The 54,440-nt window shown below is 58.9% G+C and carries 62 protein-coding genes, 1 tRNA gene and 1 pseudogene (1 of these 64 cut by a window edge); 14 read left to right on the top strand and 50 right to left on the bottom strand.

The genetic code is table 11. The features are described 5' to 3' along the window. From PY649_RS01145 to PY649_RS01035, 23 genes are all read right to left on the bottom strand, one after another. A protein-coding gene (locus PY649_RS01145) for a sugar phosphate isomerase/epimerase family protein (protein ID WP_285866247.1) crosses the window boundary here: on the bottom strand, nucleotides 1-449 show its 5' portion. 412 nt of this gene lie to the left of the window's left edge; 449 of the gene's 861 nt are visible here — the first part of the coding sequence; it begins with the start codon at nucleotides 447-449; its stop codon lies beyond the left edge, outside the window. Nucleotides 450-520: 71 nt separating this feature from the next. Then, nucleotides 521-1,444 (bottom strand): ArsR/SmtB family transcription factor, encoded by a 924-nt coding sequence (locus tag PY649_RS01140; RefSeq protein WP_285866245.1) that lies wholly within the window; start codon nucleotides 1,442-1,444, stop codon nucleotides 521-523. A gap of 138 nt (nucleotides 1,445-1,582) precedes the next feature. Beyond that, nucleotides 1,583-2,407 (bottom strand): carbohydrate ABC transporter permease, encoded by an 825-nt coding sequence (locus tag PY649_RS01135; protein ID WP_285866244.1) that lies wholly within the window; start codon nucleotides 2,405-2,407, stop codon nucleotides 1,583-1,585. Then, nucleotides 2,407-3,288, bottom strand: a complete 882-nt coding sequence (locus PY649_RS01130; RefSeq protein WP_285866242.1) for a carbohydrate ABC transporter permease — start codon at nucleotides 3,286-3,288, stop codon at nucleotides 2,407-2,409. Before PY649_RS01130 ends, PY649_RS01135 begins: the two co-directional genes overlap by 1 nt. Before the next feature lie 65 nt (nucleotides 3,289-3,353). Continuing rightward, nucleotides 3,354-4,622, bottom strand: coding sequence for an ABC transporter substrate-binding protein (locus PY649_RS01125; protein ID WP_285866241.1), 1,269 nt, complete (start codon nucleotides 4,620-4,622; stop codon nucleotides 3,354-3,356). 167 nt (nucleotides 4,623-4,789) lie between these two features. After that, nucleotides 4,790-5,917: an ABC transporter ATP-binding protein gene (locus tag PY649_RS01120; RefSeq protein ID WP_432761315.1), complete on the bottom strand. Its 1,128-nt coding sequence runs from the start codon at nucleotides 5,915-5,917 to the stop codon at nucleotides 4,790-4,792. 82 nt (nucleotides 5,918-5,999) lie between these two features. After that, entirely contained in the window at nucleotides 6,000-7,520 is a 1,521-nt protein-coding gene (gene arfA, locus PY649_RS01115; RefSeq protein WP_285866238.1) for an arabinosylfuranosidase ArfA, read from the bottom strand. A 96-nt stretch (nucleotides 7,521-7,616) separates the two neighbouring features. Beyond that, a complete protein-coding gene (locus PY649_RS01110) occupies nucleotides 7,617-8,708 on the bottom strand; it encodes an NAD(P)H-dependent flavin oxidoreductase (RefSeq protein WP_285866237.1) in 1,092 nt (363 codons plus the stop codon). A gap of 296 nt (nucleotides 8,709-9,004) precedes the next feature. After that, nucleotides 9,005-9,334, bottom strand: coding sequence for a hypothetical protein (locus PY649_RS01105; protein ID WP_285866236.1), 330 nt, complete (start codon nucleotides 9,332-9,334; stop codon nucleotides 9,005-9,007). Between the two features lie 72 nt (nucleotides 9,335-9,406). Beyond that, nucleotides 9,407-9,658: a hypothetical protein gene (locus tag PY649_RS01100; RefSeq protein ID WP_285866235.1), complete on the bottom strand. Its 252-nt coding sequence runs from the start codon at nucleotides 9,656-9,658 to the stop codon at nucleotides 9,407-9,409. A 26-nt stretch (nucleotides 9,659-9,684) separates the two neighbouring features. After that, entirely contained in the window at nucleotides 9,685-10,002 is a 318-nt protein-coding gene (locus PY649_RS01095) for a cell wall anchor protein (protein ID WP_285866234.1), read from the bottom strand. Between the two features lie 59 nt (nucleotides 10,003-10,061). After that, nucleotides 10,062-10,694: a hypothetical protein gene (locus tag PY649_RS01090; protein WP_285866233.1), complete on the bottom strand. Its 633-nt coding sequence runs from the start codon at nucleotides 10,692-10,694 to the stop codon at nucleotides 10,062-10,064. Nucleotides 10,695-10,882: 188 nt separating this feature from the next. Continuing rightward, on the bottom strand, nucleotides 10,883-11,071 hold the full coding sequence (locus PY649_RS01085; RefSeq protein ID WP_285866232.1) for a hypothetical protein: 189 nt from the start codon (nucleotides 11,069-11,071) through the stop codon (nucleotides 10,883-10,885). Nucleotides 11,072-11,084: 13 nt separating this feature from the next. Continuing rightward, a complete protein-coding gene (locus tag PY649_RS01080) occupies nucleotides 11,085-11,738 on the bottom strand; it encodes a DUF4376 domain-containing protein (protein ID WP_285866231.1) in 654 nt (217 codons plus the stop codon). Between the two features lie 14 nt (nucleotides 11,739-11,752). Further along, complete coding sequence (locus PY649_RS01075; protein ID WP_285866230.1) at nucleotides 11,753-12,175, bottom strand: hypothetical protein; 423 nt, start codon at nucleotides 12,173-12,175, stop codon at nucleotides 11,753-11,755. Next, complete coding sequence (locus PY649_RS01070) at nucleotides 12,165-12,593, bottom strand: hypothetical protein (RefSeq protein WP_285866229.1); 429 nt, start codon at nucleotides 12,591-12,593, stop codon at nucleotides 12,165-12,167. Before PY649_RS01070 ends, PY649_RS01075 begins: the two co-directional genes overlap by 11 nt. Nucleotides 12,594-12,597: 4 nt before the next feature. Continuing rightward, nucleotides 12,598-17,676, bottom strand: coding sequence for a phage tail protein (locus PY649_RS01065; RefSeq protein WP_285866228.1), 5,079 nt, complete (start codon nucleotides 17,674-17,676; stop codon nucleotides 12,598-12,600). 107 nt (nucleotides 17,677-17,783) lie between these two features. After that, complete coding sequence (locus PY649_RS01060) at nucleotides 17,784-18,209, bottom strand: DUF6950 family protein (RefSeq protein WP_285866227.1); 426 nt, start codon at nucleotides 18,207-18,209, stop codon at nucleotides 17,784-17,786. Further along, nucleotides 18,206-18,829, bottom strand: a complete 624-nt coding sequence (locus tag PY649_RS01055) for a hypothetical protein (protein ID WP_285866226.1) — start codon at nucleotides 18,827-18,829, stop codon at nucleotides 18,206-18,208. Before PY649_RS01055 ends, PY649_RS01060 begins: the two co-directional genes overlap by 4 nt. Nucleotides 18,830-18,832: 3 nt before the next feature. Then, a complete protein-coding gene (locus PY649_RS01050) occupies nucleotides 18,833-19,477 on the bottom strand; it encodes a hypothetical protein (protein WP_285866225.1) in 645 nt (214 codons plus the stop codon). Continuing rightward, entirely contained in the window at nucleotides 19,477-20,325 is an 849-nt protein-coding gene (locus PY649_RS01045) for a phage tail tape measure protein (protein WP_285866224.1), read from the bottom strand. The genes PY649_RS01050 and PY649_RS01045 overlap by 1 nt, the downstream gene beginning before the upstream one ends. Nucleotides 20,326-20,331: 6 nt before the next feature. Beyond that, entirely contained in the window at nucleotides 20,332-21,222 is an 891-nt protein-coding gene (locus PY649_RS01040) for a hypothetical protein (protein WP_285866223.1), read from the bottom strand. Nucleotides 21,223-21,267: 45 nt separating this feature from the next. Continuing rightward, entirely contained in the window at nucleotides 21,268-21,966 is a 699-nt protein-coding gene (locus PY649_RS01035) for a hypothetical protein (RefSeq protein WP_285866222.1), read from the bottom strand. Between the two features lie 298 nt (nucleotides 21,967-22,264). Here PY649_RS01035 and PY649_RS01030 point away from each other — a divergent pair, with 298 nt between their 5' ends. Beyond that, nucleotides 22,265-22,753, top strand: coding sequence for a hypothetical protein (locus tag PY649_RS01030; RefSeq protein WP_285866221.1), 489 nt, complete (start codon nucleotides 22,265-22,267; stop codon nucleotides 22,751-22,753). 28 nt (nucleotides 22,754-22,781) lie between these two features. On the opposite strand, the gene PY649_RS01025 is transcribed toward PY649_RS01030, so the two are convergent. The 13 genes from PY649_RS01025 to PY649_RS00965 all read right to left on the bottom strand — a co-directional run bounded on the left by PY649_RS01025 (nucleotide 22,782) and on the right by PY649_RS00965 (nucleotide 32,027). Continuing rightward, entirely contained in the window at nucleotides 22,782-23,087 is a 306-nt protein-coding gene (locus tag PY649_RS01025; protein WP_285866220.1) for a phage tail assembly chaperone, read from the bottom strand. A gap of 23 nt (nucleotides 23,088-23,110) precedes the next feature. Further along, nucleotides 23,111-23,512: a hypothetical protein gene (locus tag PY649_RS01020; protein ID WP_285866219.1), complete on the bottom strand. Its 402-nt coding sequence runs from the start codon at nucleotides 23,510-23,512 to the stop codon at nucleotides 23,111-23,113. Between the two features lie 83 nt (nucleotides 23,513-23,595). Then, the gene (locus tag PY649_RS01015) at nucleotides 23,596-24,081 is read right to left on the bottom strand and encodes a hypothetical protein (protein WP_285866218.1); all 486 of its coding nucleotides are present in this window, start codon (nucleotides 24,079-24,081) and stop codon (nucleotides 23,596-23,598) included. Nucleotides 24,082-24,084: 3 nt separating this feature from the next. Further along, complete coding sequence (locus tag PY649_RS01010) at nucleotides 24,085-24,516, bottom strand: phage tail terminator-like protein (protein ID WP_285866217.1); 432 nt, start codon at nucleotides 24,514-24,516, stop codon at nucleotides 24,085-24,087. A 38-nt stretch (nucleotides 24,517-24,554) separates the two neighbouring features. Beyond that, nucleotides 24,555-24,965, bottom strand: coding sequence for an HK97 gp10 family phage protein (locus tag PY649_RS01005; protein ID WP_285866216.1), 411 nt, complete (start codon nucleotides 24,963-24,965; stop codon nucleotides 24,555-24,557). Nucleotides 24,966-25,213: 248 nt separating this feature from the next. Next, complete coding sequence (locus tag PY649_RS01000) at nucleotides 25,214-25,570, bottom strand: hypothetical protein (protein WP_285866215.1); 357 nt, start codon at nucleotides 25,568-25,570, stop codon at nucleotides 25,214-25,216. Further along, nucleotides 25,570-26,067: a DnaT-like ssDNA-binding protein gene (locus PY649_RS00995; RefSeq protein ID WP_285866214.1), complete on the bottom strand. Its 498-nt coding sequence runs from the start codon at nucleotides 26,065-26,067 to the stop codon at nucleotides 25,570-25,572. Before PY649_RS00995 ends, PY649_RS01000 begins: the two co-directional genes overlap by 1 nt. 71 nt (nucleotides 26,068-26,138) lie before the next feature. After that, the gene (locus PY649_RS00990) at nucleotides 26,139-27,110 is read right to left on the bottom strand and encodes a DUF2184 domain-containing protein (protein WP_285866213.1); all 972 of its coding nucleotides are present in this window, start codon (nucleotides 27,108-27,110) and stop codon (nucleotides 26,139-26,141) included. Between the two features lie 3 nt (nucleotides 27,111-27,113). Beyond that, nucleotides 27,114-27,584 (bottom strand): structural cement protein Gp24, encoded by a 471-nt coding sequence (locus tag PY649_RS00985; protein ID WP_285866211.1) that lies wholly within the window; start codon nucleotides 27,582-27,584, stop codon nucleotides 27,114-27,116. 27 nt (nucleotides 27,585-27,611) lie between these two features. Continuing rightward, the gene (locus PY649_RS00980) at nucleotides 27,612-28,727 is read right to left on the bottom strand and encodes a DUF2213 domain-containing protein (protein ID WP_285866210.1); all 1,116 of its coding nucleotides are present in this window, start codon (nucleotides 28,725-28,727) and stop codon (nucleotides 27,612-27,614) included. 48 nt (nucleotides 28,728-28,775) lie between these two features. Beyond that, complete coding sequence (locus PY649_RS00975) at nucleotides 28,776-30,188, bottom strand: DUF1073 domain-containing protein (protein WP_285866209.1); 1,413 nt, start codon at nucleotides 30,186-30,188, stop codon at nucleotides 28,776-28,778. A gap of 50 nt (nucleotides 30,189-30,238) precedes the next feature. Beyond that, nucleotides 30,239-31,723 (bottom strand): phage terminase large subunit, encoded by a 1,485-nt coding sequence (gene terL, locus PY649_RS00970; RefSeq protein ID WP_285866208.1) that lies wholly within the window; start codon nucleotides 31,721-31,723, stop codon nucleotides 30,239-30,241. Further along, nucleotides 31,680-32,027, bottom strand: coding sequence for a hypothetical protein (locus tag PY649_RS00965; protein WP_285866207.1), 348 nt, complete (start codon nucleotides 32,025-32,027; stop codon nucleotides 31,680-31,682). The genes terL and PY649_RS00965 overlap by 44 nt, the downstream gene beginning before the upstream one ends. 292 nt (nucleotides 32,028-32,319) lie before the next feature. On the opposite strand from PY649_RS00965, the gene PY649_RS00960 reads away from it, so the two are divergent. Next, entirely contained in the window at nucleotides 32,320-33,078 is a 759-nt protein-coding gene (locus PY649_RS00960; RefSeq protein WP_285866206.1) for a class I SAM-dependent methyltransferase, read from the top strand. Between the two features lie 42 nt (nucleotides 33,079-33,120). Here the strand turns inward: PY649_RS00960 and PY649_RS00955 are convergent, their stop codons facing one another. The 4 genes from PY649_RS00955 to PY649_RS00940 form a co-directional block, all read right to left on the bottom strand. After that, nucleotides 33,121-33,786: a DUF6362 family protein gene (locus tag PY649_RS00955; protein WP_285866205.1), complete on the bottom strand. Its 666-nt coding sequence runs from the start codon at nucleotides 33,784-33,786 to the stop codon at nucleotides 33,121-33,123. Beyond that, the gene (locus PY649_RS00950; RefSeq protein WP_285866204.1) at nucleotides 33,761-34,177 is read right to left on the bottom strand and encodes a hypothetical protein; all 417 of its coding nucleotides are present in this window, start codon (nucleotides 34,175-34,177) and stop codon (nucleotides 33,761-33,763) included. Before PY649_RS00950 ends, PY649_RS00955 begins: the two co-directional genes overlap by 26 nt. 57 nt (nucleotides 34,178-34,234) lie before the next feature. Further along, complete coding sequence (locus PY649_RS00945; protein WP_285866203.1) at nucleotides 34,235-34,525, bottom strand: hypothetical protein; 291 nt, start codon at nucleotides 34,523-34,525, stop codon at nucleotides 34,235-34,237. Nucleotides 34,526-34,859: 334 nt separating this feature from the next. Next, nucleotides 34,860-35,183, bottom strand: coding sequence for a hypothetical protein (locus PY649_RS00940; protein ID WP_285866202.1), 324 nt, complete (start codon nucleotides 35,181-35,183; stop codon nucleotides 34,860-34,862). 41 nt (nucleotides 35,184-35,224) lie between these two features. On the opposite strand from PY649_RS00940, the gene PY649_RS00935 reads away from it, so the two are divergent. Next, entirely contained in the window at nucleotides 35,225-36,016 is a 792-nt protein-coding gene (locus PY649_RS00935) for a S24 family peptidase (RefSeq protein ID WP_285866201.1), read from the top strand. Nucleotides 36,017-36,227: 211 nt separating this feature from the next. Then, a complete protein-coding gene (locus PY649_RS00930) occupies nucleotides 36,228-36,761 on the top strand; it encodes a hypothetical protein (RefSeq protein ID WP_285866200.1) in 534 nt (177 codons plus the stop codon). Between the two features lie 24 nt (nucleotides 36,762-36,785). On the opposite strand, the gene PY649_RS00925 is transcribed toward PY649_RS00930, so the two are convergent. Both PY649_RS00925 and PY649_RS00920 read right to left on the bottom strand, forming a co-directional pair. Then, nucleotides 36,786-37,256, bottom strand: a complete 471-nt coding sequence (locus tag PY649_RS00925; RefSeq protein ID WP_285866553.1) for an MEKHLA domain-containing protein — start codon at nucleotides 37,254-37,256, stop codon at nucleotides 36,786-36,788. A gap of 204 nt (nucleotides 37,257-37,460) precedes the next feature. Further along, nucleotides 37,461-37,865: a hypothetical protein gene (locus PY649_RS00920; protein WP_285866199.1), complete on the bottom strand. Its 405-nt coding sequence runs from the start codon at nucleotides 37,863-37,865 to the stop codon at nucleotides 37,461-37,463. A gap of 862 nt (nucleotides 37,866-38,727) precedes the next feature. On the opposite strand from PY649_RS00920, the gene PY649_RS00915 reads away from it, so the two are divergent. Both PY649_RS00915 and PY649_RS00910 read left to right on the top strand, forming a co-directional pair. After that, nucleotides 38,728-39,537, top strand: coding sequence for a transporter family protein (locus PY649_RS00915; protein ID WP_285866198.1), 810 nt, complete (start codon nucleotides 38,728-38,730; stop codon nucleotides 39,535-39,537). 59 nt (nucleotides 39,538-39,596) lie between these two features. Next, nucleotides 39,597-40,400 (top strand): hypothetical protein, encoded by an 804-nt coding sequence (locus PY649_RS00910; protein ID WP_285866197.1) that lies wholly within the window; start codon nucleotides 39,597-39,599, stop codon nucleotides 40,398-40,400. A 239-nt stretch (nucleotides 40,401-40,639) separates the two neighbouring features. On the opposite strand, the gene PY649_RS00905 is transcribed toward PY649_RS00910, so the two are convergent. Continuing rightward, nucleotides 40,640-42,514 carry a hypothetical protein gene (locus PY649_RS00905; protein ID WP_285866196.1) on the bottom strand — a complete coding sequence of 625 codons (1,875 nt, stop codon included), beginning with the start codon at nucleotides 42,512-42,514 and terminating at the stop codon, nucleotides 40,640-40,642. A 346-nt stretch (nucleotides 42,515-42,860) separates the two neighbouring features. On the opposite strand from PY649_RS00905, the gene PY649_RS00900 reads away from it, so the two are divergent. From PY649_RS00900 to PY649_RS00875, 6 genes and pseudogenes are all read left to right on the top strand, one after another. Beyond that, the gene (locus PY649_RS00900) at nucleotides 42,861-43,103 is read left to right on the top strand and encodes a hypothetical protein (protein ID WP_285866195.1); all 243 of its coding nucleotides are present in this window, start codon (nucleotides 42,861-42,863) and stop codon (nucleotides 43,101-43,103) included. Nucleotides 43,104-43,183: 80 nt separating this feature from the next. Further along, a complete protein-coding gene (locus tag PY649_RS00895) occupies nucleotides 43,184-44,824 on the top strand; it encodes an arylsulfatase (protein ID WP_432761306.1) in 1,641 nt (546 codons plus the stop codon). 235 nt (nucleotides 44,825-45,059) lie between these two features. Next, on the top strand, nucleotides 45,060-46,124 hold the full coding sequence (locus PY649_RS00890; protein WP_285866194.1) for an HAD family hydrolase: 1,065 nt from the start codon (nucleotides 45,060-45,062) through the stop codon (nucleotides 46,122-46,124). A gap of 80 nt (nucleotides 46,125-46,204) precedes the next feature. Next, nucleotides 46,205-47,053, top strand: a complete 849-nt coding sequence (locus PY649_RS00885) for a hypothetical protein (protein ID WP_285866193.1) — start codon at nucleotides 46,205-46,207, stop codon at nucleotides 47,051-47,053. Nucleotides 47,054-47,178: 125 nt separating this feature from the next. Beyond that, nucleotides 47,179-47,952 (top strand): hypothetical protein, encoded by a 774-nt coding sequence (locus tag PY649_RS00880; protein WP_285866192.1) that lies wholly within the window; start codon nucleotides 47,179-47,181, stop codon nucleotides 47,950-47,952. A 108-nt stretch (nucleotides 47,953-48,060) separates the two neighbouring features. Next, nucleotides 48,061-48,201 (top strand): annotated as a pseudogene (locus PY649_RS00875) (tyrosine-type recombinase/integrase); the annotation flags it as partial. A gap of 57 nt (nucleotides 48,202-48,258) precedes the next feature. On the opposite strand, the gene PY649_RS00870 reads toward PY649_RS00875, so the two are convergent. Next, nucleotides 48,259-48,334 (bottom strand) — tRNA-Ile (locus tag PY649_RS00870). 164 nt (nucleotides 48,335-48,498) lie between these two features. On the opposite strand from PY649_RS00870, the gene PY649_RS00865 reads away from it, so the two are divergent. After that, a complete protein-coding gene (locus tag PY649_RS00865) occupies nucleotides 48,499-49,236 on the top strand; it encodes an SIMPL domain-containing protein (protein WP_285866191.1) in 738 nt (245 codons plus the stop codon). Between the two features lie 126 nt (nucleotides 49,237-49,362). On the opposite strand, the gene PY649_RS00860 is transcribed toward PY649_RS00865, so the two are convergent. From PY649_RS00860 to PY649_RS00845, 4 genes are all read right to left on the bottom strand, one after another. Beyond that, nucleotides 49,363-49,701: a hypothetical protein gene (locus PY649_RS00860; protein WP_285866190.1), complete on the bottom strand. Its 339-nt coding sequence runs from the start codon at nucleotides 49,699-49,701 to the stop codon at nucleotides 49,363-49,365. Between the two features lie 281 nt (nucleotides 49,702-49,982). Continuing rightward, nucleotides 49,983-50,264: a hypothetical protein gene (locus tag PY649_RS00855; protein ID WP_285866189.1), complete on the bottom strand. Its 282-nt coding sequence runs from the start codon at nucleotides 50,262-50,264 to the stop codon at nucleotides 49,983-49,985. A gap of 181 nt (nucleotides 50,265-50,445) precedes the next feature. After that, complete coding sequence (locus PY649_RS00850; RefSeq protein ID WP_285866188.1) at nucleotides 50,446-50,874, bottom strand: secondary thiamine-phosphate synthase enzyme YjbQ; 429 nt, start codon at nucleotides 50,872-50,874, stop codon at nucleotides 50,446-50,448. Between the two features lie 88 nt (nucleotides 50,875-50,962). After that, nucleotides 50,963-51,316 carry a DUF1428 domain-containing protein gene (locus PY649_RS00845; protein ID WP_285866187.1) on the bottom strand — a complete coding sequence of 118 codons (354 nt, stop codon included), beginning with the start codon at nucleotides 51,314-51,316 and terminating at the stop codon, nucleotides 50,963-50,965. Between the two features lie 168 nt (nucleotides 51,317-51,484). Here PY649_RS00845 and PY649_RS00840 point away from each other — a divergent pair, with 168 nt between their 5' ends. Continuing rightward, complete coding sequence (locus tag PY649_RS00840) at nucleotides 51,485-51,877, top strand: GNAT family N-acetyltransferase (RefSeq protein ID WP_285866186.1); 393 nt, start codon at nucleotides 51,485-51,487, stop codon at nucleotides 51,875-51,877. Between the two features lie 13 nt (nucleotides 51,878-51,890). Here the strand turns inward: PY649_RS00840 and PY649_RS00835 are convergent, their stop codons facing one another. Then, entirely contained in the window at nucleotides 51,891-52,817 is a 927-nt protein-coding gene (locus PY649_RS00835) for a LysR substrate-binding domain-containing protein (RefSeq protein ID WP_285866185.1), read from the bottom strand. Nucleotides 52,818-53,162: 345 nt separating this feature from the next. Next, on the bottom strand, nucleotides 53,163-54,392 hold the full coding sequence (locus tag PY649_RS00830) for an MFS transporter (RefSeq protein ID WP_285866184.1): 1,230 nt from the start codon (nucleotides 54,390-54,392) through the stop codon (nucleotides 53,163-53,165). Nucleotides 54,393-54,440: the final 48 nt, after the last annotated feature.

Below are 54,440 nucleotides of genomic sequence, written 5' to 3'. Positions count from 1 at the left end.
TTTTCTGCCCGGGCCAGCGCCTCGTCGGTCGGCTGCGACTTACCGGCAATCACGCGCATATTTTCGGCGCCAAGCGCCGCAGCGATCTCGATCCAGCCCGCCATCCATTCCGCATCGCGCTCGGCCGTCTCGGGATTGCTGAGATCGCCGTCTTCGACCAAAAGAGTCTGCAGCTTGACGCCCGCCCTATCGAAGGCATTCCGCAGATCGGCAAGATAAGAAGGCGAGCGGCTCGGCAGATGAAACGAGCAGATCTCCATGCGGAAGATGCCGCGCTCGGCAAATTGTTTCGGAAGATCGATCAATTCTACCGAGCCTTCCCCATAGGTCGCCTGGCGCGCCGGTCCGTCCGGGCCGTCGGGTCTGTAAGGATAGGTGCCACCGAGGGCACGATGCAGCGACCATGTGGAAACGGCAAAACGATCTGCTAAATCGGCCGTGAAAGCCATGGATATCTCCTCCTCTTTTTTCCGCGACGGACAATCGCGATCTGCCGAAAAGCCAAGCAGTCGGCGGCAAATCAGAAATAGAGCGACATGACGATGTCCTGATCGAAATCGCCGAAACCCTTACCGAAAATGTTCAGGCCGCCGGGATTACCCGCCGTTTCATCGATGCCGATGCGAAAGCGGATCGAGTGATGATCGTGCAGCCCGAGCGATGTGATCGTCTGCGTCGAAACCATGGTACCGTCGATCCAAGTGCCCTGATCGTCGATGCTCCAAGTCTTCAACTTGCCATATTGCGAGCCGCTGAGCTTCCACCAGCTTGGCGAATAAAGCCCGCGCCGGTCGCCGAAGTCGCCAGGCGACGTCCAGTGGCCCGCCTTGATGCCGTTGACCCAGATCGAGATATCGGATGGCCAATTGGAATTGGTGGCCGGCGTCTCGGAACTGAGTTCGGCGGAGAATTCCACCTTGTGGATCCGACGCCCGCTGACTTTGGCATTGTTCGGAAACTTGTATTCGACGTAACCGCGTGTGAACCAGAGAAGCGCTGCCTGCATGCGTTGCGGGTCGAGAAATACACCCGGCACATCGAGCATGCCTATGACGTTGTTGACCGAACAAAGGCCGCAAGGCGGACCGACTTCAAACTCTGTGAACAGCCCGATGGGCATGCTGACCGCGACGACGTCTTCCCGCAGACTGGTAGAGCGATTTTCGAAGCGGATGAGAATTTCGCCGTAAACGCTGGAACAGATTTTCTGGTTGCCCTTGCTCGCCTTCATCGTATGGGTTTCGATCAGCCCCGCCTTCTCCAGCGATTTGATATTGATCGCGGCGGTCGATTGCGGCAGCTTCAGCTGCGCCGCTATATCATTGACATTCAAAGGGCCTTTGAGACGGAGCAGATTGAGGATTTCGATCCTTGTGGCCGAACCCAGGGCCTCGACGACCTCCGTATCCTTCATCGGATCAACTGTTAGAAGCTTCGTCTCCATATCGAACTGTCAAATCTCCGCGTCATACCAATCTTGCGCTCATATCACGCTCTTCGGTTGTTTTCCTCTCACTTTTTCGGCGTACCGGCCCGCGGTCCGGGAGAGGATACCGCGGGCCGGTGAGGGAAACGCAGCCGCTCACCCCTTGATGCCCGAAGACAACATCAAGGCCTGCGTCACCCGTTTCTGGAATAGGAGATAGGCAACGGCAACGGGCATGGCGGCGAGGATCGCCACAGCCATATCCCGGGCATATTTGATGCCGAAAGCATCATCGACTTGAGTGATACCGACCGTAACCGTCATGGTGCTTTCGGAGTTCGATACCAGGAAAGGCCACAGGAAGGCATTCCAAGCCATGATATAGGTGATGATCGCCAGAGCCGTGGTGATCCCCCAATTCAGCGGCAGGTAAAGCCGGAAGAGGATCTGGAATTCCCCGCAACCGTCGAGCTTTGCCGCCTCGCGCAGCTCCTTCGGTACGGAATCGAAGAATTGTTTGTAGACGATCACGACAACCGGCACGATGAGTTGCGGCAGGACGATGCCGCTCAGCGTATTGATCAGCCCGAGCTTCTGCATCAGCACGAATTGCGAGATGATCAACGCCTGCGACGGTACCATGAAACTCGCCAGAATGACGAAATAGAGCACCCGCCGGCCGGCGAAGACAATCTGCGACAGCGCATAGGCGCACGTCATGCTGATAAAAATGACGATCACCGTCACGCTGATCGATGTGACCACCGAGTTCATGTACCAGGTTGGCAAGTTGGTCTGGAACAGCGCGAAATAATAGGACGAGAAATCGAAGACACGCGGGATGAAGGTCGTGCTCGCGATAACGTCCTGCTCCGGCTTCACCGAAGTTATGATCGCCCAGTAGATCGGGAAGGCCCAGAGACCGGCGATGAACAGCGTCAAGATCAACAGCAGCGAATTGCCGATCGCGCGTCCTGGCATCAGCTTGCCCTCCTCACTCTCAAAAGCTGGTACTGCAACACCGACGCGGTCACGATGATCAGGAACAATATGACCGCGATCGCAGAAGCGGCACCGCCATGGCTAAGGCGAAAGCCTTCGCGATAGACAAGCAGCAGCAGCACATAGGTCGAATTGAACGGCCCGCCCTCGGTGAGCAGATAGATCTGATCGAAGATCTTCAGTTGCAGGATGAGTTGCAGCGTCAGCACAAGAGTCGTCACCGGCCAGATCAGAGGCCAGGTTATACGCCGGAATGCCTGGAAGCGAGACGCGCCGTCGAGGGCCGCGGCTTCATAATAATCCTTGGGGATGTTCTTGAGCGCGGCAATAAAGAGCAGCAGGTTGAAGCCGTTCGTCCACCAGATTGTGACAAACGCCACCATCGGCATTGCCCAGATCGGATCGCGGAAAACGCTGACGGGACGACCGGTGAAAAACTGGATCACGTTTTGTGCGATGCCGAATTGCTGGTCCAGCACCCACTTCCAGATCGTCGTAACGACCGATACCGGCAGAATATAGGGAATGAAGAACAGCACGAGCACAGGGCTCTGCAGCCGGCCTTCCAGCCGAACGACCATCAATGCCAGCGCAAGGCCGATCAGCGTATTGGGCACGACACTTAAAACGACGAAATAGCCCGTGTTCCACATCGACGTATAGAACAGCTTCTGGCTGAAGAGTTTGATATAGTTGTCGAAGCCCACCCATTGGCCGTCGCCGATCAGCGGAGCGTTCGTGAAGCTCAACGCGAACATCTTGTAGACGGGATAGGCAAATACAATCAGGTAGACAATCACGAAGGGCGCCACCATCAGCACGACGGTCAGAGCCTTCTTTCGTCCTTCGCTAGCGAACATGGCGCTTCCTCTTGCCAGCAGATGCCGACCGGAACAGTTCCGGTCGGCCTTGGTGCTCAGAGCTGTTATTGCTGGCCCTGCAGCTCTTCACGCATCTGATCGATGGCGTCCTTCGGATCGAGCTGGCCATTGATTGCCGGAATGATGAAGTTTTGTGCGGCTTCGTAGATCGGTCCCGCGACACCGGCGAGCGGCGAGATTGGATCATAGACGGCGGTGTCGGCGAGCTTCGAATAGACGGCGTTCGGCTGCATATTCTTGAAGTCCGCGCTTTCCGTCACCGGCTTATAGGCCGGGATATGGCCGGCACTTGCCCAAGAGATGCTGTTCTCGTTCATCCAACGGATGACTTCGAGCACAACCTTGACCTTATCCTCCGAGATCGGCTTCACAGTGCTGGCGGGGATTGCGAAGGAGTGGGAGTCGACCCAGGTCGCCTGCTGCCCCATCAAGTTCGGAATCTCGATCGCACCCCAATGAAAGCCGAGCTGACCCTTCTTTTCCAGGTCAACCATGGTCGGGACTTCCCACACCCCGTTGATATGCATCGCCGCCTTGCCCGAAGTGAAAAGCGCTATTGATGCCTCATAGGAGATGAGTTGCGGAGAATAACCGCTCTTGATCCAGTTCGTTATCGTATCCAGCGCCTTCAGGCTGGAGTCGCCCGGCATGATCTCCTTTCCGTCCATGAACTTGGCGCCCTGCTGAGCGACAAGCGTATAAAAGATGCGCCAGATGGAAGCGCCCTGGTCGCTATTGATCGACAGCGGATATTCGACCTTGCCGAGCGCCTTGATCTTGCCCAGCACGGCATTGAAATTGTCGAGCCCATCCAGCCCCTTCGGCAAGCCGTCATCGCCGAGCAGGCCCGCCTGCTTCAGGATATCCTTGTTGTAGTAGAGAATGATGGAGTGGACATCGAAAGGAATGCCGTAGGTCTTGCCGTCGGCGCTCGCCGAGTTCCAGGCGGCGTCGACATAATTCTCTTTCTTGATGCCGGCCGCCGCAAGCTCCTCGGCCGTAAACGGACGCAGGATGCCGGTCGGCACCGCCAGTGGATAGCGCGAGATATGGTAGGTCATGATATCGGGCTGCTGACCGACGGCGGCGGCTGTCTGCACCTTTGTGTAGAAAGGCACGCCCCATTCCAGCGTCGTTGCATTGATCTTGATGTCTGGATGCGTGTCGTTGAATTTCTGAATCAGCGCTTTCATGCGCACGCCATCACCACCGCTGAGGAAGTCCCACCAGGTGATTTCAGTCTGCGCAAAAGCCGCCGTTGCCGGCAGCAAGGTCAAAGCGGCCGCCATCGCCAATTTCAAAAGTCGTCTCATGTCTGTCTCCTCCAACACAGGGGCATGATTGCCATTGAACCCGGCTCGCTCCACCGAGCCGGAAGACCCATCGGAAACGTCCGGCATCCTCTTGCCGGCCCGCATTCCGTCATTCTCAAACTGCCTGCATATTCAAGATTTTGCGATATATATCAGAAAAATTGATACTATCGGATGCGTCTGCCATTTTCGCTAAAGGCCAGCAGCGTTTCCGGCGTCATCGTCAGCACTACCGGTTCGCCCGGTTTTGGGCGATGGTCGCTGCGGCATTCGATTGTCAGTTCGGTGCCCGTGCGGCTCAACGCATGCAGATATGCGATACCACCGAGTTCCTCGATGAATTCCGCCTTCACCTGCAGGGAGGCGGACCGAACCTGGCCATCCAGCGCCAACTGCTCAGGCCGGACGCCGATGAAAACCTTGGCCCCAGTCTGTGGCAAAGCACCCGTCAACGGTAAGGCAATCGAGGTTTCAGGTTGGTCGTCAAGCATGATGACCAGACGTCCATCGGCATTGCCGACGACCTTGCCGGAGAGAAAATTCATTCCCGGCGAACCGATAAAGCCCGCGACAAACATATTGTCGGGATTGCGGTAAAGATCGAGTGGCGCCCCGGCTTGCTGCACAACGCCCGCCTTCAGCACCACGATCTTGTCGGCAAGAGTCATCGCTTCGACCTGATCATGGGTGACATAGACCATCGTCGCGCCGATCTGGCGATGTAACCGGGCAATCTCCATGCGCATCTTCACACGTAGCTCGGCATCGAGATTCGACAGCGGTTCGTCGAACAGAAAAACCCGAGGCTGACGGACGATGGCGCGGCCGATCGCCACGCGCTGACGCTGGCCGCCGGAAAGCTGGCTGGGCTTGCTCTTGAGGTAATCGGTAAGACGCAGGACCTCGGCCGCCGCTCGCACCTTTTCGGCAATCTCAGCCTTGGGCCGCCTCGCCACGGAGAGGCTGAAGGCCATGTTGTCGAAGACGGTCAGATGCGGATAAAGCGCGTAGGACTGGAAGACCATGGCGACGCCGCGAGTGGAAGCTTCCTTGTGCGTCACATCCCGGCCTTCAATCTCGATCCGACCGCCTGACGTCTCTTCCAGTCCGGCAATCATGCGCAGCAAGGTCGATTTTCCGCACCCGGAAGGACCAACGAAGACGGCGAACTCGCCCTGCTCTATCTTGATGTCAACACCATGAATGACTTTCAACGCGCCGAAGGACTTGCTGACATCCGTCAACTGGATTCCTAAATTCTGGTCTTTGGCATTTTGAACGTCGGCACTCAGCATTCCCACCATGAGTCTGATCCTCCCGTGATCAACTCCCGCCGGACGGTGGCCTCTTCCGCCACCGTCCAGTGGATCCCGCTTGTCAGGCTGTTGCGACGGACAGCAGGATGAAGTGGTAGGATTTCGGCGGCAGCTTGCCGGCAAGAGCGCCCTCATCCGTCAGAACAAGGCCGGAGCCGTCCTTCGGCACGACGGCGTGCTGCGCGTCGACAGTGTTTCGGGCTCTGAGATCTTCGCCGGTCATGACCGTGTGCTTCTCGACTTTGACATTCTTGAAGCCCTGAAGCGCAACGGAAAGATCAAGTGATTGATCGACGCTGCGGTTGACGGCGAAAATCGCGATGCTCCTGCCGCCCTCATGCAGCACCGCCGATATGTCGAGATAGGGTACGTCCTGGGCGACCTCGCAATCATAGGTCGGCCCGGATGCCGAGACGTTTAACGCCGTTCCGCGCCCATACTTGGACGCAAGCTGCAACGGATAATAGATGGTTTGACGCCAGGCCGGGCCATCGGTGCGCGTCAGAATCGGCGCGATGACGTTCACGAGCTGCGCCATGCAGGCAATCTTGACGCGATCGGAACGACGAATGAACACATTGAGGAGCGAGGCGACGAACAACGCATCCTCGAGGTTATAGACCTCTTCGAGCAGCGCCGGAGCTTCCGGCCAATTCCAGCTCGCGATACGCTCGCCGTCCTCTTTGCGATCGTGATACCAGACGTTCCATTCATCGAAGCAGATCTTCACATCGCGCTTCGAGCGCTTCTTTGCCTTGATATAGTCGATGATGCCGCCGACGGTCACAATATAACGGTCAAGGTCCATCGCCTTGGCGAAGTAGTTGAGCGTATCCTGCTCCTCATTGCCGAAATATTTGTGCAGCGAGATATAGTCGACACTCTCGTAGGCCTGATCGAGAACGGTCGCCTCCCATTCGGGATAGGTCTTCATTTTGTCGTTGGACGAACCGCAGGCTACCGTCTCAAGCGTTTTATCGAAATATTTGAACGCCTTGCTGACCTCGTTGGCGAGATGACCATATTCCGCGGCACTTTTGTGGCCCACCTGCCAGGGACCATCCAACTCATTGCCGAGACACCAGATGCGGACATTGTGCGGGTCTTTGTAGCCATGCTTGATGCGCAGGTCGCTCCAATAGGTGCCGCTTGGATGATTGCAATATTCCAGGAAATTGCGGGCATCATCGAGGCCACGCGAACCCAGGTTCATGGCGAGCATCATTTCGGTCTTGGCGAGCTTCGCCCAATCGGAGAACTCATTTACGCCGACCTGGTTGGTTTCGCGCGTCCGCCAGGCTAGATCGAGACGCACAGGCCGCTCTTCGCGCGGACCGATGCCGTCCTCCCATCGATAGGCAGAAACGAAATTGCCGCCCGGATAACGCACGATCGGCATATCGAGATCGCGAACATACTCCAGAACATCCTGACGAAAGCCGTTCTTGTCTGCCGTCTTATGAGCCGGTTCATAAATTCCGGTATAAACCGCCCGCCCCATATGCTCCAAAAACGAGCCAAAGACCCGCTTGTCGACGTTGGAGACGGTAAAGTCCTTGTTGATGACGGCTTGAGCTTTCATCGTGTTCCCTCGCTTATTGCTGTTGATTGCTGGCGAGAGTACGATGGAAAATTTTTTAGTTCAAGTTTTTTGTTTTATATCGCATTTTTTGTTTTATTATGCAATTATGCCCCTTAACCGCTTCAATTGCACCAGCGCATCCTCCGCCAAAACAGTGGTCAACTCAGCCGATGGAAGCGACCGCGCCAATTTCGCCGCCTGACCGGACCAGAGGTTGGTGAAATCGCCGGAACCAGCCGCTTCGGCCTTGGCGCGCAGGGGCGCCAGTGCACCGCCGGCCGTCGGAAATGCTGGCGCTAAGTGGGAGAGTGGCCCAACTTCGCGCATGATACGGTTCATCACTCCCCTCGCCGGCCGTCCGGTAAAGACATTGGTCAACGCCGTGTTGTCGTCGCCTGCGCGCTCCAGTGCCGCGCGGTGAACCACAGGAATTTTCGCTTCGGGCGTAAACAGATAGCTGGTGCCGAGCTGTACAGCGGCGGCGCCAAGCGCGAAAGCTGCCGCAATGCCACGGCCGTCCGCAATTCCGCCGGCGGCGATAACGGGAACGGTGACAGCATCGGCAATCTGCGGCACCAGCGCCATCGTGCCGACCTGTGTTGCCATATCTTGCGTCAGAAAATTGCCGCGATGGCCACCAGCCTCAAAACCCATGGCGATGACAGCGTCGACGCCACGCTCGGCAAGCCACCGCGCCTCCGCCACCGTAGTTGCTGACGAGATAATCTTCGCGCCGGTTGCCCGTACCCGCTGGACCAGCGCCGCATCTGGCAATCCGAAATGAAAACTGACGACCTCGGGCCGATAGGCCTCTACGACTTCACAGAAGAAGGTATCAAAAGGCGCCCGACCACCTGTCGGGACTGGCGCTGCCGGATCAAGCCCCGTCTCGACATAATACGGCGCAAGCCGCGCTCGCCACGCCATATGTCGCGCCGGATCGTCATCAGGCATGGTATGGGTGAAGAAGTTGACATTGATCGGCATTTTCGTTGCCGCTCGTATCATATCCAGAGCCGCACGGAGTTGCTCAGCATTATATTGTGCGCTCGGCAGGGAACCGAGCCCACCCGCCTCGCTGACTGCAATCACCATCTCCGGCGTCGTCGCGCCTGCCATCGGGGCCTGGATGATAGGGATGTCGATACCGAACAGATCGAGAATCCTGTTGTCGGGCCATTGGCTCATCGCAAGCGCCTTTCATCTTTGATGCCCCCCAATCACTATTACCAGCCAAACGACGGCGGCGATAATGATTAGTTCAGACGAAAGTCATTGCGTCTGCCGGTCGAAACGTCGCGGTCCGGTCAATATGCTGCAGCAAAAAAACGTTGTCCGGGACAATGGCAAAACCTCTAAACGCAAAAAAAGCCCTCTCCCGTTAAGGAGAGGGCGAGATCGGAAAATTGCCGGCATACGGTGAAACCGGCAAATCATTAGGGCGGTCGAAAAAGTTGCGACAACACGGTATGTGCCGACGCTATTCAGGGCGCAGCCCTACCGCCTCTAATCCACCGCGAAATCGAATCGAAAATCAGGTCGGCGATCCACATGGCGCAAACACCGACCACGAAGGCCGTGGCGTTCATTGCAGCAACATCTTTTTGCGGCAACGGCCAGTTGACCGCGCGCAGATAGTAAAGCGCCGGCTCCGTCAGATAAGCCGCCGCCAAAGCCCCGCAAATGGGCGATGCGACGATTTCCCTGGTGGTATACCGACGACGGGATAGGCCGCGCAAAATGCCGCCTGAGAGGCCAGCGATGACAACACCAACCTTGATGCCTAGCGCATCGAGAAATTCGTTCACTGTCATGACCTGCCTCAACAAACTCCTGAGATTAAAATCTACGACCTCCGCTCGGCTGGAATGCGGGGGAAGGCGCTTTCATTTGACGACTGGCGGCTGGGGCTTCACCAACCCGGAGAGCCCGTCGCGGGTAATATTGACCACGATCTTGAGTGCGCCGAGAGCAGCGACGACACAGGCCGTGTAGCTTGGATTGAGGGAGGATTGCGAACATTCCAGTGTGCTATCACCAAGCTGCGTGCAACCCATTGCCAGGAGAATGGCCACCAGCAGAGCCGAGAAGGTGATCAATATGTTCAACGCATTGTGCAGAGCATTGGTATTCAACATAAAATATCCTTTTGAAGACATGAAATTTATGGTGCCTGCCGGGCGGCATTAAGAGCAGCATCGATTGTGGCATAGGCCCGCGCCACCTTTGCCAGGACATCCGCAGCAGTTTCCCGCTCCGGATCAGCGCAAAGGCTTCGCACGCCGAAGTAAGCCGCGGCTTCTTTGTCGATGGCCGATTGCTTGACTGTACCAAGCACGGCGATGGACATGAAAGCGGCATGCGCCGTTTCCAATGTTTGGCAAGCCTTCGGGAGATTTTGCCGGATCGACGTATTAAGCGATGCCGTCTGACAACCGGACAAAGCAAACCCCGCCATTGCTGCAAGGAGCAAAGCGCGCATGTAATAATCCTTTATAAGGGAAAATGATTGTATCGGGCCGCCGCGTCTGGCGGCGCCGATTAACGCGCCGCTTCGATCGCCGCGGCGAAGGATTTGGCATAGCCGGCAATGTCCGCTGCTCGATCAGTGCCATTGATGATTTTGCGAGCGCCGGCCCAGTCGGTCACGGTCGCGCTGAAGTAGTCGGTCAGCCTTTTGCCGGTGAACCTGCCGTTAATCATGCCGTCGAGCAGAATCTCGACAGCCTTGGCCGGATCGAGAGCTTGATCGGGGTCATCAGCGATACCGTATTTTGTATAGTTGTCGTGGCCGGTGATCTGCACCAGACCTCGCCCACGGTAGCGCCAGCCATCCCCACTCGCCTCGTCTCCATTTCCCATGCGGTTAGCATAGGCGCGATTCGCGATGCGCTGTGGCTGACGGGCATATATCGCCGCTTGCGCCGCCGTGAAGCATTTCGGAAATGTCGTTTTGAGGCCGACGGCCGAGTAATTGAGATTTTCGATGATGGCACACATCGTATTATCGCTTTCGTGATAAGCCGTCGCCAGCATGTAGGAGAGCCAGCGTGCATCGAACGGGCTCGCCTCCCAGGCATCGAGAATGGCCTCGATGCCGTTCACCTGATTTTGCGATAAGCGCCCGCCGAACAATGGCGTACGCACCGCCACAAAGAATTCCGCGCGATCCATAATGATCCTTTGGCTGATGTTAATTTGGGGTCGAAGTCGTGAATATCGCCCGGATATTCCCTGATATAAGCAATCCCAATTTTCTTCATGGAAGGATTGAAACTTTTACGCTCGTTTTTTCCCTCGCAAATGGGCGGTCTTTGCAAAGTCGCAGAGTGGGCTCTATACGGCTTCACCGCCCAGCGAGATCATCGTTGCCTATCGGCAGGCCGCATTGCTGAGTATTCAGGTGCGACTAGGGCTTCCTGTTTTGCCTCCGGCTGCACTCGCGCCTGTGCGAGCTGTTCGGCGAGATCGTCGACCACATTGGCAACACGTTCGATTTCACCTTGCAGAAACTCATTCTGCTTTTTGAGCGAATTCGAGAGGGCGGACACCAAGCTGTTCCTCTTATGCCGCGGCTGCCGGCCAAGCGAAGGCGTCAATATCCGCCGTGCTCTTGATTGAGCCTGCTGAAATGGCCTCGACAACCGCGTCCTCTGCGGCAAAGCTTGCTTGCACATGCGCGCCGACCGCATTTGCCACGGCGCTTACCTGCGCCAACGCCAAATCGACAAAGCCGCTGGCTGTCTTGAAATTCACCGTGACGGCCGGGTTTGCCTGGACGTATGCATAAGCACCGGCGATGAGCGCCTGGCTCTGCCGATCCGTCATGACCAACATGCCGTTGACAGTAATGCCGCCAGTCTCGATCGTATAGCGCTTGGCGGCCGCGTAGGCCGGCAGATCGACTGGCACTGGATCGGGAGACCAGCCGACGACGATCGCCGTCAGGCTGGGCGGCACTTCCGGCCAATCGCCGCCCGCATCGACCAAAGCCGTTTCCGGCTTATTGAGCTGGTCCATCACCGCTTGCTTGTCGGCCGCATCCAGGCCGCTGGTGATCTTGGCGGCAAGCGCCAACCAATAATCCGGAACGTTGTAAATCTGCTGCCGGCCGAGCCAGAAGGCAGCGCAAGCCATCCGGCGATCGGCTTTGTTCTCGGCACGAGCCGCAAGCAGCGCCTCGACCATCGGTTCATACATGCTGTCTATGCGGTACATGCGGTCTTTTCCTTTCAAAGCGTGCGTGCGTAGTCTTCAACGTTCTGCCAGTCGATGACAGCGGCGGCGCGGATTTCGGAGGGCGTGGTGGCAGTGGCAAGGGCTGCTTTCGCCCGTCGCCGAAGGCTTTCGATCATCGCCGAGCCATTGGCCCAATGACGATCGCGGGTGAGGATTTCGACGGCCTTTTCGAACCGGCTAACGCCATCGTCAGCCGCTTCGGCCGTGACATGCGGTGTCTCGTCTTCGGGCACATTCACGCCCTGCTGTCGATCGGCCGCGATCAGCAAAGCTTCTTGCCGCTTAATCGAGTAGACGGCCTCCTGACCTCGGCTGAGCGTCACGAACAACGCGCGTGCGCAGCCCACCTGATAGTCGATTTCGGTCCTGACTTGGACCCGCAGAAGCTCGGTGTCGGCACGTAGATCAAACCGCATGGATGGTCACCTTGAAATCTCGGAAGGCGGCGGGCGCAATGAAAGAGAATTCGAAGTCGCCAACGTCGTCGGTTGTGAAGGAAAAGGCGTCGTCGCTTAGCGCGACGATCTGGCCGTTATGGATAACCGAGGTGCCGGCCGGGACGGAAAAGCTGACTGCGTCATTGCCATCTGCCTTGATCGTGTAGGCCGTCACAGAGGCGGCAATTCCTTTCGCTGTGATGATGGCATTGAACACATAGCAGTGGACGTCAATGTCGCGGTCGTATTGGTCGGCCGGCACTTCCACGGCTGCAAAGCCCTCGCCATAGATGCCGGCGTAGACCGGCAACATGCTGCGGGCACAGTCGCCGCTTTGCCTGATTTTCCCGTCAGGCCCGCAGATGATGTAGTGCACAAGCGGATCGTATTCGCTCATGGTGTTACCTCTTGAAGGCCGTAGCCGTGATGTTGCTTTCATTCCATCCGACCGTGCTTTGCGGGCAGAATATCTGCAGGATGTAGGTGTGGTTGCCTGGGCCGGGAGCGTCGTAAAGGCCTGAAACGGCGACCAGTCCGGCCGTGTAGGACGTCTGCGTGGTGCTGCCGTTGCTGCCGCCCGTTGTGAAAACGTCGGTCTTTACGATCCCGAGATAATAGACCTGCGAAAAGATCGCGACCCCGTCACGGAAGATGTTGCAGCCGATCGGCTGCGCGTTCTGCGAATTGCCATTCTGGTTGTACTGACCGATGGTCATGGCATCGATCAGCACCCGACCGTCACCGGCGACATTGACAACACAGCTCACCAGATTGACAGTCCCACCAGCACCGATCGTTTGTGTCCCGGCAACGCGGCCAACGCCCATCGCCGAAGTCGCTCCGCCAGAAATATTAGACGTCCCCACCTGCAGCGAGCCGATGACGGCCGAACTGATGTTGACGGCGCCGAGGCTAGCGGTGATGGCGTCCAGGCTGTTGACCGAGATCTTGTTGGCGGTCACGGCACCGTCGACGATCAGCTCGGCCGAGACAGCGCGACGCATGACCGGCTTTGACCAATAGGTCGATGTGCCCGACCCGGCCGTCCTGTCGGTGAACAGGTCCATGCAGATACGATTGTAGCCGGAGGGAACGGTTATCCTGCCCTGCAGGCGCACCCATTGGTTCTTGAGGTCGGTGAACGCCGCTTGCGGATAAGCGTAGCCACCGGCCGGGGTGAGCAGCCTGCCGATGATGGCTGCCCGAGAGGAGTCGGTGTTGTAAACCCAAACATCGAAGGCATAGATCTCGCCAGCCGTGCACATGATCCAACTGGATGCGGCCTGTTCCCGCCCAATGGACTGATAGACCCAGCCGGAGGCATCGCCGCTAACGGTGTCGAGATAGAAGGCCTGATTATAATTCAGCGTCCAGCCGTCGAGTGTGCCTGTCTGCCAGCCGTTGTCGGCCATATTGGAGAAGTCCGTCAGCACGAGCTGCTTGGCGGTGATTGCGTCGGCCGCGATCTGTGATGCACCGATGGTATTGGCGGCGAGTTTGTCGCCAGTGATGGTGGCGGCTGCAATCGTAGTAGCGGTCACCGCACCGACTGCGATCTTGCCGGCGGTGACCGCATTGGCGGCGATCGCGTCTGCGGTCACTGCATTGGTCGCAATCTTGTCGGCCGTGATTGCATCGGCGACGATGCCGCCATTGGTGATCACCACCACGCCGCCATCGCTCCAAGGTGTGGCCTCCGTCGCGTTCGGCGGGCAGCGGCACAGCATCGGCTTGTTGATGAACATATAGCTATCGGTTGAGCCGGTGTTCGTCTCCCATTTGCGGAGATGAATTGCCACAGCAACCGCATTGGCGGGAGCGGCACCAACGCATCGGAGACGTGTCCAGAGGTCGGGATTCGTCGAACTGCCCGCGATAGCGTTGTTCTGACTGGGCGCAGAAAAGCTGATTGCGTCACCGTCAGCGCCGATCCACTCCAACCGCAGTTCGGTTAGGCAGCGATGGGCGGCGACATAGGCGGATACCTCGAACCAGTCGCCGGGCGCACAGGGCATGCCATATTTGAGGTCGCCCGCCAGCGCTGGGAGATCGGGCCGCGCCCAGCGAATGTCGTTGTAGTAGTTGTTTCCTGTATTGGGGCCGTTCTGCCACAACATCAAGGTCGGACAGTTCGGCCCTGACCATGTTTCTGTGACAGCACGGATGCGGAACGTTTGATTGGGAATTGTGCCGCTGTGGAAAGTGGCCCAGCAATCCATACCCATGGTAAAGCCTGCGTTCTGCAGCAGGTTCTTTCCAGAGCCAACGGCAAGCGCGTCCGTCGTGACGGCGTTGGAAGCGATCTTGTCTGCGGTCACGGCATCTGCTGCGATCTGCGAGGCAGACACCGCACCGGCCGCGATTGTTCCCGCCGTCACGGCATTTGCAGCAAGCGCCCCTGCTGTCACAGCCCCTGCCGCAATCTTGGTGGCGGTAATTGTCCCGTCGACAATCAGATTGCCGGTGTTGCGGCGCTGGCAAGAAACGAAGCCAACATCATAGCCACCAGTGGTGATAATCCCGGCTGCCACGGTCACGTCGATCCATGCATATACAGCAGTGGCCGGAACGGTGACAACCGCGTTCCTCTCAATATAAGATGTGTCGGCAGAGGTGTAGTTCCCGACAGTTGGCGCGCTGACGAGCGTTGACTTGTCTGCCAGCAGAAAGCGCATACGCACCGTGAGGGGATTGTTGGGTGCCCCTACCGCCTTTGCAAACACCTGTAGGAAATACTGCTCGCCGGGAAGGACGGGAAAAATATTGAGATTTCTGGATGCGAGGCCAGTCGCGCCTACGCCGATGTTCATATGCCAATTGCCGGTATAGGCGTTTGACGGATCGTTCACGATGGTAATGCCAGTCGTCTTCGTCCAGCTTATATCGCCCTCTCCGAAGTTCGGGTTTTCAACGCGGTTCGTAAGGTCGCCGAGAACCAGCTTGTCGGCGGTGATCGCATTGGCTGCGATGTTGGCTGCAACGACGCTGTTCGCCTGCAGTTTCGGGGTCGAGATGGCATTGTTAGCAATTTTCGCCGTCGTGATCGCATTGTCGGCGAGCTTGCTGGCATCGACCGCAAGCGCAGCGAGCTGCTGATCGGTGATGGCCGCGTTGGCGATCTGCGATGATATGAGCTGGCCGGTGATGTCGGCGGACGGAACGGCGGAGGTCCAGGCGCCATCATGATAGCGATAGAGCTTGCCATCGGTCGTTAGAAAAACCTGCCGCCCTTCAACGCTGCCCGTGGTCGGGAGGGCGGAAACGACTTCGACTGCCTTGATGTTGCTCGCGAGGCTGGTTGCATCCACCGCGCCCTGGGCAAGCTTCGCCGCGGTCACCGCACCATCGGCGAGCTTCGTGGAGATCACGGCACCGCTTGCCAGCACATCAGCGGTCACGGCGGCAACTTGTATCTTCGCGGTCGAGACAGCCTCGTCGGCCAGCTTCAGATTGCTTACCGCCTCATCCATGATCTTTTCGGCGGTTACGGCGGCATCGGCGATCTTGGAGGCGATGATGGCACCATCGAGCACGTCGCCCGATTGGATCAGAACATTCGGCGTCTTGACCGCAAGCCAAGCCGACCAATCCGTGGCACGGTTGGACTTGGGAATGTAACGACCCCTCGCCTCGTAGTCGGTGTTCGACAATGTCCATTGCCCCGAAATCACCCAGGAGAATGGCGTAGCATAGCGAGTGCTGTCGCTGTCGAAGACGATATCGCCGGCCTCCTTTAGCCGGACTTGCACCCACACACGCTCGACATCGTCCATATCTGGCGCGCAGCTGATCTTGATCGCCGGCCGACGATCGATGCCGCCGGCGTCTTTCACGGTTGCCGGCTCGACGGTCCAGCCGACCATTGGCTGCGACGGCGGCGTGATCGGGCCGATCCAGCCGGTAGCGGTGGGCAGTTGCAAGCCGCTGTGCCAGTCGTAGTCGGAAGGATCGACTTCCTTCAGCGTGACGACGATGAGGAAATTCGGCTGTGGCTCGACTTTGACGACAAGAAATTTCTTTTCGTCATAGCCATTACGCGCAGACGTCCAGGAAACGACATCGTTCGGCTCCAGCGGATAGGCGTCCGGCGGCAGCGATACCTGGTGCACGCGGAAGCGCCGGTAATCCTGGATCATAGCCAGGCCGACACGCTGCACCTGATTGGCAAACGGGACCGCCGGCAACTGGATCTGCGCCGGAAGACGGCGATTGCCGTCCTGAGCTTCCAGATCGGCGTTGTAACGGCCGGGCGCATCCTTTGTCGCCCACTTCTCGGTGGGCTCCGGATAGGTCGCCTCGATGGCGTTGTAGGTGTCGGAAAGCGACGGAAACGGCTGGAAATCCTGCTCCTCCGTCGCGACGATATCGTCATCGGAGAAGGAATAGACAGCGCCGCCGGGGGTGCTGATCAGCACCTTGAAGATACCGCCAACTTCGGCCATGCGCCCGTTGCAGGCCTTCAGGAGTTCGGAGACCACATCGAGCGGTTGTTGATCGCATTGCACTTCGTAGCCGGCGCGGAAGGCTGGTTCGCTGCCGCCGCCATCGAGCGCCACAGCGGCGTCGCAAGCGTTTGCGGCCGCCATCCAGTTTGCGTAGGGCAGGCAGAAGGCGCCGATATTCTGGCCGCCATAGACCCACTCCTGACCGTAATAGACGCCGCGCGCCAGATTGTAGATCATCGTGGCTGGATTGCTCGTCGGCTCCCACGTGGCAGGATTATTCCAGCGATGGGCGCCGTTGCCGCCGACAGACGAATCCTTGCGGATATCGTAGATCGGCACCGGATGCGGCTGGTAGAGGCCGGCGGGAATGCCGGAAAAGAGATTGGTATTATAGCGCGCCGTCAGAATGACGACCTGACAGCCAAGGCCGACCATCGTCGGCTTCCACGGGCGATCAGGGTTGGCGCCGAATTTCGCGGTCAGAAATGCGTCAGCGCCTGACTGCGTGCCGTCGAGGAATTTGATCCAGAGATAGTCCTTGCCATTCACGCGATATTGCAGCACCGGGAAGCCGCGCCCATCGGGATGCGGCTCTTCCCAGAGCACGCCGACCTGCTGATCATCGATCCAGACGCTGGTGAGGCCGCGCTCGCCCGCATAATTGGGCAGGCTGCCGACTTCGATGACATCGGTGAAATAGGCATTCGGCGTCTTGCCGTCTTCGCCCCAGGAGCCCGCATATTTGCGGCGGCCGGCGGTGGCGTAGCTGCCGATGATGAACGACATGGGGTGATCATCGCCCATGTTGATCTCAAGTTTGGCGCCAGCCGGCTGCGGCTGCTCTTTCTTCGCCAGCGCCTTTTCGACCAGCGACAGGCCGACATTGATAGCGACTGTCAGCAGCAGCTTGCCGATGCTGATCGAGCCGAGGAAGTTTGAAATCGCTGTGATCGCCAAGGTGATCGGATCGGCATGCGCGGCATCCGCCATCAGCCAGAAGCCGAGGACGTTCAGGATCAAAATCAGAATTTTCATGGATCTGGCGACCTCGAAATGGCGCATAAAAGGGGTGTGCCACCGACGGGATCGGCAGCGACAAGTCACCAATAGGTGAGGAAAGAAGACGTGACGTCCGCGCTGGCTCAGCCGACCTTGAAGGCCCGCTCGGCGTCGAGCAGATCGACCGTGCCGAGCCCGGTCTCGCGCAGCACGAAGATGCGCTCGCCATTGACCACACCAAGCGCGTAGCCGAAGGGGCCTTCGTGGGGGATCGCGGCGATATCGCCGATATGGGCCTGGCTCGGATGGATTTCCGGCAGCATGGTGGCGACGAGATCGGCGAGATTGTCGAAGCCGGCCTCCTTCACGGTCTTCAGCGCGCCGGCGGCCGTCGAATATTCGCCGCGAAACTGCGCGGCGCAATCGACGCCGGTGATCGCCAGCACCAGATTGCCCGCCAGTCCCGGCCCGCAATCATGGCTGCCCCAGGCAAAGGGCGTGCGCTTCAGCCGGTCGATCTCGGCGACGAAGCGTGCACGCCAGTTCTTGACCCTCACAAGCTCGGTCATGATTTCTGCCCCCAAGGAATCTGCCAGTTGGCGACGGTGCTGGAATAGAGGCCAAACTCGTCGCCGCTGCGGCGCTTCTGGCCTTCATAGGAGGATTTGGCCGGGTTGGTGCGTTCCAGCATGGCGATGGCGGCCGAAATCGCGGAAATCTCGATGTCGCCGTCCTGGCCGACCGCCGGCGTCTTGATCGGCGCGCCATCGGCAACGCCGAGAAAGGCGATTTCCGGCGCCGCACTCGGCAAGCGCGTGCCGGTATCGAACGACATGTCGTGGATTTCGATCGGCGCCAGCCGCAGATCGTAGCCGCGCAGGAGCTGCTGCACGACGGGCGCGATCTGGCCGATGGTGATGGTCACGGTTTGGATCGTCAAATCAGCCGTGCGCGGGATCGGGCTCACCTTCAGATTGAGGCCGCCATAATAGGTCCGCGCCTCCGGCAGACCGGTGGTACCCGAAGTGACGGTGATGTTGATGTCGTCATCGCCGGTCCAGAGGCCGATCGACGCGGGCGCGCCGCTGGCGAGATCCTTGCCAGTGATCCATACGAAACGGCGGGGCACGAGCCCCTTGTCGCGCGCGCCGGTCAGCGCCGCGAAGAAGGCAGAGGTGATGTTCTTCATCGTCTATTTCTTCTGAATGACCTTGAAGGTGGCGCCGGAGGTGATCGGGCCGCTCGCGGTGCCGGGATTGTAGCTGCCCGGCGTGATGAGGCACTTGCAGGCCGGCCGCAGCAACGCCACGGCGAGACCGGCGGCAAAGCCCGCCGGCAGATGCGGGAAGACGCCGAAGACCGGGGTCGTTCCCGCGCCATTTGCCGTCACCGTCTCCGACACTTCGAGAAAGGCATAGCGGTCGCCATAGGCAACCTGCATCTTGTCGCCGACAGTCAGCCGATAGCCACCCGGCAGGCCATTGAAACTGATAGAGGCATTGTCGGCCCCGAGCGCCGCGACGCTGACGCTCGCGGCCCCGAGCTTCGTCCCGTCAGGATCGGCCTGCGGATATATCGACAACGGATCATAAAGAAAAAGCGCCTCCTGGGCGCCGTGAAGTTTGCGGATGCGAGCGGCGATCTGTTTCGCCTCCGCATTGTACATGTCAGCCAGCGTCACCGTTCCGATCCAGAGCGGCGGCGCCAGCTCCGCCTGCCAGACCCGGCCATCGCCGGAGCCGGAAAGCTCGTCATTGCGCTGAATATCCCAGACGACGCTGGAGATCTTCAGGAGATCGGCGAAATCCGGCAGGCTATAGGGGTAGGAAATAGCCATCAACGCCTCCGGGGATTGCGGTTGATCTGCGCGACGCGATCGGGAAGCTGCTGATTGAAATCATTCAGCCCCTGCCGCGTCGAAGTCTGCGCTTCGCTCTGGGCGACATTCTTCACATAGGCCTTCAGATTGCCGTTCTCATCGACGGAAACCCCGACCGTGACATGCACGCCGGAATTGGCGCCAGAGGCGGTATTCTGGTTGACGGCCTTCAGGCGACGATTGGGAACGAAGCCATCCGGCTGCGCTCTCGCAAACCGTGGCCCACCATCCGCAACCAAACCGCCATCGGCATAGCCGCGCCGCCCGAGACGCATTGCCTCGACGACACCAATGCCGCCGGCACGGGCGATATCCTTCTGGCTCCAGACGATTTCGCCAGCATGAACGACACCGGCGGGGTCATTGACGCCGCCGGGGCCGGTGTAGCCGCCGTCTGCGAACAACCCGCCCAGGCCGCTGGCAATGGCGCTCGCCGCCTGTGGCGACTGCGCAAGAATGCCGAGATCTAGCCCACCGCCGCCGCCGAAGAGCCCACCGCCACCAAACAGACCGCCGCCGGCCGCCGCGCTATTAACCTTGAACAGGCTGTTGAGCACATCGTTCAGCAACCTATCGGAAATCTTGGTGAGCACGGAAATTGCGGCGTTCCCCAGGGATTTCCAGAGACCTTCGCCATTGCGCAAGCCATTGACGAGCGTCGAAGCGAAATCGCCGGCAAGCTCACGGGCATATTTCAGCTGTTCATTATAGCGAATGATATTGGCCGAGGCCGAATTCATGTCGATCGGGAGGCCATATTGCTTCTGCGTGGAGGCGACTTTCTGATCGACGGTCGAGCGGCCCATCTGCTCCTACTGGAACTGGATGTCACCCGCCAGCTTCCCCAACGACTGTGCTTCCGCAAGGCGCTGATAGGCGGCAGCCTGGTCGTTGGCCGCCTTGGTCAATTGCGGCATCTGCGCCAACTGCGCCGCGCCGCTTTTCTGGAGATTGTCGCTGCCTTGCTTTAGTGTCACAACCTTCGAGTTAAGGTTGTCAGTAGCAGCGGCAGATTGGTCTGAAGCCTGGGCGGTAAGCCTTGTTTGCTCGGCATAAGCTGCGGAGGATTTCGTCGCAGTGTCAGTGGCCCTTGCCGATTTCTCAATAGCGGCTTCGCTGTTGGCTCGTTCTGTCACCCCATTTGCATCTGTGTTCGCAGATTGACCCGCGACTGTTGCGACAGAACTCGTTTCTGCAGTCGAATTGGACAAACGCAATAATGGAATAAGCAATTGAGCGACCGCGGCTATCCCGTCCACAAACCCGGAGGAATTAGTTGCCCATTCGCCTAATCTTGAAGCAACTATTTGCGTTGCAGCATCGGCTCCGCCAGCCTTGTTGATACTTTGTGCGCTACCCAAAGTTGCCGGCGCGCCTCCGTTAGCCATATAGCTTGCAACCGCAGCTTTCGCTTCAGTACTCGTCTCTTGGATTTTTTCCAATCTCGACGAAATCAAGCCGGCGTATTTATTTTCCCAGGACGCCTGCAACGCCTCCAAGTCTGGAGCAACATCCGCATTTTCCGGCTTCGCTCTAACTTTCGCGATCCCTTCACTAAGTCTCTTCACGTCTTCTGGTACAGCGTCCATGTGCTGCAGCCCGTTGATCAATTTTTCCAATGGCGCTGCCAACTCATAATAGCTCGCGCCTGGGGTGTTTCTCTGAATTCTTGCGTCATCAATAATACTATACTTTTCTTTCATAAAATTACTTAAATTTTTCTCCGCATTACCGTATTTTTTATTTATCTATGTTCTACTTTCATATATAGTACTTGCCACACTGAGCATTTTCTTGGCATCTTCGGCATCTTTTTGAAACTGTGGCAAAGGGCTGCGCTCGCTTCTATCTTTTTTTTCTTTATAGTCTTGGTTTATTTGGTCAAACGCTTCGGCTTGCTTATTGAAATCGGTTTCTCGCAACAGTTGGACCAAAATATTATCGCCTTGATTGGCCGCAAAATTTACTCTTGGGTCACGAACAATCGGGCTAACGAGCTTCCAAAACCGGTCTATTGCTTCGCCGGCTTCCTGAGCTTCGCTCTTGCGAAGAGGTTCGCCTGCCTGCGAGGCATGGTCGCGAATAAAATCAAAGTTGGAATATCCGGTGGGACGACTAACATCTAAGGTGGTTCCCTTGACGCTGTTGGCTGTCGCTTGTGCGGATGGCGGTACAGTATTGTTGAGCTGTGCAACCGCATACGTGCTCGTGAGGCTTGCCGTTGTCTTGCCGTTCGCGGCACCAAATTTTGCAACTTCAGCATTTGCTTTAGCGATCACACCACCAGCGACGCGGACCTTACCATTCATGTCGTCAACAGCACGCGCTGCTGCGCCGGTTGCCTTTTCTGTACGCCCTGTTTCCGCATTCCAAGCTTTGAGGTCGCCAGTAGCGATACGCACGTTCGACGTATCAATCGCTACACCAAGAGATGCAACGTCTATCATAAGCTTTCCTTTTCGATGCATCCCGATTTAAGGTGAAACAGGAAAAATCGGGGATGATAATGAGGTTCCACCGCTGCCGGCGGCGTTCTGTGCGTGTACAATCGGCAGCAAGCCCTAGCCGACGACGAGCAAAATCGTGTTCATTTGACTGATCAAGTTATTGATAAACAGTCGATATGCGCCAACGAGAACCTTTAGAGAACAGGCTCATTGACACGCGGAATATCGCGTGCGATGTTCGCCACAGTTGCAAAGAAAAAAATTACTACCTGATGAATTCACCGAGTATCTTCACCCAATGAAACCCATAGCAAGCATCTTAGGCCTGGTCGCTGCGGCAACGCTTTTAAGCAGTTGCAACCTTTTTGACTCCAAACTTGTCACGGCCTGCGAAAAGGTTCTCAAAGAACGTCTGCTCTCGTCGTCGGAATATAAACGCGTCAAGATTTCTGAACTCGACGAGGTCGAATTAGATAGAGCGGAACTGGAAAGCTATCTTGTCACAGAGCAACAACGGTCGAGAGCCTCGGGCTACCCTCTAGCAATAAAAGATTCATGGATTCAAAGCGAGCTGAAGGCGTTTGATTATGGCATCTCAAGACCTTCTTTTTTCAGTGCATCGATAGTTTACGAGACGATCAATGATCTTCAAGAGCCGGTGAGGCACCTCGCAAAGTGCGTGTATGTCGGCGAGAAGAGCGCCCCGCCTCTCAGTTGGGAAGTTGACACGTCGGTCGATGGGCTGAATGAACTAGAGTGGAGTTTCAGCCAAATAAAGCCAAACTAGATCATTCATAGTGGAGCAGCCAGGCCCCCTATCCCGCTTCCCGCGCCCTGATCGCCTCCATCTCCTCCTCCTCCGCCTGGCAATAGCGCCCATCCATCGCCTTCAGCACGGCGATGTCCTCGCGGCGCAGGAGGTTGCCGGTCAGGTGCAGCCAGGCGAGCATTTCCTGGTGGGAGAGCGGCGCCGGGCCGGAAAAGCCGGGGGCCTGCGCCGAACGCAGGTCCCAGAACCAAACCCAGAGCGCATGGCCAGCCTCCGGCACCTCGGCCTCCGGGCTGATAAGCTCGAAGGCTTCGTTGCGTTCGCGCCGGGTCTCGCCGTTCGCATCGCGCACGCAATCATAGCGCGCGACGATCCTTACGGCTTCGCAGAGCCCTTCGGCAAGCTCTTCATAAAATTTGCGCGGTCCTCCGAGGCGCCGGCCACCTGATCGTAGATCCAGCCGGCTTCCTCGACGACTTCGCGGGCCTTCTCGAAGGAGAGCAAGGGCTGCTCGCCCTTCCACTGCTGCTCCCCCCAGCTCCAGGAAGCGATGGCAGCGGCGGCCTTGTCGAGATATTCGGCCTCGACCTTGCTGGTGGTCAGCTTCTTCTTGCGGCTGGCGAGGAAGCGATCGCTATGCTGGCGAACGATCTTCTTCACCTCGTTGCTCTCGGCCGAGCGGATCATGAAGGAGATGCCGAGCGGCTCCTCGGTTGCCGGATGCAGGAGCTGCAGCTCGAAGAGATCTTCGGAATTGACGAGACTGGAGATATCCAAGGAAACACCTTATCGATTGGGAGATGTGGGGATGGCCGCGCGCCGCATGAGAGCGACGCGCGTAAGCTTACGTAAGACAACGCTTACGAAGCGGTGACGGGATCGACGCGGATCGGAAGCTGGTTGAGGCCGATCTTGAATTTCTCCAGATCGAAATCGTCGGAACCGCCGCCGGGATAGAGCGGGCCGGAAACGACGCCGCGCGAATAGAAGACCGTGTTGGTCTTGCCCTGCGGCGCATCGTTGCGCTCCACTTTGATCGCCATGTTGTTGACGTTGAGCGGATCGCCGAAGGTGCGCAGGATGATCTGGCCGGGATCATCGGCGATGGAGGCGACTTCGAGCTCCGGATCGCCCGCATTGGAGACGCCCTTCTGCTTCTGCTGCACCGGCTCGTCCAGCGTATTGTAGTTGTTGATGGTGGAGTCGGAGCCGAAATCGCCGACCTTGCCGACCTTGCCCACCTGCACCCAGCTCAGCGCAGCATAGGCGCTGGCCGTCAGGTCGCTGTTCTGGGGCGTCTCGCAAACGTAGACCTTGGAGCCCTTCTTGGTACTTTTATTCGCCATGGATCATCTCTCCGGTTCAAAGGCGGTGTAGGGAATGGTGACCGGTATCTGCACGCGGTCATCCTCTTGGATCGGGCCTGCGGCCCACGGCTCGCCGCTGATCGTGATCTTCACGCCAGAGGCAAACAGCGTCTCGTTGTTGAAGTGGTCGATGACCTGGCCGGCGGCATCGAGCGGCTTGATCAGCCCGCCGCCGGCCTTCCAATAGACGGAAACCTGTAGAAGCCCGAGCTTCTGCTGCGGATCATCGCCAAGCGTTACCTGCCGAGTGCGGTTGGGCAGGAAGCTGACAGCCAGATAATTATCCGGCTTAGTTTGCCCTGCTGGCGGAAAGGCAATGCCCGGCTGCGCCACCGACAGCGCCGGTGTGAAGGTCAGCGCCGCCAGATGGTCCAGCAGCGCAGCCAGAATGAGTGCGTCCGTTGCCGTCGCCATGCGTCACCCGTCTCTATGATGTTGAAATTTCGAAAGGATCAGTCCGTCTCACGAACGGCGCGGCCGACAATGTCTTGCCATTCCTGCGCCGCGAGCCGCACCATGCCGGCGCCTGCCTGGCCGTCACGGCCATATTCGATCTCGGCCGCATAGGGTGCAGTGAAGCCCATATAGATCTTGCCGCCCAGCGGCACGCTGAGAACGGCCAGATTGACCGCCTCGGGCTTGGAACCATCAGGCGCATCGGCGTCGGCTGCCCCGGCATGCATGACCGGCATCGCCGAACCGGAAACCTGAAACGAATTCACCGGCGTCCCGCCGGTATCCGGCGTCCGCTCGACAACAGCCTCCGCCAGCAGCTGGATGGAGGTTTGGACGACATCCTCCATGCGCTGCTTGGTCTTTTCAGCCCAGGCCGCGATGGTGGCGGAGAAATCGGAAGAAGCCATTTCAAGGAACCTTTTGACATGATTGCAAGGCCGCCGCTTTCATGAGTCTGCTCCACGAGCACGCCTTTCGAAGTTCACCAAGGTCGAAGCCCCGTAGCGTGCACGAACCCCCGATATGCCGCTCTGATCGGTCACCCTCGCCTTCGGCGAAGGCTCGACCTTTTGCGGCGGCGACAGCCGATCCAACATCAGAAGCAACCGCACGAGCAGCCACAGAGCCAACGCGGTCCTGAAACGGGCAAAGGCGCTCACTGCCGCACCTGCAATTGCCAGAGCACCGTGGTCCCGCCCGGCGACAAAGGCGCAATATCGACGATCGCATGTTCAACACCACCAATCACCAGCCTGTCGACAAGCGTCGGCGCGATCGAAAGCCCCGCCGTCGAGAGATAGACCATCCGGTCGCCGCGCTGGGTCAGCGTATCGCCGATGTGCGCTTGCGAATGATCCAGATCGACCAGCATGCAGGCAAAGTCTTGGCTCGTCTGCGCCGGGTCGTAATCGGGGCCGGTGCTGGTGATACGCCGAAGCTGAGCTTGCTGGCCGAACTTGGCAATCAGGTGCTCGGCCGTGGCACGAGTTTTGGCGTAGTCAAAACCTGTCATCACACCACCAGAATGCCCGGCAGAACCGGGCGCAGGAATGCATAAAGCAGACCGTCAAGGATCGTCAGAATCGGCCTCGCCGCAGCGATGGTGTCGTCAAGCGAACCGGCGGCGATATATTCCGTCTCCAGCGGCCCCACCTTTTCGCGTTTGACAATCTGCGTAGCGGTGACGATGGGGCTCAAGCGGCCGGGTTCGGCCAATTCGGCGGCCGCCGCCTCATAGGCAGCGTAAGTGATCGGTAACGGCACGACATCCTCGGGAATGGCTTCGCCGTTGGCCGTTGTCGCCGCCCTGCGCGGCCAGGACAGAGCCTGATCATAGCCACTGGCACGAAATCCGGGAAAACGCGGCTCGTAAAGGCCATCGACGACCTGCGACCCACGCACCAGCGCCGCCGTGCGATCATCTTCGCCGGCCGCGGCCCAGGCCGCGTTGCCCCGATCGGCAAAATAGGTATTGGCGGCATCGAGCGTGCCGTAAGAAGCTGTGGACATGGGAACTCCGGCGAAGAACGAAGACGGCGCGAGGCCCTCTCCCCACTAAAGCGGAGAGAGGGAAGTCAAAATCACGCTGCCGCCGTGATCCCGTCGCCATAGGCCATGGCTGCCGGCAGGCGTACTTCGGTGCCGCCGGTGCGGGCAATGATGCCGGTCTCGAAGCTCATAATCGATTTTTGGCGCGGCTGCAGCACCCGGCGCGGCATCGGCAGGTGGAAGCGCAGCACTTCCGGATCACGGCGATAGACGACCATGCGGCCGGCGCCATCCTGGGATGCCATCGCAAGCTCGCGCAGCGGCTGGATATCCAGCGGCTGGCCGGTTTCAGCGGTGTATACGTTCCCCTGGCGCAGGAATTCCAGCACGGTGATGTAGCCGTCGCCATCGGCAAGCCGCTTGGTGGCAATCAGCCGGAAGGCTTCCGGCGGCAGGCGCAGACTGTCCACCCACTCGACTTCGCCCGTGCTTTCGCGCACGCCGCCGATGAGATCGTTGACATCGCGCAGGATCTGGTCGGCCGTCTTGGCAGACCAGAAGGTCGACGAGCCCGTACCATCCGCGGCGACATCGACGCGCGAGACGTTGGGATCGTTGACGAAGCCCGTCCATCCCTTCTCCGCCGAGCCGATCATGGCGACGGAGTTGAGCAGACGTTCGATCTTGTCCGCTGCAAAGATGGCGTTGGAGGCGTTCAGATCGAGATTGTAGAGCGCCGCCTGATTGACCTCCTCCAGATTCCATTCCCAGCCGGAGCCGACCATCGCGAAATCATGGCTGGCGCTGTCGCGCGTCGACTGGTTGAAGGGCATATCCGTGCCGGCGCCGGAAAGGAATTTCGCCTCGCCCGCGCTGTCGACGGTAAAGAAGGTCGTACCGGCCGCCCATTCATTGCCCTCGGTGACGACTGGCACATGCAGGCCATAATTGAGGGTCGGGTAGCGACGCTGATAGATGCGGGTCTCGATATTGCGGCCTTGTGCAATGACGAAGGAATAGGCCGCCTGGGCGTCGGCGAAATGCTGTCGAACGAATTGGTTCATGGATTAGGCGCTCCTGTGCTTGAGCGAGATTTCGACAATATCGCCGTTGCCGCCGCTCGTGTCGAAGAAACAATCGGGAATCGGGCCGACAATGCCGGTGCCGGCCGCGTTGAGATAGGAGTTGGCGGCAGGGTTGTAGTAGACGGCATCGCCGTCCGCGACCGTACCGGCCGCTCTGACATACATCTGGCCGGAGGTCAGAAAGGCGCCGGTGATGAACTGCGCATAGCCGTCCACCTGCGTGGCGCCGGGCAGTACGGTCGGCGTCAGCACGGCGATGCCGAGAAACTTGCCACCTGCGGCATAGGGCGCAACACCGTGATCGGCGAGACCGCGCTGGGCTGGCTGGCCGAACTTGATGCCGGCGGCATTTTCCACCGTGCGGCTGATCTTGTTGGATTTTTCCCCCGAAGCGATCTGCCCGTGCAGGCCTTTCGCGGGAGCGTTTCCATAGGTGGTCTGATAAGTCGCCATTGAAGCGTCTCCTTTTCGTTGACCTGGTTAGATGGGATTGGCCGGCAGATGAGCGGACTGCAGGTCGCGCACCATGGCGGCATAGGCAGTGAACGCCGCAGACATCGACGTCTGCTCGGTGGTTATGCCGTCCTTTACCGCGGCGGCGAAAAGATCCGGCATCTCACGGATGGCCTCGGCCAGCATGTCGAAACGCGCGTCGATATAGACTTCCGATCTGCCCTCGACCGCCCCCTCGCCAACCTTGGCGAGAACGACCGCCTTGCGGATCGCAGCGTCTGAAAGACTTGCTGTTTTCACATTGCCGGCGATTGCCTTGGCGAGCCCGATGAGATCGGCGCGGGCCTCGACACGCCGCTCGATCTCGACATCGGACAGGAGCCTGGCCTTAACGGCATCCAGCTCGGCATCGCGGACGGCGATGGCCTTCTGGTAGGCGACGTCGGCGTCAGCGAGCCGTTGCTGCAGCGTCGCGATAACCTCTGCAGCCTGGTCGCTGACCTCGATCCCGACGCCATCGACGGTAACGGTCTTTGTGGACATCATTCCTTCCTTGTTCTGACGGTGATCGGAATTGGAACGTGGGGCTGCGAGAGGAGCGCAGCCCCACGGTGCAGCAGCATCGCCGATGCGAACTTTCGATCCCGCACGGCCACGGCGCACAATGGCGATATGATTGATGCGAATATTCTTCTGGACGGCGTCATAGGCTTCGCCGGTAGGCGTCACGCCCGCGGCGAAATCGAGATCGCAGACATAGCCGGCGGATAGCTCCTGCTTGCCGCTCTCGATGTCCTGAATGGCGGCCTCGTCGCTGACCATCAGCGGCACACGGATGAAGATGCCCTCGCCGGCGATCTCATCGCCGGTCTGCCCGACGGAATAGGTCTTCCAGTTTGCCGACGTGACCATTTCCTGCGGATGTTCGTTTGTCACCGGCCGGTGAGCAGCACTTTTCAGCGTGTCTTCGGAAAAGACTTCCGTCCCCGGCCGATAGACCCGCACGGTGCGCATTTCCGGCCTGCCGACCTCCGCACCGAGATAGTTCTGAATACCCGTACGAGCGATCCGGGCGCCGGCCACAAGATAGCCGTCTGCAGTCCGCCGCGTTCCGGCGACGGTGACCGTGTCTGTGAAATTCATGATTGGATGTCCCTTGATCGGAATAGACTTTGGCTGATGGTGCCGCCGCTATGACGAGGCGGTATTCACAGCAGGCGCGGCAAATGCCGGGTTTTGTTCTTCGCTCTGACGCGTGGTTTTCTCGGGGACACCTTCGTGCAGGCCGATTTGATCTACCCCACCAAACGCCTCGATCGCCGCCTCCAACCCCGGCAATGAACCGTCCTCGACGAAGGTGTTCACGAGTGCCTCCGACAAGGCTTGCCGCGGGAGGATTTCTTGGCCGGAAGACGACCCAAACAAGGCCCGGGCCGCATCAGCCTTGGTCTTGAAAATATCGGCCTTTTCCTTCTCGCTCATCTGCTCCAACGGCGCCCAGGTGGCATAAATGTCCAGATCGCGGGCGCCTGTAGCAGAGCGAATGAGGCATTCGTCCAGTCGTGACATGGCCGGCGTGAGGTCGAGTTCCTGTATTGCCTGGATGCGATCGTGATAGTTTTTCATGTCGCCGTCACCGGTGGCATTGAGGCCGGCGGGGGATTGGCCGACCAGTCGCGTGACCGGAATATCGGCGGCCCCGGAAACGATCTGCATGAAGGCCATGAGGATATCGGTCAGACCGGAGAGCGGTGCACTCTTGCTGTCATATTCTTCCTCGCTGTCGAGGATCAGCGTTCCGTTGACGCCCTTGATGGTGTTCGCCAAGCTGTAGCGGCGGAGAACGGCATCCTCGTAGGTCTGATTGCCGATATTGGCCGAGAACTGCGGCACCTTGATAATGTCGATCTTCGCCTCGAAAACGAGGCTGGCGATATTCGCGGCCGTGCTGTCGGCATTCTTGATTGCATCGAAGGTTGCCGTTAGCACGCTCTCACCCCAGCCCTGACTGGCCTGCCCCAACGTCCCGCCAAAATCCTCGTCCGGCGCCATAGCTCCGTTGAAGATCACCAGCCGCGACGGATGGATGGCGACTTGCGTTCCGTTTGCACCCGTCAGCGTGTAGAACTTCGGCCTGCCATACCATTCCGATGTCGGATCACGTTCGATCTCACCCGCGGCAAGCTGGCGACGCGTCAATACGGTCAAATGTTTCAATCCGCCTTTGCCGACACGCTCGACATCAAGCGGCCGCGAGGGATCCGCATCACAAGTTCCGATGAACAAAGCCGCGCCGCCGAAGAGCCGCCCCTTCTTGGACGTTTCCAGTACCTTGCCGCGCAGGTTCAGCCGGCGCTCTTCAGCCTCGATCGCCCCAATCTGATCGCCCTCGGCCTGCCAATTGCGCCATTTACGGCAACTATCCAGCGCCGGGATATCGACGATCTTGCGCGGCAACCAAGAGCCACGATAGGCGGCAATGATCTGTTCGTCGGTCAGGATGGGCTGGGCATAGAAGACCGATGCCGCCTTGTCCCGTTCCGTCCCCATGCGAGACGCAAGACTCATCAGCCCATCGCGAACCATCGAGAGTACGTGTCCCATGGATTATCCTTTGGCATCTATGTGAAGGAGAGACCCTTGTTCGGAAGGGCCTAGAAGTTCTTGAAGCTGAAGGAGGAGCCCAATGCGAGCTCGTTCAACGCATCGGCAAAGGCGTCCAGCTGATCGTCGAACTGCGCATTCGGAAAGGCGCAGACCTCATCGAGAAACGCCTCGTTCCAATCGCCGCGCAACAGTTTGACGTTTCCAGCCTCCGCCTGAGCGGAAGCCGGCTTGGCGCGCGTCGCCTTATCACCGGTGATAGACAAGACTCTTATCGGAAAGCCGGCAAGCAGCTTGATCTTGGTCTCCGCATCCGCCTTGCCGGCGGCACCAGGGTCCTGCGGCATGCGGATCGTCACCGCCGGCCCATCCTGCGTCGCTGTGTTCTTCAAATTGCGCTCGACCTCCGCCGGCGACCAGCGGCCCCGTGCAACAGCCTCGACATAGAAAATGCCGTCGGCTTGCGCCATGCGCAGGCCGACAGTCCAATCCGGTTGGCGACCGGGGCGATCCTTCGAGGCCGCAAAATCCCAGGCGCGGCAGCGTTTCGCACCGGCCGGCACGGCATCGACGATTTCGAAATCGCCACGCTGGAACAAGCCGCCCGAGCGCGGCGACGGCCGTTGCTGAAACTGGCCGGCTACGGCGTAAGAACCGAGCGGCACCTTATCCCGCTCCACCACCGAGCGCGGAAAGCGCTCTGGAAAGAGCAGCTCGCCCTCCTCCGTTCGCGGATCTTCGAAACCGATCGATGTTCGGCAGCGGCGCTCCGACTCGAATTCCATCGGCAGCATCAGATGCTCGTAACCAAGCCCGAGCGCCAGGATCGTGCCCGAGACATCCGCTTCGTGCAGTCGCTGCATGATCACGACAATCGCCGAGCGCTGCGGATCGTTGAGCCGCGTCGGCACGGATTCGCGGAAGGTACGGATGGTCGACAGCCGCTCCGCTTCGGATTCCGCGCCATCGATGGAATGCGGATCATCGATGATCACCCGGTCACCGCGCCCACCTGTCAGCCTTGAAAACGGCACGCCCTGACGAAAACCGGTGCGCGTATTGGCAAAGGCCATTTCGCCGGTTCGCGTCAGCTTCACCCGATCGCCCCAGAGCGTCTGATACCATTCGGAAGCGACGAGATCGCGCATGCGCCTGTTGTCGCGTTTGGCGTAGTGTTCCGAATAGGATGAGCCGAGATAGCGCATCTCCGGCATATTCTTCGGCCCCCATTCCCAGGCGGGCCACAAGACACCGCAGAGCAGCGACTTCATCGTGCCGGGCGGCACGTTGATCAGCAGCCGCGTGATCTCGCCCGATGTCACCGCCTCGAGATGCCTGCAAATGGCGTCGATATGCCAACCGTGAACATAACAGACGGAAGGCTCGATGACATGCCAAGCCTCGCGGACGAAACCGGCAAGCGACTGGCAGCGCGCCCGAATATTATCGGCATCCTCGGCAATCTGCCGGGCACATTCCGCCCGCTCCGCCTCAACCTTCCGTCTCGCCCTCTCCTCGCGGATCGCGGCCATCATCGCCGCCGGGTCCGGTAAGCGGACCGAAGAGGGATTCGAGTGTCGCAAGCTGCTCATCCGTAGCGTTGGTTAAGTCGATCGTGAAACTCTGGCCGCCCTTGGCTCCGCCACTCTGGCGTTCACTCGGCTTCTGGTGAACATAGGATGCGGCGATCTTCGCCATTTCATCCCGCCGCTTCTGATCCGCCTCGTCGTCGCGCATGACTTTCAGCATATAGTCGAGCGGCGTATCGCCGTCGGACGCAGCTTTTCGCCGCCGGGCACGCGGCTTGCGCGGCACGACAGGCTTGTCGGCAGTGGACATGCTTTGAAATTTCCGATGGAACGTTGAAAGGAAACAAGCGGCCGATAGTTTGGGCCGCCTGTGGTCAACAGTGCGTCGCTGCAACTGTTCTCATCATGCCAAAATGAATACCCCAATTCGGCACTGTTGGCGACACCCTTGATCGACGAGGCAGCTGCAAGGATTGCGAAATCTTTGAGCCTGCCACATATAATCATTTGAAATCGCTCTAAAATATCGCATTCTATCGTCCGACGATCAGAGCAGGATTGCTCTCCTCTTCCCTGAAACAGCTTCAACGCCAGACGAGCGGATGACCGACAAACACGATCGACAGCAGCCCGATCAGGACCTTTCGCAGGTTCCAGCGAAACCTCCGCGCGAATGGGATCCAAGGATCGACAGAGCGCGGGATTTCATCTCCGCCAATCTTCCTGTCCTGCCAGTCCCGTCAATTCCAGAAATTCGCCTGCACAGAGCCGGACCGCAAAGCGGCTTGTGGCGGCTTGCCGAACAGGATCCAGAGTTTGGCTCACCCTATTGGGCGCATCATTGGGGCGGAGGGTTGGTGCTAGCTCGATATCTTCTCGATCGGCCTGACGTGGTTGCCGGCCGCCCCGTGCTCGATCTCGGTGCTGGCTCTGGTGTTGTCGGCATCGCGGCGGCAAAGGCTGGCGCAACAGAGGTGATCGCGGCCGACGTGGATCCCTATGCCATCGCTGCGATAGGGCTAAATGCCACCCTCAACGAGGTGACGGTGCTGCCTGTTCTCGTCGATCAGGCAATGGGCGAGCCTCCCGCCACGGACATTGTCTGCGTTGGTGACCTCTTCTATGAGGCCGCACTTGCCGAGCGCGTCACGGCGTTTCTCGATCTTTGCCTGGAGCAAGGCATCGAAGTTCTGATCGGAGATCCGTGGCGTGCCCATCTGCCGCATTCGAGGCTGAGGTTACTGGCGGAATACGTTGTGCCGGATTTTGGCGCTGCTGCGGCCGGCTCACCTCCGAGCGGCGTCTTTGCATTTGAAAGCAAAACGCCCCGGCAGAACCGGGGCGATGAAGATCAATCCTAGAGACACGAGCCCTGGATTTGGACCACGGCCGATAGCGAGAAGTCAAACTCTCATCTTTGCACGCCGTCGATTCCCCCGTTCCAACCGCTTCGCCAATGCCGCCAGTTCCGGGTTGGCCGCGTCGAAGACCGGCTTTGCATCTTCCGGCAGCCAATGCGTCTCATGCTTTGCATGCGGTGTTTTCACTCGCTCGAGACTGCCAGCCGAGTTCGGCATCATCGGCGATATGCGTGACCAATCGGGCTCCTGCAGCCTGGGTGAAATCGCAAGCAGCGCATCGGCAACATTTCGAAACTCGCTCTGAATCCGTCGTTCCGCCGTTCGTCTCACCCGGCCAGTCCTGACACAAAAATCGCGAAAGGAGCCAACAATATGCGGCGCGGCAAGACAGACCGACCATCGAGAAAGCAGAATACGACGCTCCTCGTCCCTGGCATGGATCAGCAACCAGTCCTGCAGCACTTCTTCGGCGCGGCTAATGGCTGCCGCATTGGGGCGATAACGGACGCGGATGTCGGCATAATCGGTCGGTTCGGGAAGAACATCAGGCCAAAGCGAGCGCATCTGATCAGGGCGCACGCCGCGCACATTGAGATGGATCATCGTGTCGGCAGCCTCGACAAAACGGCCGCGAACGATCAGGCTGAGATCCGCGACCTCGGCGGCACGCTCGGACAAATCGTCATTCTGCAAGGCGTTCCGGTGCATCAAGGCGTCTCTCCAGTTCCCGATAGATCAAAATCCGAAGCGTCGCGCGTACCGGCCATGGACGCCGCGCCACGGCATCGGCGCGCAAAGCGCCGAGCACGATATCATCGAAAGCGGCCAGCAGATCGCCAGGCCGCTGCAGTGCCCAATCCTTCCTTTGAACGAGGATGTCGGAAACGGCCCCGATCGTGTCCGACCATAGTTCGTTGCGGTTGCTGCCGGTCTGGCGGATACAGCGGAGCACGAAGATCAGATGCCCGTCGCCGTGCTGTCCCCTGATTTCCTGCATGGTGCCACGCGCATGACTTTGCGCCGGCGCGCGGCGGCGATGGACGGGCACCAGCTTGATGCCGAGGCCGTCAAGAAGAGTATCGAGCCTGCCTTTGCTCATGAGTATATCGCCTCCCTTCCGGAAGAATAAATGAAAGCAATCAATGGCATTGCCTTGTCAGGCGATCTTCCCATTCACCGCTCCGGCGTCGGCAAAAGGATGCCTCGGCTTGAACAGGGCTTCTGCCTTCGAGATCGCCTCCACCCTCGCCCCATCACGCAGCATCGGCGTGTTAAGATAAGCAACCATCGCCACGCCAGCCGCAGCCTTGGCTGCATCCTCGGTCGAGAAGACGATGGGCTCGCCGCGATGATCCCTGAGGACTTCGTTCGTGGCGCGGTGGACCTTGCGTATCCAGCCGAGATGACCTCCGGCGACAGCCTCGGTACCGATCTGGAATTCGTTCATGGAAACCTCCTATGGCCGCCTTGGGCCAAGTCTTCGAATTAAGATTTGAAAATGTTTTGATCGCTGGAATGACCGTCGGCGCTGTGTCTCGGCACGCGCGCCCCCGAGCGCCATCCGAATGGCCGAGGTCTCCGACGCAATCTCGCGTGAACCTCTCGCTGAAGCTCGTTCTCAGCCATCCGGAAGTGGACCAGATCCCCCTCCGGCGCGCCGCTGGCGTCATCCTCCTCGCTGGCCGGTCGCCATGACGAAATGATCGGCTTCAAAGTTGCAAGAATGCAGGTGAAAAACAGGGCAGCACCGATACTGGCCAGAAAGCCCTGAATTATCTCGCTCATACCGCCTTCTCCGTATCCGGCTGGCCCTCGACCGAAGCGGCATCAAATGTCTCCGCCGGCTCGGCATGCCCGTCGCAAGCTTCACAGTGCCGCTCGATCACTTCCCCGATCGACAATGCCCGCCCGCAGGCAGGGCAGCCCGAGAAAAAGTCCAAATAACCTGAGCTCAAACCCACCTTCTTGCCCTTCCTCGTCGAGATCATACGACCACTCCCAAAACCGTTGTTCGCCGGACGCCGTTCGCCTCGGCACGTCAGCCTGCTGCGAATTTCGCCATCGGCATCTTGATAGACACAAGATATGTTGTTATTAATGTTCATGTCAACATGATTTATGTTATTTATTTTGCGAGTGTTGGATCATGCAAAAATCCATGGGCGAACGACTGAAGGCGGCGCGCGAAGCCGCAAATTATCCCTCCGCGACGAAGGCAGCGGAGGCGCTCGGTATTGGGCTATCCACATACCGAGCGCACGAAAACGGCCAGAACGAATTCGGCCCCGAGATTGCCGATCGTTATGCCAAGAAATTCGGCACCACCGCCGGCTATCTCCTGACCGGCGAGGGTCCAAGGAAGGTGGAGCGGCCGGGACCGCGCATGGTGGTCACCTCCTTCGACCCGGATGAACAATACAACGAAGGATTTGCCGAGGGCGTCGAAGACCTCAGCTACAGCCGGGAACATTGGCAACCGAAGATCGAAGGCGCGACGCCGGAGGTGGACGTCAAACTCGGCGCCGGCAGCGGCGTTGTCGGCGAGGTCATCAATCTGCCCGTCGGCGCGGGCAATGTCGCCGGCCACAAAATTGTCGCGGAATGGCTCATTCCCTCGGGCTATTTGCGCAACGAAGCGAAGGCATCGCCGAACCACACCATCATCATGGAAGTCATCGGCGATTCCATGCAGCCCACCTACATGCCCGGCGATCGCGTCATCGTCGATCTCTCGCAGAATCAAATGGCGACCGATACGGTCTACGCAATCAGCGACGGCTATTCCGAACCGCAGATCAAGCGCCTGCAGCGCGTACCCTTCACCCAGCCGAGCCAGGTCAAGATCATCTCGGACAACCCGGCGCTGGAAACCTTTACGGTGGAGCTGGCGCGGCTGACGATCATCGGGCGCATCTGCGGGCATATTGCCAGGAAATAGAACAGTCCCCCTCTTCCGCTGCCCACAGCAATGCGCTTCCGGTCCTGACCGGATTGTGGCGGATCGCGCCTGATTGCAGCAAAGAACATTTATTGTGTTATTTTGCAATCGTGAGACACAAAATATGTTGACATATATCGTGCTGCCTGACAAATTGCCTTTCACAAGCCGGTCGGCCGAGACGGAATGAGCCCGCGCAAGTCTAGAGATCTTGCGTGAAGCCAGCGAAACCGGATGGGATGGCCGAAAATGCAGATGTCGTGGCCCAACAGCTGCGGAAAGGGAGAATGTCGTTCATGATTTTAGAAGTCCGGTGTCAGACAATCAAAAGGCTTGCGTCGGTTGCACGGATGGCCGCGCAATGATGTCTGCTGACGTTTTCTCCTGCGAATACTCTTTCGACGAGCTCACCATCAATCTCTGCGACCGATGGGAAACGGGCTTGCTCCTCTACGGCAACGCTGAATTGACATCGGCGGGAGATGGTTATGATGGCGAGTTTTATGTCTCGGCGATCCGATTGGACGGCGGTGCGCGGTTGCCGCGGCCGAGCCCGATCAACAACACGGGCGGCTTTGAGGCCGAACTATTCCGGCGCATCGCTGCCGTGATCGAAAACGACAGAACATCGGCCGGCCGTCATGCAGCCGAACTGTTCGCTAACGAGTATGAACAGTCCAGAGATACGGATTACGGCATATTTCGCAAAATCGAACAGGAAAAGGCATTTGAGCCGGTGGCATAAGCTCCGTTCAGAGCCGACCCTGTCTTACACATCTTTCCATTTCGAAAATGTCGCTGCCTGCCCACGCCGATTTCCGTCACGGTCGATGAGCTGCCAGACGATGCCGTCTTCCATCCAGAAGCGCCGGCCCGACTTTGTGATCCGCAACCCGCGATAACCCGAGATAAAGCCGTCGCGGGTAACAGCATCCAACAATTGCTGACGTTCGGCACGATTGGGAAGCTCCGCCGAAAGGCGGGACGGCAAAGTGATGAATTCGTCCCAGGGATATTCGAAACAAGCCTGGCCGGCCTTATTGGCATAGATGAATCGCGGATCGGCGTCGGTGTTATGCGCTACGACCACGAAGGGGGCATCGTGATAAAGCCAACTCGGTCCCAGCCCCTCGCCGATAAGAGGCGTCCCAACGATGCGGGCATAACTTCCGGTCAGCAGATCGAAGAACTCAGGGTCTGCGGATAAATCTGAGGCATTGCGTTGTGGATTAATGTCCATGGATATCTTTCCTGTCGTGCACATCCGGTTTTCTTTAGGCCGAAACTGCTGGAAACCAAATAGAACTTCTGGCTGACGCTTGCAGTTGGTCGGGTGCATAAATCAAACATGGCGTGCCCGGAGGGCACACCGTAATCACCGAAAATCAATGATTTAGGCGGAAACGAGACCGGAAAACCTTCCGCAACCCCAGCGCCCCTTCGGTTATTGGTCATCGTCATACGGCGACGAGGAGGAGGACCGCCCTTCGAGCCTGTCGAGGATTTGGTTTACCTCATCCGCACATGCCTTCATCGGTTCGTCATCGGCACATTTGACGTCTATTTTGACGTCGCCATTCTCGATGCGGAAACGGGCGGCCTTAGATAGCATCGGGCGGTGGTTCATCGGGCCCCCATGCCAACCGCCCCTCATCATCATTGCATCGTCATCAGGTCGGTGCTGCCCCATTGCCGGTGGGTGCGGCGGGTTTGCTGTGGGTGCCGTTTCGGGCTGGGCTGGCTGTTGGGCTGGCGGTGTCGGCGTTGCGGCATTCGGGGCCTGCTGGGCGAAACTGACACCAGCGGAGAGCAGTACTGTAAGGGCGGCAATAGATAGAAACGTTTTCATTCCTTGGTCCTCCTCGAGACTGTGTGAAGAACACGCGAACTGGAGGATGGTTGCCGGGATGTACGAAAATTTGATGTCAGATCGCTGGAGACTCAGAAGACCCACTCTCCTCTCCGCGTAGCTTTCGCCTCCCCTATTCCCGCCCCCAATCTCACTTTGAACGCTGGGCCGAGACCCTCGATCAACTACCTGACCTTCAACCCGAGCTTTTCGGATTGGATAATGGGATGGCCGATCGGGTGGACCGATCCGATGCAGCCGGTAACGGCGTGGTCAGCCTGGCTGCGGCGTATGCGTGGCGAACTCTCAAGGGAGCCCACTTTGAAGAGGCTTTAAATGGGCCTTGAGAACGCCTAAAACGCTCTCTGAAAACCTCCATTTCCGCAGCTCCGAAGTCACTAAGGTGCGATTTGAAGCAAGAAGATAGTTCGCTCGATCCTCAGAAACACAATTTGGAACTCGTTAAAGACCTCGTATCAAAAGCATATGTGACCCAAGTTGATTACGGTCGATGGGTTTTGGCCTCATTAATTACTGTGCATGGCGGCGGCCTTTTCGCCGTCATGCAGGCTAATGACAAGCTTCCAAAAGGGCTGGCAACCGCTTGCGTCCTAATCTTTATAGTCGGCCCTCGGACATGACGGCCAATATCATCCTATGCATCGCGGCGTATTCCTGCGAGCTTCTTGCCGACTTGTGCCAACGGGAGCCCAGGAGCTGGCGTTAGTCCTTTGTTGTGTGGCCATGCGAGCACACCCAGTCCACAATCCACCGTTGCTCAGAGTAGGCGACATATTTCGTGTTCTGCTAATTTTAGTAGCTGATGTATTCTGCTGGCAGGAGGCTTGGGGAGGATTTTTTCATGCGCCGCTGGCTAATTGGGGGAGCGCTAGCGATATGCTGGACAGCGAGTGCTCAATGTCAGGAGCAGCACGACGATTCCGACTTGGCAAAGAAGCTCTCGAATCCGGTCGCCGACCTCATCAGCATCCCCTTCCAATTCAACTATAATGACGGCATCGGTCCCGCAAAGGACGGTTCGCAGGTTTATCTGAACGTCCAGCCGGTCGTTCCATTTCATCTCAACGATGACTGGAACCTGATTTCTAGGACGATCCTGCCGATCATCCACCAGCATGAGATTTTCCCGGGTTCTGGGACACAATTCGGTCTTGGCGATATTACGCAGAGTTTCTTCTTCTCTCCAGCCAAGCCGGTCAACGGTTTTGTTTGGGGCGTCGGCCCAGCCTTCGGCATTCCGACTGCAACCGACGATCTTCTTGGTTCCGGCAAATGGAGCGCGGGCCCAACAGGCGTCGCACTCTGGCAGGGCGAAGGTTGGACGGTAGGCGCCTTGGCCAATCACCTCTGGTCCTTTGCGGGTGAAAGAGACCGGCCCAATGTCAATGCGACCTTCCTGCAGCCGTTCGTCGCCTATACCACCAAGAGCGCCTGGACGTTTTCGCTCAACACTGAATCGACCTATAACTGGGAGGCCCATGAATGGTCGGTGCCGATCAACCTCCAAGTGGCCAAGATCGTGAAGTTCGGCAAGCTGCCGGTGCAACTATTTGCGGCTGCTCGCTATTGGGCCGACTCGCCCGATGGCGGGCCAACTGGATGGGGTGCACGCGTGGGTATGACTTTCCTGCTTCCTACGGAGGGGCTCTAGCTCCGTGAGCGCCGGATGGGGGCAATCGTGATTTATTTGGCCACCGGGAGGAGGATCCGATGCGAGTGAGCACACTCATATGCTGGACTATTTTGGCGGTAGCGGTGTTTCTGTCATCGAAATCGCGGGCAGCCGATCTGACGCCGCTCGCACCGGCCCCGTCCGCCGTGCAAACTCCTTCGGGATGGATGTTCACGCTCACGCCATATTTCTGGGCACCGGACCTGTCGGGCGATGTCGGCCACGGCCGTCTCCCCCCGGTGCATATCGACGCGGATTTTGGCGATCTATTTGACCATCTCGATTTCGCGGCGATGGTGACCGGCGAAGCGCGCTATGACCGCTACAGCATTTTCGGCGATATCATTTATACGAAATTCTCCATGAACGCATCGACCCCAAGAGGCATCGTAGCCAATAACGTCGACGTCGACGCCAAGTCCTTCGCCGGCCTCATTGGCGTTGGGTACGCATTGATCGACCAGCCAAACGCCACTCTCGATATTGTCGGCGGCGCGAGGATTTGGAACGTAGACACAAGCTTTTCCCTCAATGGCGGAATCGTGGGCAAAGTCCTGGGCGGTTTCGAAGGTGGGCTCTCGCAGACCTGGGTCGACGCCATGGCGGGGCTAAGGGGCAACTACTTCTTCACGCCGGAGGTCTTTGCGACCGGTTGGGGCCTGGTCGGAGGAGGCGGTGCAAATGTCGATTGGGATGTTGGTGGCGGCCTTGGTTACAAATTTAACAACACGATTTCGGCTGTCGCCGGCTACCGCGCCCTCGGCGTTGACTATGATCGGGACAATTTCCTCTTCGACGTCGTCGAGCAGGGGCCGATTGTGGGCCTGACGATCCACTTCTAAGGTGGCACGATCAATCGCAACTACAAATCTCCGGAATCGCGACGATGTCGCCGACGCGATGAGCGCCCGCGGAGTGCTGGGGCAACCAAGTCCGGTCGAAACCGCGGCAGCGGCCTCTATTTCACCGATAGGAAAGCCCAGATCGGCGTGCTTCCCACTCCCGCTGTTCCGTAGCAACCACCTCCGAGCGGCCGCCGCCCCCAGCTTCAGTCGATTGCCGGTGAACGCGGCTATCGGCTTCATTGCCTTACGGTCAAATCTTCGCCAACACGGGGCTCCGTCCAGCCCGCTTTGCGCAACCCAGCAACCAGGCTTTCGACAATCGTGTCGATACCTTGATGCTGACGGTACGCGGCCGCGGGATCGCGAGCCATGGACGGCGATCTCGCCGCCATCTCGGCTAGAGCCTGTTGAGCGGCCTTGCGATTGCCAAGCGCACCTTGCGCAATGGCAACAAAGGACCAGCTTATCGCCGAACCGTCGGAGGTACCCCGCTCAGCGCTTTCGAGAGCGGCCGCGTAGTCCCCCTGCAGATACTGATGGATCGTGATCAGATTGAAGTACCAGCCGGGGGGATTGATCGTCCGGTCGATCGCGCGTTGCAGATAGGACAGCCCCTCGTCCCACTTTCCGCGGGCGGCAAGCCGCCAGCCGAATTGCGCAAGCATATCCGGATCGTTCGGATTGAGCGCCAGAGCCCGGTGCTGGAGCCGCTCAGACTCGTCGAAGTTTCCCGCATAGTAGTTGATCGCCGCGAGAGCCTCCAACGCCAGGACACTGCTTGCGTCGAGTTCGACAGCATGACCGGCGGCGCTGTAGGCTTGAGCAAATTCGCCGTCGACCGCTGCCTTGGGCACCATGTGGAATCTCGCGGCATCAAGATGAAGCCAGCCGAGCATCGCCCATCCGGCGGCATAACCGGGGTCCCGCCGGACGGAATCTTCGATGCAGGAGCGCACGGGTGTATACAGGTCTGCCGCAAAGGTGCGCCGGTAAGCATAGGCACGCAGCATGCAGGTATAGGTGGGCATGCTCGGAGCTGCCCCTTTTTCCAGCAGCCGGCTCGCCGCGTCGCTATTGACCACCCCATAGGGCTGGCCCAGCACGCCGGCGATCCGGCTTGCGAGTTCGTTTTGAACATCCAACAGTGCACTGGGCATCATCGGCCGATCATAGGTTTCGCTCCAGAGGACTAGGCCACTGGCGGCGTCGACCAGCTGAACGCCGACGTGAACCGATCCGCTCGCCGAGCGAAGATTGCCCTTCACCACATAGGAGATTGGAATGTTCCGCCCGAGGTCCACGGGATCGGCCTTCGCGTCCAATCCGAAGGTCGCAGGAAGGGAATAGAGCCGAAACTCGGAGAACCTCATGAAATTGGTGATGAGCTCCTGCGTCAAGCCGGCGGCGAGAAAGCGGTCGTCCTCTCCCGAGCTCAGCGCTTCGAACGGCAGCACGATCACGGAAGGCCCGCGGGCCACCGTCTCGTGCCGCCGATTGCTAACCGCGAACCACATCCCGACGATCACGAACAAGAGGACAGCGGTGAGCCCCGCGGCCATGATCAATCGACTGGTCCGCCACCCAGTAAAAACCTTCCCACGACTTGGCGCTGGAGCGGCCGATATTGCGATCATCGGTCCCGTCGGTACGTCAGGCGGCATCAAGCCTATCGAGACCGGTGGCTCTAGATCAGGATCGTCAGTGGGCTTTGGGGCCGGCCGAGGTGTTGCGTCCGTCCATTCGAAGAGCGGAATATATCCGCCCCGCGGGATCGAAATCCGCAGCCGGTCATGAGCGCCCGCGCCAGCATAGTATCCATCGAGATCGCGCCTGAGGCGGCGGGCCTCCAGGCGGACAACCGGATCCGACTGCGGATCGAAGGTGCCGTCGCGGCCGAAGACGGAGAGCGCGATCGAGTAACCTTTCAATTTTTCGGTGCGCTTCGCTAGAGTCTCCTCTACAAGGTAACGGAGAAGCGTTTTTCGGCGCGGGCTGGCCTGGAGAGAAGGGCACGCCAGAATGCGCTCCAACTGCTGGCGGCAGTTTTCCGGCGATGGGTGAGAAGGACTTCCATCCGCGTCCTGGTTGGATGGGTTCTGGGTCGATGCCATCGGTCATTCCCCCACTTCGCGCCTCCACTTCGCGCGTCTGCGCTGAAGGCGGTAATCCGGTTTGCCGAATCGATCAGTAGCCGTCCCGTCGAGTTGTCCGCTAGCAGTCGACCTACCCAGGACAGCGGGCGCCAGTATGCGCTCACTCTTCCGTCCATGAAACCAGCACGTTGAGGTTAATCATCGTGACCGCTTCATGACAGAACATGCCGTGCCTGGATGGACCAAGACCCGTCACTTCGGCGTTTCAGCAAGGTACGAACATGTTCGTACCTTGTCCCGGCCCCCTCATCGCGCTTAGCTGGGTTGCCCGTGAATCCCTGTCGCGATCACGGAGGCAAGCGCCATGTCAATAGTGGGTCGCCTTATCAGTCGATTTCCGCACCGGGAGCTGCCGATACGCAGGCTCCTTGCTCAAAGCGAGGAATTTCGGGCGGTCTGCGCGGACTACGAGGAAGCATTGGCGGCGATGCAGCATTGGCAGGCTACGAACTGCGATGCGAAGGCGAAGGAATACGGGGCTTTCGCGTCGGAGCTGGAGGCGGAAATCGTTCGGATGCTCGACCTTTCCACTGAACCCAAGCCATAGCCGCGAGCGGGAATGCGCCGCTGCCGGACGTTTCGTGAGCCCGCCCGCGCGATGAACTATCAACGAGGAGGGAAGCCGCAATGAATATCAGACAGAATCTTCTGATGGCCGCATTGCTTTGTGGCAGCGCGCCCCTGCTTGCCGGCCATGCGCCCGTGCAGGCTCAAGAACAGCCGAAGCCCAATATCCTCGTCATTATGGGCGATGATATCGGCATGTGGAACATTGGAGCCTATAGTCGCGGCCTGATGGCGGGGCGTACCCCCAACCTGGATCAGATGGCCAAGGAAGGCATGCTCTTCACGGACTATTATGCGGAGGCCAGTTGCACGGCGGGTCGCGCCAACTTCATCACGGGCGAGCTGCCGATCCGAACCGGCATGACCACAGTTGGGCAGGCTGGCGCGTCGGTAGGCCTTCCCGCCGAAGCCGTGACCATCGCAACCGTCTTGAAGTCAATGGGCTACAGCACCGGCCAGTTTGGCAAGAACCATCTGGGTGACAAGAACGAGTTCCTGCCGACCGTTCACGGCTTCGATGAGTTCTTCGGTTACCTTTATCATCTCGACGCGATGGAGGACCCGGCCCATCCCAATTATCCGCAGGATCTGTTGAACGTGGTTGGGCCGCGCAACATGGTCCATAGCTGGGCGACCGACAAGGATGACCCGACCGAGATGCCGCGCTGGGGCAAAATCGGCAAGCAAAGGATCGAGGATGCCGGCCCGCTCTATCCCAAGCGCATGGAAACGGTCGACGACGAGATCCGCGACTTCGCCACGGGCTTCATTGAAAAGGCGAAGAAGGACAACAAGCCTTTCTTTGTCTGGCTGAACCCCACGCGCATGCACATAGTCACCCACCTCTCTCCCAAATATGAGGCGATGCGAAACGCCGAGAACGGCTGGTCGGAAGAGGAAGCCGGCATGGCCCAGCTCGATGACGACGTCGGGCTCGTGATGAAAAAGATCAAGGATTTGGGCGAGGACGACAACACTATCGTCCTGTTCACGACCGACAACGGGACGGAAGTGTTTACCTGGCCCGACGGAGGGCAGACGCCGTTCGCCCAGTCAAAGGGCACTGTGCTTGAGGGCGGCTTTCGCGTACCTGCGATCCTGCGCTGGCCGGGTCATGTGCCGGCTGATACCGTACAGAACGGCATTTTCTCCGGCCTGGACTGGTTACCGACCTTTGTTGCCGCAGCCGGCAATCCGAACATCACCAACGAACTGCTGCAAGGCAAGACCATAGGTGACCGGACCTATAAGAACCATCTTGATGGCTACGACCAGACGGCGGCTATCACCGGCAAGGCCCCGTCCGCACGCCACGAGATTTTCTATCTCGGCGAAAGCACGGTCGGCGCAGTTCGCATCGACGATTACAAATTCCGCTTCATCGATCAGCCTCAAGGCTGGGTTGGCGAAAAGACCCATCCCGACGTGCCATACATCACCAACCTGCGCCTCGATCCATTCGAGCGGACCGGCTGGCCCAACAACGGAACGAAAGAGGGCGGCCAGCAATACTTCGACTGGTTCAAGTATCAATTCTGGCGCTTCGTATTTGTCCAGCAGCTGGTCGGAAAGGAACTCCAGACCTTCATCGATTTTCCGCCGATGCAGCGAGGCGCCAGCTTCAATCTAGACGCCGTCAAGGCCGAGATGCAGCAGCGCATGGCGCAGGCTGAGGCGGCGGCAAAAGGTCCGAGCAACTGATAGCCAATCCTCAATGCGGGCGGTCTGCCAAGACCGTCCGCGCTGGGGTCTGGCGTTGAGGACCTTTCGGGTAGCCGAGCGAAGGCCGCCCTGCACTGTTTCTGGTTGGAGCGGTGTTTATGTGAGGCAAGGTGTCCGTTCCTTACCAGAGCCATCAGCGACCATCTTGCGGTCGCGTAAGCGAGGACGCCCCACTGGGGTCGGCATGCCGTTTCGGTGAAGATGGAGAATTGCAATGCGCTACGTCGATTGCCAACCGGCAAGACGCCACGTTCTGTTCGCAGCGATGGCCCTAAGTCTCGGATTGCTTGCCACATTGTCACCGCTGCGAGCGCAGGACGGCTCGACCGATCCGCTGCCGTCCTGGAATGACTCGACGAACAAGCAGGCAATCGTCGACTTCGTGAAGGCGACGACCGACCAGAACAAGTCCACCTTCGTGCCGGCGGAGCAAAGGATTGCCACCTTCGACCAGGACGGCACGCTATGGGTAGAGCATCCGATCTACAGCCAGGTCACATACCGCCTGGATCGGGTTCCGGCGCTCGTGGCCGCAAAGCCCGAACTCAAGAAGGTGGAGCCCTTCAAGACGGTGCTGACGGGAGACCGCGAGGCGATTGCCAAGCTGCCGATGAAGGAGCTGGAAAAGTTGCCTGCGACGACGCTCACCGGCATGACCATCGACCAGTTCACGGCCGAGGTGAAAAAATGGCTGGCGGACGCCAAGGATCCGCGCTGGAAGCATCCCTACACCGATCTCACATACCAGCCGATGCAGGAGGTACTGAAATACCTGCGTGCCAATGGCTACAAGACCTATATCGTCACGGGCGGCGGTCAGGATTTCGTGCGCGTCCATACGGAAGGAACCTATGGAATTCCGCCCGAGCAGGTGGTGGGAACTGTCGGCGGAACGACCTACGGTCACGACAAGAACGGCAAGACGACCCTGACCAAGCAGCCGAAGCTGCTTCTCAACGACAACAATGCCGGCAAGCCCGAGGGCATTCACCTGATGATCGGGCGGCGGCCGCTGATTGCCTTCGGCAACTCGATCGGCGACGAGCAGGTGCTGGAATACACCAAGACCGGCGACGGGCCGCGGCTCGCCCTGCTGCTGCTCCATGACGATGCCGTGCGCGAATATGCCCATGGGCCGGCCCAAGGCCTGCCCGACTCGAAGATCGGCACGTTCACGCAGAAACTCTACGACGAGGCCAAAGCCGACGACTGGCTCGTCATCAGCATGAAGAACGATTGGAAACGCATCTTCGCGGATGACGTGGCCAGCGGACAATGAACCGGGAACGAGCGCGCGTCCGATCCGGCATCCCGGCCGAAATCGGTCTCCTTGCGGTTCCCACTGGGAGGACCACTCACATGAAGGCTTCAATTTGCTTGGCCGTTAGTTTATTGGCCGCATTCGCATTCCTCGGCGGCACGGCAATCGTCGTCGGGCAGGAACAACCGCAGAAGACGATCGGCATGGTCAAGCCATCAGGACCTGTACCATCACTCTTCGTTCTCAACTCCGCGGGGGCTAGCTTGCAGGATGACAAGCTGACCATGACCGGTGTGTCGGCCAATTCGATCGTATTCGCCGATCGTCCCGTGCGGGCGGCGGGCCATGTGACGACCGAACAGTTCATCATGCAGTGGGACAAGGATAAGGACAATTTCATCAACGATCCGCCGAATGCCACCATATCGGTCCTCGGCGGCGATGGCTCGAAGGTCGCGGATGCAGTGGTGGTGCTGAAGACACCTAAGCTCGATGGCGGTAATCTGACCTTCGACGTCTCGGTCCTTGAAGGGAGCCTCGCCGGATCCAGCGGACCCGCGGCCCTCTTCATCGATCGCGGCGGCGGCTTTGGCGGAGGCGGTTTCGGCGGCCACGATTTTGGCGGTGGCGGCTTTGGTGGTGGTTTTGGCGGCCGCGATTTTGGCGGTGGCGGTTTCGATCGCGACCGCGGAGACTTCGCCGGCAGTTATGGGCGCGTAGGCGACACCGCCGTGTACCACAATGACCGCACGGGAAATACATATGCCTGGCACGGCAACAATTACTGGCACGCCCCTGTCTATCATGGTGCGTGGTATACCGGCGCCCCGATGGCGGCAGGCGTAGCTGCCGGGGTCGCCGTAGGCGCCGCGGTCGCACGCCCCTACTATCCGTACTACTACAACGACGGTTACCGGTGCGGCTACTATCCATATCCGCCATGCTAGTCATGCGGCAAAGACTGCGTCCCTGACTACCAGAGAGGGCGCACAGGGATATAGGCTTCAACGGCGGCGCGACCGAGATCGCACGATCCCGGCATTTTCGCCCGCTCAAAGAACGGAGACCAGCAATGCTTGCCAGACATCTCTCCTGTCTTGTTGTGGTAGCCAGCGCATTCTGTTGCGCCGCTGGCGCGTTCGCCCAGGAGGCGGATGTAAAGCCGCATGTTCCCCTGCAGAAAACGATCGGCGTGGTTACGCCGACCGGGCCGGTCCCGTCGCTCGCCGTCATCAATTCGGCAGGTGCCACGCTGACCAGCGACAAGCTGACGTTGACGGGCGTCTCGGCGAACTCGATCGTATTCGCCGATCGCCCGGTGCGGGCGGCGGGTCATGTGGCAACCGAGCAGTTCATCATGCAGTGGGATGAGGGAAAGGACAATTTCGCCAAGAATCCGCCGAATGCCACCGTGTCAGTGCTCGGAGGCGACGGTTCCAAAGTGGCCGACGCCGTGATCACCCTGAGATCGCCGAAGTTGGACGGCAACTCTCTCACATTCGATGTTTCTGTTCTCGAGGGAAGCCTTGATGGCGTGAGCGGCCCTGCCGCCCTCTTCATCGATAATTTTGGCGGCGAATATGGAGGCGGCGGTATCGGACGCTCGGACTACACCGGCGTTGCGAGCGGAGGCTTCGGCGCTGGACCGACCACTGCGGAAGGTCACGACAACCGGACGACTGCCTCGCGTAGCGCGCACTACTGGCACGCTCCCGTCTACCATGGCGCCTGGTATCGCAGCGCCTTGCCCGGCGTAACCGGTGCAGCGATATCCGGGCAAGAACCGTATTATGCCGACCGATACGACAATACCTGTGTCGATACGCCGTTTGCAGTCTGCTACTGAGTGTTCGATGGTGCGGATGATTTGCCGGCATTTGCAGGCGAAACCTGGGTGATGACCTCGGGATGGTGCCAGGCCCCCATTAGCCCGCCAAGTGGATTGACTCGCCGTCTGGAGACGTTGGGCCATGACGATATCCAGCACGCCGAGCTCTATAGCCGTGAGGCGGAACAGCGGCGACTCGCGAAAGACGCGATGACGCAACTCACCCGGAAAATGACTATCAAGAAAGTGCCGAAAGCACGTGGCTAACCGTAGTGGCTAACCACCATGGCTAACCACATTATAAGTCATTGATTTTAATAGAAATGGTGGGCCCGGAGGGACTCGAACCCCCAACCAAGCGGTTATGAGCCGCCGGCTCTAACCATTGAGCTACAGGCCCAGCACGACTAAAAATGATCGCGCATGCGGCGCCGGGACAATGGTTCCCCGGGAGCCGATCTGGCTCTAGCCCAATTCGTCTTTTCCCACAAGGGACTGCCGCAATACCTTCACAATCAATCCGCAAAAGCGAAGCCTGAGGAAACACCAACCAAGGAATGAGCCATGCCCCTGATGAAAACCAGAGATTTTGTTTTTACTGCTCTTCTCGGCGCGACTCTCCTCGTGCCCGCCACCCATAGTTTCGCCCAGGATGCAAAACCGCGCGAGGCTATCATCACCGTCACCGGCGAGGGACATTCCGCAATCGCGCCGGATATGGCCGTTGTCACGCTCTCGGTCGTCAAGCAGGCAAAAGCCGCCCAAGACGCGCTCGACCAGAATAACAAGGCGATGGGCGCCGTGCTGGCGACGCTGAAGGACAGCGGCATAGCCGAGCACGACCTGCAGACATCGGGCTTCTCGATCCAGCCGCAATATCTCTATCAAAACGACAAGAATGGCCAGCCGCTGCCGCCAACGCTGACCGGATACCAGGTGACCAACGGCCTGACAGTGCGCGTGCGGGATCTCTCCAAGCTCGGCGCCCTCCTCGACCAGGCGGTCAACCTCGGCGTTAACCAGGGCGGCGACATCCAGTTCACCAACGACAAGCCGGATGCGGCACTCGAAGAAGCCCGAAAGAACGCAGTGGCCGATGCCGCAGCCAAGGCAAAAACCTTGACCGAGGCGGCCGGCGTCAAGCTCGGCCGTGTCATTGCGATCAACGCGGGCGCCATCGTCACGCCGCCGCAGCCGGTTATGCGCTCGATGGCAATGGCGGCCGACAAGGCGGTGCCCGTGGCAAGCGGCGAAAACACCTATAACGCCTCGGTCAGCATTACCTACGCGATCCAGCAATAGCCATAAATAAAACCGCCCTTCGCTCAAGTCCGGAAAGACCGAGCAAAGGGCGGTTTCGCGGCCCCCACCGGCAAAGCGAAAGCATCAAACGGTAGCCGCCGGGCGCAATGCGCCCCGCAGGCGGTATCAGCGGCCGATCAGTGGGCAGCCGCGAACATTGGCGAACATCATCGTATCCGGACCACGGCGGCCAAAACCATCGACAATGACGCGACGCGGCGTTACGTCGACCACGCGAGCACGGTGCAGGCCGTAGCTGCGGGCAACATCCATGGCTTCCCGCGGATCGCAGCCGCGGCGGTCGTAACGCGGCGGCGGGGCATAGTAATCCGGCGGTGGCGGCCGATGGTAACCTGGGCCGATATAGACATCGACGCCCTGGGCGGAAGCATATTCCGCCGTGCCCGACAACGCGGTGACGGCGATCGCGGCGGCGATCCCCAACTTAGCCAGCAATTCTTTCATTTGTCCTCCATGGAACGAGAAGCATCTCTCCCAGTCATGCCGCATCTGCTGAACGAGTGCCTTGGGAGTAACGGCGCGTTTCTGAACAAGTTCAGAATCAGCCGTTAACACGCAGTTCAGCTACAATGAAAGCAAAAACGAGGCCAGAGGCGGAATCACTCAGCAACAAAAAATAAAAGCCGCCCTCTTTTGTGAGGACGACTTCACTAATCTTCAAAAATCGCCAAGGCGGCACGATCGAAACCTTAGATATTCATGCTACCTGCCGTTGTAGTTTGATGTCAACTGTGGATCAATGGGCAGCCGGGCACGTTCGCGAAAACGACGCGGTTCGAGCCATGACGTCCAACACCTTCTACGACGACACGGCGCGGCGTGATGTTCTCGATATGCGCGTGGCGCAGGCCCACGGCGCGGGCCTTCTGAACGGCAGTGATTGGCGAGCAGATGCGGCTGTGATGGCTCGCCGAAAGGTCATTGGCCGACGCCGTGGAAATAGAGGCTGCGGCGGCGCCGAGCGCGATGAGAGCTGCAATGCCCGCCTTGGTGAATATACCGGTCATGAGTGTTTCTCCTTCAAGTCCTGCTATGGATCGTTGCAATCCCGGCAATTGGCCGATCCTTCGGCCCGATGCCCTTGGGATTGGAGCCACACTAGGTCAGCCAAGCTGAACCCAACGCGAATTGGTGGTTCAGATTGCATTCACAACGATTAACAACCGGAAGACGGGAGTTTTCAGGGGATCAGGCGGAGAGGTGCAGAACGATTTCGCGCCGATGCGGCCGGTCGCGATGCTCGAAAAGATAGATGCCCTGCCATGTGCCGAGCGCCAGACGACCGCGCATCACAGGAATGCCGATCGACACCTGCGTCAGCGCTGCCTTGATATGCGCCGGCATATCGTCCGGCCCCTCCGCGGTATGCACGATCCAGCGCATCGACGGGTCGGAAGACGGTGGCACAAGCCGGCGGAGGAAGGCGTTGAGATCTGTCTGCACATCAGGATCGGCATTCTCCTGAATGAGCAGGGAACAGGAGGTATGGCGAACAAAAACAGTCAGCAGTCCCTCACCTGCTCCCGAGGCGGCCGCACGGACGAAATCCGCCGCCTGCCCCGTGAATTCGTAGAGCCCTTGACCATGGGTGGACAGGGTAATGACGGTCTGCGGCATGACATTTTCCGATAATGATCAAAGCGATCTGCGTGGGGTTGGCTGCGGCGGCCGGAAAGACAAGCCCAAGGGCCGCCGCCAGGATCAATTAGAGCTGCAGGAAGATATCGAAGCCCCCGTAGATCATACGCTTGCCATCGAAAGGCATGTTCGCCATCTCGTCCTTCAATCGCGAATCGGCCATGACCTTCTCCATCACGGCATCTCGCTGCTGGCGAGATTCATAGGTGATCCAGGAAAAGATCACTACTTCGTCTTCCTTGGCCTGCACGGAGCGCGGAAAGGATGTCAGTTCGCCGTAAGGCACATCATCCCCGATCGACTCGACATAGCTCAGAGCACCATATTCCATCCAAATATCGCCGGCCTTCCGCGCCAGCGCCTTGTAAATCTCAATCTTGTCTTTCGGAACGGCAATAACAAAACCATCCACATAGGCCATAGCAGTCTCCTGTGTTCTGTAATCACACGCAAAGGACGACTGATCATAACGCGATCCGACATGGGATGCACTTTTCCATTCCATCACACCGCTAGCCTTGTGAGCCAGTTGCGTCCACTCTCCCTGTGGGTAAGCCTGGCGTTGCAGACAACAACAAAGGGGCGATTTATGACGATCGAATTCAGGATCGATCCCTATCCTGAAAACAAAGCGCTCAATGCCTTGTGGGCTACAGCTTGGCAGGAAGCCGCCGCGCGCGATTTCTCGGCGATTCTGTCGAGAAGCCTCGCCCATATCGGTGCCTTCGACGGGATGCGCCTGGTGGGTTTTGTCAATGTTGCCTGGGATGGTGGCATACATGCTTTTATCCTCGATACCTGCGTCGCCCCCGAATTCCGTCGACAGGGAATAGCGACCAGGCTTGTCGAAATGGCAACGAATGTCGCGCGCGACCGCGGCGCGGAATGGCTGCATGTCGATTTCGAACCGCATCTCACCGGCTTCTATCGGAGCCTGGTTTTTGCGGCGACGGAGGCCGGTTTGATCAGGCTGTGCGATTGACCGCAATCGCCTCTCAAGCAACTGCATTGACCCGAGATATCAACCAGTAGCGAAACAACGCCGCCGATGGGTTTTGCAATGCATTTGGAGGGTAAAGCAGATTATAGCTGACGGCCGCCGGCTGAACCTCCACGAAGCAGCGCACCAACTGCCCCTCCGCGAGGTCCTTCGCGACAAGGGAGCTGCGAACCAGTGCAAAGCCGAGGTCGTCTCGGCATGCTGCAAGCATATCCGCGAAGGTCTCGAACAGAGGTCCGTTCTCCGCCGCCCGGCCAATATCGAAATCTGCTATCCCGCCGTCGTTGACATGGCCGGTCACTTGTTCGTACCAGCGCTGCCAATCCAGCACGGTATGTCGCATGCCGGTGTAACGCAGCAGGGGTGCTTCCCTTATGGCATTGCGCTTCGGGAGCCGCTCGGACAGTTTTGGCGAGCTGACGACAAACTCCTCATCCGTCAGCAGTTCTTCCAGCACCAAGCCGGCTTCCGCTCGCCCGAGCCAGATCGCGAGATCGACGCCGCCGGGCCCGAATTCGGGTCGTTGATAGCCGACGATCATCTTCAGCTCGATATCGGGGTAGCGCTGGCAGAAATCCCCGAGCCGCGAAGCCAGCCATTGGCTGGAAAATTCCGGCGTCACCGACAGCGTCAAGGTGCGTACCGAGATAGCAGCCCGCGCCTGATAGAGCGCTGTCTCCAATTGAGAGATCGTCTCCACAATCGCCGGATGGAGACGCGCACCGAGCGGCGTCAATCTTGCGCCTGAGCGGCCGCGATCGAAAAGCTTACCACCGATCCAGCCTTCAAGCTGTGAAAGCTGATGGCTGACCGCAGTCTGCGTCAGCCCCATCCGCTCGGCCGCACGGCCAAAACCGCCGGTTTCGACGATGGCGCAAAATGCCTGCAAGACGGCCAAAGGCGGCAGCGGTCTTTTTCCCATGAATATCCTTCATGTGTGATCGACGAAGGCTTCATTATACACGGCAGTTTTTGAGGCGCATTCCTTTAAGTCATGAGACTACGTGGCCCATGACAGATGAGAACAATTCATGCATTTATTCTGATGCTTCGCGTCGGAGAGTGGACCAGCCGGCTACTCCGCGAACTCGCTTATGTCCGGAAGCCACGTGCCGAAAAGAAGGCCGGACGTAAAAACATCCTCTCGGTCAACGGCCATCTCAGGCGAGATGCCGGGCTGGACAATATCCAGGGTGATCGATGAGACCATGAACCACCGGCCTTGGAACGATTCCAAGCGTTCGGCGCTCGCAACGATACGCTGATTTCAGCCCTTGAGTGTTTTGACCTTGGTCAGATCCGGAAAAATCAGCATCCAGAGAAGCACCACCGCGATCGTGCCGACGCCGCCGACGATGCCGGTGAGAACCGGGCCAACTGCGCTGGCAAGCATCCCCGATTCGAATTCGCCGAGCTGGTTGGAGGTGCCGATGAACAGCGAGTTCACGGCATTGACGCGGCCGCGCATGCTGTCGGGCGTCAGGAGCTGCACCAGCGAACTGCGCACGACGACACTGACCGTATCCGACGCGCCGACGATGAACAGCGCGGCAACGGAGAGAATAATGTTGCTCGAGAGCGCGAAAACGATGGTTGCGATCCCGAAAACGAAAACGGCAAGCAGCATCTTCTTGCCGACACCCGTCTCCAGCGGTCGGCGCGCCAGCCAGATCGACATGACCAATGCGCCGATCGCAGGAGCGGCGCGCAGCAGGCCGAGACCCCAGGGACCAGCATGCAGGATGTCACGTGCAAACATCGGCAACAGCGCCGTGGCGCCGCCAAGAAGCACAGCGAAGAGATCGAGCGAGATCGTGCCCATCATCACCGGCCGGCTCTTGATGAAGGAAACACCGGCAAAGACAGAACTCAGTGTCACCGGTTCTCGTGTCGATGGCTGCCGCCGCTCGACGCGGATCGAAATGACGTTGAAGCTGGCGACGATATAGAGCACGGCGGACACCGCGAAAGGCGCGATCGGACTGACGCCATAAAGCAGGCCGCCGAGCGATGGGCCGATGATAAAGGCGGTCTGCATCATCGACGTGGAGGTGGCGATTGCCATCTGCAACATCGACGACGGCACGATGTTCGGCAACAGAGCGGCCATGGTCGGGCGTTCGAAGGCCGTGGCGGCGCCCATGACGGCGACGGCGGCAAGAATGGCGGCCGGACCGATCCAGTGTTGCCAGACGGCGACGGCAAGGACCAGCGCCGTCAAGGCTTCGATTAGTTGGCAGACCAGACCGATGCGCCGCCGTTCGAACCGGTCGGCAACCTGACCGACGATGAAGGTCAGGATCACCATCGGCAGGAATTGGCAGAAGCCGACCAGGCCGAGAAAGAAGGCACTATGTGTCTGATCGTAAATCATCCAGCCCATGGCAACGGTGATCGACTGGAAACCGATGGAGGAAAAGACGCGAGAGGCAGCGAAGGAACGATATCCGGGATGGGCGAGCACGCTTACCCGGTCTTGACTTTGCAGGGTGTCCATATGTCTTTCTTCTGGTCCGGACGTCGCCGCGCGGAACAAACTTTATGA

The organism is Rhizobium mayense, from assembly GCF_030272705.1.
GTDB lineage: Bacteria > Pseudomonadota > Alphaproteobacteria > Rhizobiales > Rhizobiaceae > Rhizobium > Rhizobium mayense.
This window is presented reverse-complemented; position numbering and strand designations above follow the sequence as displayed.

What these genes read in the sequence shown, in the direction of transcription:
- PY649_RS01120 (WP_432761315.1), bottom strand. Translation starts at nt 5,917, where the DNA reads ATGCTGAGTGCCGACGTTCAAAATGCCAAAGACCAGAATTTAGGAATC.
- PY649_RS01070 (WP_285866229.1), bottom strand. Translation starts at nt 12,593, where the DNA reads ATGAGCGAATACGATCCGCTTGTGCACTACATCATCTGCGGGCCTGAC.
- PY649_RS01010 (WP_285866217.1), bottom strand. Translation starts at nt 24,516, where the DNA reads ATGGCGACGGCAACGGACGCACTCATTCTGGCTGCGCTGCTGGACCAT.
- PY649_RS00965 (WP_285866207.1), bottom strand. Translation starts at nt 32,027, where the DNA reads ATGTCCACTGCCGACAAGCCTGTCGTGCCGCGCAAGCCGCGTGCCCGG.
- PY649_RS00905 (WP_285866196.1), bottom strand. Translation starts at nt 42,514, where the DNA reads ATGGCATCGACCCAGAACCCATCCAACCAGGACGCGGATGGAAGTCCT.
- PY649_RS00880 (WP_285866192.1), top strand. Translation starts at nt 47,179, where the DNA reads ATGCTTGCCAGACATCTCTCCTGTCTTGTTGTGGTAGCCAGCGCATTC.
- PY649_RS00925 (WP_285866553.1), bottom strand. Translation starts at nt 37,256, where the DNA reads ATGGACATTAATCCACAACGCAATGCCTCAGATTTATCCGCAGACCCT.
- PY649_RS01005 (WP_285866216.1), bottom strand. Translation starts at nt 24,965, where the DNA reads ATGGCTTCTTCCGATTTCTCCGCCACCATCGCGGCCTGGGCTGAAAAG.
- PY649_RS01105 (WP_285866236.1), bottom strand. Translation starts at nt 9,334, where the DNA reads ATGACAGTGAACGAATTTCTCGATGCGCTAGGCATCAAGGTTGGTGTT.
- PY649_RS00940 (WP_285866202.1), bottom strand. Translation starts at nt 35,183, where the DNA reads ATGAACATTAATAACAACATATCTTGTGTCTATCAAGATGCCGATGGC.
- PY649_RS01100 (WP_285866235.1), bottom strand. Translation starts at nt 9,658, where the DNA reads ATGTTGAATACCAATGCTCTGCACAATGCGTTGAACATATTGATCACC.
- PY649_RS01130 (WP_285866242.1), bottom strand. Translation starts at nt 3,288, where the DNA reads ATGTTCGCTAGCGAAGGACGAAAGAAGGCTCTGACCGTCGTGCTGATG.
- PY649_RS00985 (WP_285866211.1), bottom strand. Translation starts at nt 27,584, where the DNA reads ATGGCGACTTATCAGACCACCTATGGAAACGCTCCCGCGAAAGGCCTG.
- PY649_RS01135 (WP_285866244.1), bottom strand. Translation starts at nt 2,407, where the DNA reads ATGCCAGGACGCGCGATCGGCAATTCGCTGCTGTTGATCTTGACGCTG.
- PY649_RS01050 (WP_285866225.1), bottom strand. Translation starts at nt 19,477, where the DNA reads ATGGCTATTTCCTACCCCTATAGCCTGCCGGATTTCGCCGATCTCCTG.
- PY649_RS01065 (WP_285866228.1), bottom strand. Translation starts at nt 17,676, where the DNA reads ATGAAAATTCTGATTTTGATCCTGAACGTCCTCGGCTTCTGGCTGATG.
- PY649_RS00950 (WP_285866204.1), bottom strand. Translation starts at nt 34,177, where the DNA reads ATGAGCAAAGGCAGGCTCGATACTCTTCTTGACGGCCTCGGCATCAAG.
- PY649_RS00955 (WP_285866205.1), bottom strand. Translation starts at nt 33,786, where the DNA reads ATGCACCGGAACGCCTTGCAGAATGACGATTTGTCCGAGCGTGCCGCC.
- PY649_RS01125 (WP_285866241.1), bottom strand. Translation starts at nt 4,622, where the DNA reads ATGAGACGACTTTTGAAATTGGCGATGGCGGCCGCTTTGACCTTGCTG.
- PY649_RS01110 (WP_285866237.1), bottom strand. Translation starts at nt 8,708, where the DNA reads ATGAGCCAATGGCCCGACAACAGGATTCTCGATCTGTTCGGTATCGAC.
- PY649_RS01055 (WP_285866226.1), bottom strand. Translation starts at nt 18,829, where the DNA reads ATGAAGAACATCACCTCTGCCTTCTTCGCGGCGCTGACCGGCGCGCGC.
- PY649_RS00895 (WP_432761306.1), top strand. Translation starts at nt 43,184, where the DNA reads ATGAATATCAGACAGAATCTTCTGATGGCCGCATTGCTTTGTGGCAGC.
- arfA (WP_285866238.1), bottom strand. Translation starts at nt 7,520, where the DNA reads ATGAAAGCTCAAGCCGTCATCAACAAGGACTTTACCGTCTCCAACGTC.
- PY649_RS00975 (WP_285866209.1), bottom strand. Translation starts at nt 30,188, where the DNA reads ATGGGACACGTACTCTCGATGGTTCGCGATGGGCTGATGAGTCTTGCG.
- PY649_RS00980 (WP_285866210.1), bottom strand. Translation starts at nt 28,727, where the DNA reads ATGAATTTCACAGACACGGTCACCGTCGCCGGAACGCGGCGGACTGCA.
- PY649_RS01035 (WP_285866222.1), bottom strand. Translation starts at nt 21,966, where the DNA reads ATGATAGACGTTGCATCTCTTGGTGTAGCGATTGATACGTCGAACGTG.
- PY649_RS01095 (WP_285866234.1), bottom strand. Translation starts at nt 10,002, where the DNA reads ATGCGCGCTTTGCTCCTTGCAGCAATGGCGGGGTTTGCTTTGTCCGGT.
- PY649_RS00960 (WP_285866206.1), top strand. Translation starts at nt 32,320, where the DNA reads ATGACCGACAAACACGATCGACAGCAGCCCGATCAGGACCTTTCGCAG.
- PY649_RS00885 (WP_285866193.1), top strand. Translation starts at nt 46,205, where the DNA reads ATGAAGGCTTCAATTTGCTTGGCCGTTAGTTTATTGGCCGCATTCGCA.
- PY649_RS00865 (WP_285866191.1), top strand. Translation starts at nt 48,499, where the DNA reads ATGCCCCTGATGAAAACCAGAGATTTTGTTTTTACTGCTCTTCTCGGC.
- PY649_RS01045 (WP_285866224.1), bottom strand. Translation starts at nt 20,325, where the DNA reads ATGGGCCGCTCGACCGTCGATCAGAAAGTCGCCTCCACGCAGAAGCAA.
- PY649_RS00995 (WP_285866214.1), bottom strand. Translation starts at nt 26,067, where the DNA reads ATGTCCACAGCTTCTTACGGCACGCTCGATGCCGCCAATACCTATTTT.
- PY649_RS01060 (WP_285866227.1), bottom strand. Translation starts at nt 18,209, where the DNA reads ATGACCGAGCTTGTGAGGGTCAAGAACTGGCGTGCACGCTTCGTCGCC.
- PY649_RS01140 (WP_285866245.1), bottom strand. Translation starts at nt 1,444, where the DNA reads ATGGAGACGAAGCTTCTAACAGTTGATCCGATGAAGGATACGGAGGTC.
- PY649_RS00915 (WP_285866198.1), top strand. Translation starts at nt 38,728, where the DNA reads ATGCGCCGCTGGCTAATTGGGGGAGCGCTAGCGATATGCTGGACAGCG.
- PY649_RS01030 (WP_285866221.1), top strand. Translation starts at nt 22,265, where the DNA reads ATGAAACCCATAGCAAGCATCTTAGGCCTGGTCGCTGCGGCAACGCTT.
- PY649_RS01090 (WP_285866233.1), bottom strand. Translation starts at nt 10,694, where the DNA reads ATGGATCGCGCGGAATTCTTTGTGGCGGTGCGTACGCCATTGTTCGGC.
- PY649_RS00910 (WP_285866197.1), top strand. Translation starts at nt 39,597, where the DNA reads ATGCGAGTGAGCACACTCATATGCTGGACTATTTTGGCGGTAGCGGTG.
- PY649_RS00860 (WP_285866190.1), bottom strand. Translation starts at nt 49,701, where the DNA reads ATGAAAGAATTGCTGGCTAAGTTGGGGATCGCCGCCGCGATCGCCGTC.
- PY649_RS00920 (WP_285866199.1), bottom strand. Translation starts at nt 37,865, where the DNA reads ATGAAAACGTTTCTATCTATTGCCGCCCTTACAGTACTGCTCTCCGCT.
- PY649_RS00990 (WP_285866213.1), bottom strand. Translation starts at nt 27,110, where the DNA reads ATGAACCAATTCGTTCGACAGCATTTCGCCGACGCCCAGGCGGCCTAT.
- PY649_RS00840 (WP_285866186.1), top strand. Translation starts at nt 51,485, where the DNA reads ATGACGATCGAATTCAGGATCGATCCCTATCCTGAAAACAAAGCGCTC.
- PY649_RS01015 (WP_285866218.1), bottom strand. Translation starts at nt 24,081, where the DNA reads ATGGCGAATAAAAGTACCAAGAAGGGCTCCAAGGTCTACGTTTGCGAG.
- PY649_RS01075 (WP_285866230.1), bottom strand. Translation starts at nt 12,175, where the DNA reads ATGCGGTTTGATCTACGTGCCGACACCGAGCTTCTGCGGGTCCAAGTC.
- PY649_RS01080 (WP_285866231.1), bottom strand. Translation starts at nt 11,738, where the DNA reads ATGTACCGCATAGACAGCATGTATGAACCGATGGTCGAGGCGCTGCTT.
- terL (WP_285866208.1), bottom strand. Translation starts at nt 31,723, where the DNA reads ATGATGGCCGCGATCCGCGAGGAGAGGGCGAGACGGAAGGTTGAGGCG.
- PY649_RS00845 (WP_285866187.1), bottom strand. Translation starts at nt 51,316, where the DNA reads ATGGCCTATGTGGATGGTTTTGTTATTGCCGTTCCGAAAGACAAGATT.
- PY649_RS00890 (WP_285866194.1), top strand. Translation starts at nt 45,060, where the DNA reads ATGCGCTACGTCGATTGCCAACCGGCAAGACGCCACGTTCTGTTCGCA.
- PY649_RS00855 (WP_285866189.1), bottom strand. Translation starts at nt 50,264, where the DNA reads ATGACCGGTATATTCACCAAGGCGGGCATTGCAGCTCTCATCGCGCTC.
- PY649_RS00945 (WP_285866203.1), bottom strand. Translation starts at nt 34,525, where the DNA reads ATGAACGAATTCCAGATCGGTACCGAGGCTGTCGCCGGAGGTCATCTC.
- PY649_RS01000 (WP_285866215.1), bottom strand. Translation starts at nt 25,570, where the DNA reads ATGACAGGTTTTGACTACGCCAAAACTCGTGCCACGGCCGAGCACCTG.
- PY649_RS00935 (WP_285866201.1), top strand. Translation starts at nt 35,225, where the DNA reads ATGCAAAAATCCATGGGCGAACGACTGAAGGCGGCGCGCGAAGCCGCA.
- PY649_RS00900 (WP_285866195.1), top strand. Translation starts at nt 42,861, where the DNA reads ATGTCAATAGTGGGTCGCCTTATCAGTCGATTTCCGCACCGGGAGCTG.
- PY649_RS00850 (WP_285866188.1), bottom strand. Translation starts at nt 50,874, where the DNA reads ATGCCGCAGACCGTCATTACCCTGTCCACCCATGGTCAAGGGCTCTAC.
- PY649_RS00835 (WP_285866185.1), bottom strand. Translation starts at nt 52,817, where the DNA reads ATGGGAAAAAGACCGCTGCCGCCTTTGGCCGTCTTGCAGGCATTTTGC.
- PY649_RS01040 (WP_285866223.1), bottom strand. Translation starts at nt 21,222, where the DNA reads ATGAAAGAAAAGTATAGTATTATTGATGACGCAAGAATTCAGAGAAAC.
- PY649_RS00830 (WP_285866184.1), bottom strand. Translation starts at nt 54,392, where the DNA reads ATGGACACCCTGCAAAGTCAAGACCGGGTAAGCGTGCTCGCCCATCCC.